Source organism: Pseudoduganella violacea (assembly GCF_014191875.1).
GTDB classification, from domain to species: Bacteria; Pseudomonadota; Gammaproteobacteria; order Burkholderiales; family Burkholderiaceae_D; genus Rugamonas; species Rugamonas violacea_A.
The window spans coordinates 1-56,607 of sequence record NZ_JACHXD010000004.1 but is presented as its reverse complement, the minus strand read 5'-3'; the positions used below and the strand labels follow the sequence as shown (position 1 = coordinate 56,607).

General features: G+C 63.1%; 54 protein-coding genes, 1 tRNA gene and 1 pseudogene (1 of these 56 only partly in view). 41 read left to right on the top strand and 15 right to left on the bottom strand.

Annotated features, from left to right (window positions below):
- On the top strand, positions 1–1,111 hold the 3' portion of the coding sequence (locus FHS03_RS08645; protein WP_183440610.1) for a hypothetical protein. 29 nt of this gene lie to the left of the window's left edge; only the last 1,111 of its 1,140 coding nucleotides appear in the window; its start codon lies beyond the left edge, outside the window; it ends in the stop codon at positions 1,109–1,111.
- A gap of 90 nt (positions 1,112–1,201) precedes the next feature.
- Here the strand turns inward: FHS03_RS08645 and FHS03_RS08640 are convergent, their stop codons facing one another.
- From FHS03_RS08640 to FHS03_RS08610, 7 genes are all read right to left on the bottom strand, one after another.
- The gene (locus FHS03_RS08640) at positions 1,202–1,777 is read right to left on the bottom strand and encodes a hypothetical protein (protein WP_183440609.1); all 576 of its coding nucleotides are present in this window, start codon (positions 1,775–1,777) and stop codon (positions 1,202–1,204) included.
- A 61-nt stretch (positions 1,778–1,838) separates the two neighbouring features.
- Positions 1,839–3,557 (bottom strand): S41 family peptidase, encoded by a 1,719-nt coding sequence (locus FHS03_RS08635; protein ID WP_183440608.1) that lies wholly within the window; start codon positions 3,555–3,557, stop codon positions 1,839–1,841.
- Positions 3,558–3,658: 101 nt separating this feature from the next.
- Complete coding sequence (locus tag FHS03_RS28530) at positions 3,659–5,275, bottom strand: methyl-accepting chemotaxis protein (RefSeq protein ID WP_221208086.1); 1,617 nt, start codon at positions 5,273–5,275, stop codon at positions 3,659–3,661.
- Positions 5,276–5,548: 273 nt separating this feature from the next.
- A complete protein-coding gene (locus FHS03_RS08625) occupies positions 5,549–6,889 on the bottom strand; it encodes a sigma-54-dependent transcriptional regulator (protein ID WP_183440607.1) in 1,341 nt (446 codons plus the stop codon).
- Positions 6,889–8,790: a sensor histidine kinase gene (locus FHS03_RS08620; protein WP_183440606.1), complete on the bottom strand. Its 1,902-nt coding sequence runs from the start codon at positions 8,788–8,790 to the stop codon at positions 6,889–6,891. The genes FHS03_RS08625 and FHS03_RS08620 overlap by 1 nt, the downstream gene beginning before the upstream one ends.
- A 37-nt stretch (positions 8,791–8,827) precedes the next feature.
- Positions 8,828–9,814 (bottom strand): porin, encoded by a 987-nt coding sequence (locus tag FHS03_RS08615; RefSeq protein ID WP_183440605.1) that lies wholly within the window; start codon positions 9,812–9,814, stop codon positions 8,828–8,830.
- A 33-nt stretch (positions 9,815–9,847) separates the two neighbouring features.
- Positions 9,848–11,131 (bottom strand): dicarboxylate/amino acid:cation symporter, encoded by a 1,284-nt coding sequence (locus FHS03_RS08610; RefSeq protein ID WP_183440604.1) that lies wholly within the window; start codon positions 11,129–11,131, stop codon positions 9,848–9,850.
- Between the two features lie 355 nt (positions 11,132–11,486).
- On the opposite strand from FHS03_RS08610, the pseudogene FHS03_RS08605 reads away from it, so the two are divergent.
- The 3 genes and pseudogenes from FHS03_RS08605 (at position 11,487) to FHS03_RS08595 (ending at position 17,020) form a co-directional block, all read left to right on the top strand.
- Positions 11,487–14,783 (top strand): annotated as a pseudogene (locus FHS03_RS08605) (DEAD/DEAH box helicase).
- An 81-nt stretch (positions 14,784–14,864) separates the two neighbouring features.
- Entirely contained in the window at positions 14,865–16,208 is a 1,344-nt protein-coding gene (locus FHS03_RS08600) for an AAA family ATPase (RefSeq protein WP_183440603.1), read from the top strand.
- Positions 16,205–17,020 carry a retron system putative HNH endonuclease gene (locus FHS03_RS08595; RefSeq protein ID WP_183440602.1) on the top strand — a complete coding sequence of 272 codons (816 nt, stop codon included), beginning with the start codon at positions 16,205–16,207 and terminating at the stop codon, positions 17,018–17,020. The genes FHS03_RS08600 and FHS03_RS08595 overlap by 4 nt, the downstream gene beginning before the upstream one ends.
- Before the next feature lie 9 nt (positions 17,021–17,029).
- Here the strand turns inward: FHS03_RS08595 and FHS03_RS08590 are convergent, their stop codons facing one another.
- Genes FHS03_RS08590 through FHS03_RS08570 form a run of 5 tightly spaced genes read right to left on the bottom strand, consistent with a single transcriptional unit; the run spans position 17,030 to position 22,609 of the window.
- Positions 17,030–18,169 (bottom strand): ABC transporter ATP-binding protein, encoded by a 1,140-nt coding sequence (locus tag FHS03_RS08590; protein WP_183440601.1) that lies wholly within the window; start codon positions 18,167–18,169, stop codon positions 17,030–17,032.
- A gap of 10 nt (positions 18,170–18,179) precedes the next feature.
- The gene (locus tag FHS03_RS08585) at positions 18,180–19,055 is read right to left on the bottom strand and encodes a carbohydrate ABC transporter permease (protein WP_183440600.1); all 876 of its coding nucleotides are present in this window, start codon (positions 19,053–19,055) and stop codon (positions 18,180–18,182) included.
- Entirely contained in the window at positions 19,045–20,010 is a 966-nt protein-coding gene (locus tag FHS03_RS08580) for a carbohydrate ABC transporter permease (protein ID WP_183440599.1), read from the bottom strand. The genes FHS03_RS08585 and FHS03_RS08580 overlap by 11 nt, the downstream gene beginning before the upstream one ends.
- A gap of 58 nt (positions 20,011–20,068) precedes the next feature.
- Complete coding sequence (locus tag FHS03_RS08575; protein ID WP_183440598.1) at positions 20,069–21,319, bottom strand: ABC transporter substrate-binding protein; 1,251 nt, start codon at positions 21,317–21,319, stop codon at positions 20,069–20,071.
- A 24-nt stretch (positions 21,320–21,343) separates the two neighbouring features.
- Entirely contained in the window at positions 21,344–22,609 is a 1,266-nt protein-coding gene (locus tag FHS03_RS08570; RefSeq protein ID WP_183440597.1) for a maltoporin, read from the bottom strand.
- Positions 22,610–22,955: 346 nt separating this feature from the next.
- Between FHS03_RS08570 and FHS03_RS08565 the strand changes: the two genes are divergently transcribed.
- The 31 genes from FHS03_RS08565 to ispF all read left to right on the top strand — a co-directional run bounded on the left by FHS03_RS08565 (position 22,956) and on the right by ispF (position 49,927).
- Complete coding sequence (locus tag FHS03_RS08565) at positions 22,956–24,209, top strand: ABC transporter substrate-binding protein (protein ID WP_183440596.1); 1,254 nt, start codon at positions 22,956–22,958, stop codon at positions 24,207–24,209.
- A 1-nt stretch (position 24,210) separates the two neighbouring features.
- Positions 24,211–24,924, top strand: coding sequence for a response regulator (locus FHS03_RS08560; protein ID WP_183440868.1), 714 nt, complete (start codon positions 24,211–24,213; stop codon positions 24,922–24,924).
- Complete coding sequence (locus tag FHS03_RS08555) at positions 24,917–26,404, top strand: ATP-binding protein (protein ID WP_183440595.1); 1,488 nt, start codon at positions 24,917–24,919, stop codon at positions 26,402–26,404. Before FHS03_RS08560 ends, FHS03_RS08555 begins: the two co-directional genes overlap by 8 nt.
- A gap of 12 nt (positions 26,405–26,416) precedes the next feature.
- The gene (locus tag FHS03_RS08550; protein WP_183440594.1) at positions 26,417–27,466 is read left to right on the top strand and encodes a zinc ribbon domain-containing protein; all 1,050 of its coding nucleotides are present in this window, start codon (positions 26,417–26,419) and stop codon (positions 27,464–27,466) included.
- Positions 27,467–27,554: 88 nt separating this feature from the next.
- Entirely contained in the window at positions 27,555–27,854 is a 300-nt protein-coding gene (locus FHS03_RS08545) for a hypothetical protein (RefSeq protein WP_183440593.1), read from the top strand.
- Entirely contained in the window at positions 27,851–28,030 is a 180-nt protein-coding gene (locus FHS03_RS08540) for a hypothetical protein (protein WP_183440592.1), read from the top strand. The genes FHS03_RS08545 and FHS03_RS08540 overlap by 4 nt, the downstream gene beginning before the upstream one ends.
- Positions 28,031–28,322: 292 nt before the next feature.
- Positions 28,323–29,084, top strand: coding sequence for a GIN domain-containing protein (locus FHS03_RS08535; RefSeq protein ID WP_183440591.1), 762 nt, complete (start codon positions 28,323–28,325; stop codon positions 29,082–29,084).
- A 104-nt stretch (positions 29,085–29,188) separates the two neighbouring features.
- Positions 29,189–29,758, top strand: a complete 570-nt coding sequence (locus FHS03_RS08530; protein WP_229426124.1) for a tetratricopeptide repeat protein — start codon at positions 29,189–29,191, stop codon at positions 29,756–29,758.
- Between the two features lie 113 nt (positions 29,759–29,871).
- The gene (locus FHS03_RS08525; RefSeq protein WP_183440589.1) at positions 29,872–30,852 is read left to right on the top strand and encodes an NAD(P)H-quinone oxidoreductase; all 981 of its coding nucleotides are present in this window, start codon (positions 29,872–29,874) and stop codon (positions 30,850–30,852) included.
- Positions 30,853–30,955: 103 nt separating this feature from the next.
- The gene (gene tpiA / locus FHS03_RS08520; protein WP_183440588.1) at positions 30,956–31,705 is read left to right on the top strand and encodes a triose-phosphate isomerase; all 750 of its coding nucleotides are present in this window, start codon (positions 30,956–30,958) and stop codon (positions 31,703–31,705) included.
- Between the two features lie 37 nt (positions 31,706–31,742).
- Complete coding sequence (gene secG / locus FHS03_RS08515) at positions 31,743–32,180, top strand: preprotein translocase subunit SecG (protein WP_183440587.1); 438 nt, start codon at positions 31,743–31,745, stop codon at positions 32,178–32,180.
- A 97-nt stretch (positions 32,181–32,277) separates the two neighbouring features.
- Positions 32,278–32,362, top strand: a tRNA-Leu gene (locus FHS03_RS08510).
- 179 nt (positions 32,363–32,541) lie between these two features.
- Positions 32,542–32,901: an NADH-quinone oxidoreductase subunit A gene (locus tag FHS03_RS08505; protein WP_050406950.1), complete on the top strand. Its 360-nt coding sequence runs from the start codon at positions 32,542–32,544 to the stop codon at positions 32,899–32,901.
- Positions 32,902–32,904: 3 nt separating this feature from the next.
- A complete protein-coding gene (locus FHS03_RS08500) occupies positions 32,905–33,381 on the top strand; it encodes a NuoB/complex I 20 kDa subunit family protein (RefSeq protein WP_050406951.1) in 477 nt (158 codons plus the stop codon).
- 14 nt (positions 33,382–33,395) lie between these two features.
- A complete protein-coding gene (locus FHS03_RS08495) occupies positions 33,396–33,989 on the top strand; it encodes an NADH-quinone oxidoreductase subunit C (RefSeq protein WP_183440586.1) in 594 nt (197 codons plus the stop codon).
- Complete coding sequence (locus tag FHS03_RS08490; protein ID WP_050406953.1) at positions 33,989–35,242, top strand: NADH-quinone oxidoreductase subunit D; 1,254 nt, start codon at positions 33,989–33,991, stop codon at positions 35,240–35,242. Before FHS03_RS08495 ends, FHS03_RS08490 begins: the two co-directional genes overlap by 1 nt.
- 17 nt (positions 35,243–35,259) lie before the next feature.
- Positions 35,260–35,739, top strand: coding sequence for an NADH-quinone oxidoreductase subunit NuoE (gene nuoE / locus FHS03_RS08485; protein ID WP_050406954.1), 480 nt, complete (start codon positions 35,260–35,262; stop codon positions 35,737–35,739).
- Positions 35,736–37,031 carry an NADH-quinone oxidoreductase subunit NuoF gene (gene nuoF / locus FHS03_RS08480; RefSeq protein ID WP_050406955.1) on the top strand — a complete coding sequence of 432 codons (1,296 nt, stop codon included), beginning with the start codon at positions 35,736–35,738 and terminating at the stop codon, positions 37,029–37,031. The genes nuoE and nuoF overlap by 4 nt, the downstream gene beginning before the upstream one ends.
- Before the next feature lie 12 nt (positions 37,032–37,043).
- Positions 37,044–39,374, top strand: coding sequence for an NADH-quinone oxidoreductase subunit NuoG (gene nuoG / locus FHS03_RS08475; RefSeq protein ID WP_183440585.1), 2,331 nt, complete (start codon positions 37,044–37,046; stop codon positions 39,372–39,374).
- On the top strand, positions 39,374–40,456 hold the full coding sequence (nuoH, locus tag FHS03_RS08470) for an NADH-quinone oxidoreductase subunit NuoH (protein WP_183440584.1): 1,083 nt from the start codon (positions 39,374–39,376) through the stop codon (positions 40,454–40,456). The genes nuoG and nuoH overlap by 1 nt, the downstream gene beginning before the upstream one ends.
- Positions 40,457–40,471: 15 nt before the next feature.
- The gene (gene nuoI, locus FHS03_RS08465; protein WP_050406958.1) at positions 40,472–40,960 is read left to right on the top strand and encodes an NADH-quinone oxidoreductase subunit NuoI; all 489 of its coding nucleotides are present in this window, start codon (positions 40,472–40,474) and stop codon (positions 40,958–40,960) included.
- A gap of 38 nt (positions 40,961–40,998) precedes the next feature.
- Complete coding sequence (locus tag FHS03_RS08460; protein WP_183440583.1) at positions 40,999–41,631, top strand: NADH-quinone oxidoreductase subunit J; 633 nt, start codon at positions 40,999–41,001, stop codon at positions 41,629–41,631.
- Positions 41,628–41,936, top strand: a complete 309-nt coding sequence (gene nuoK, locus FHS03_RS08455) for an NADH-quinone oxidoreductase subunit NuoK (RefSeq protein ID WP_028104269.1) — start codon at positions 41,628–41,630, stop codon at positions 41,934–41,936. Before FHS03_RS08460 ends, nuoK begins: the two co-directional genes overlap by 4 nt.
- 36 nt (positions 41,937–41,972) lie before the next feature.
- The gene (nuoL, locus tag FHS03_RS08450; RefSeq protein WP_183440582.1) at positions 41,973–44,018 is read left to right on the top strand and encodes an NADH-quinone oxidoreductase subunit L; all 2,046 of its coding nucleotides are present in this window, start codon (positions 41,973–41,975) and stop codon (positions 44,016–44,018) included.
- 26 nt (positions 44,019–44,044) lie between these two features.
- Positions 44,045–45,541, top strand: a complete 1,497-nt coding sequence (locus FHS03_RS08445; protein WP_183440581.1) for an NADH-quinone oxidoreductase subunit M — start codon at positions 44,045–44,047, stop codon at positions 45,539–45,541.
- A 20-nt stretch (positions 45,542–45,561) separates the two neighbouring features.
- On the top strand, positions 45,562–47,046 hold the full coding sequence (gene nuoN, locus FHS03_RS08440; protein ID WP_183440580.1) for an NADH-quinone oxidoreductase subunit NuoN: 1,485 nt from the start codon (positions 45,562–45,564) through the stop codon (positions 47,044–47,046).
- Between the two features lie 10 nt (positions 47,047–47,056).
- A complete protein-coding gene (locus FHS03_RS08435; protein ID WP_183440579.1) occupies positions 47,057–47,380 on the top strand; it encodes a DUF2818 family protein in 324 nt (107 codons plus the stop codon).
- Between the two features lie 34 nt (positions 47,381–47,414).
- On the top strand, positions 47,415–47,972 hold the full coding sequence (locus FHS03_RS08430; protein WP_183440578.1) for an NUDIX domain-containing protein: 558 nt from the start codon (positions 47,415–47,417) through the stop codon (positions 47,970–47,972).
- Positions 47,973–47,976: 4 nt separating this feature from the next.
- A complete protein-coding gene (locus FHS03_RS08425; protein WP_229426123.1) occupies positions 47,977–48,699 on the top strand; it encodes a hypothetical protein in 723 nt (240 codons plus the stop codon).
- Positions 48,700–48,710: 11 nt separating this feature from the next.
- A complete protein-coding gene (ispD, locus tag FHS03_RS08420) occupies positions 48,711–49,427 on the top strand; it encodes a 2-C-methyl-D-erythritol 4-phosphate cytidylyltransferase (protein ID WP_183440577.1) in 717 nt (238 codons plus the stop codon).
- Entirely contained in the window at positions 49,424–49,927 is a 504-nt protein-coding gene (ispF, locus tag FHS03_RS08415) for a 2-C-methyl-D-erythritol 2,4-cyclodiphosphate synthase (protein WP_183440576.1), read from the top strand. Before ispD ends, ispF begins: the two co-directional genes overlap by 4 nt.
- Positions 49,928–49,942: 15 nt before the next feature.
- Here the strand turns inward: ispF and FHS03_RS08410 are convergent, their stop codons facing one another.
- Positions 49,943–50,359: a hypothetical protein gene (locus FHS03_RS08410; protein ID WP_183440575.1), complete on the bottom strand. Its 417-nt coding sequence runs from the start codon at positions 50,357–50,359 to the stop codon at positions 49,943–49,945.
- A 265-nt stretch (positions 50,360–50,624) separates the two neighbouring features.
- On the opposite strand from FHS03_RS08410, the gene FHS03_RS08405 reads away from it, so the two are divergent.
- Positions 50,625–51,662 (top strand): BtrH N-terminal domain-containing protein, encoded by a 1,038-nt coding sequence (locus FHS03_RS08405; RefSeq protein WP_183440574.1) that lies wholly within the window; start codon positions 50,625–50,627, stop codon positions 51,660–51,662.
- 21 nt (positions 51,663–51,683) lie between these two features.
- Here the strand turns inward: FHS03_RS08405 and FHS03_RS08400 are convergent, their stop codons facing one another.
- Positions 51,684–52,208: a PaaI family thioesterase gene (locus tag FHS03_RS08400; RefSeq protein WP_183440573.1), complete on the bottom strand. Its 525-nt coding sequence runs from the start codon at positions 52,206–52,208 to the stop codon at positions 51,684–51,686.
- A gap of 74 nt (positions 52,209–52,282) precedes the next feature.
- Here FHS03_RS08400 and FHS03_RS08395 point away from each other — a divergent pair, with 74 nt between their 5' ends.
- The 3 genes from FHS03_RS08395 to FHS03_RS08385 are packed head-to-tail and all read left to right on the top strand — an operon-like array spanning position 52,283 to position 54,078.
- Positions 52,283–52,729 carry a MarR family winged helix-turn-helix transcriptional regulator gene (locus FHS03_RS08395; RefSeq protein ID WP_183440572.1) on the top strand — a complete coding sequence of 149 codons (447 nt, stop codon included), beginning with the start codon at positions 52,283–52,285 and terminating at the stop codon, positions 52,727–52,729.
- Positions 52,730–52,774: 45 nt separating this feature from the next.
- Positions 52,775–53,077 (top strand): hypothetical protein, encoded by a 303-nt coding sequence (locus FHS03_RS08390; RefSeq protein WP_183440571.1) that lies wholly within the window; start codon positions 52,775–52,777, stop codon positions 53,075–53,077.
- A gap of 20 nt (positions 53,078–53,097) precedes the next feature.
- Positions 53,098–54,078 carry a hypothetical protein gene (locus tag FHS03_RS08385; protein WP_183440570.1) on the top strand — a complete coding sequence of 327 codons (981 nt, stop codon included), beginning with the start codon at positions 53,098–53,100 and terminating at the stop codon, positions 54,076–54,078.
- Positions 54,079–54,118: 40 nt separating this feature from the next.
- Here FHS03_RS08385 and FHS03_RS08380 read toward each other — a convergent pair whose 3' ends face one another.
- The gene (locus FHS03_RS08380; RefSeq protein WP_183440569.1) at positions 54,119–55,354 is read right to left on the bottom strand and encodes an MFS transporter; all 1,236 of its coding nucleotides are present in this window, start codon (positions 55,352–55,354) and stop codon (positions 54,119–54,121) included.
- Positions 55,355–55,437: 83 nt separating this feature from the next.
- Here FHS03_RS08380 and FHS03_RS08375 point away from each other — a divergent pair, with 83 nt between their 5' ends.
- Together FHS03_RS08375 and FHS03_RS08370 are read left to right on the top strand one after the other, a co-directional pair.
- Positions 55,438–56,076: a TetR/AcrR family transcriptional regulator gene (locus FHS03_RS08375; protein ID WP_183440568.1), complete on the top strand. Its 639-nt coding sequence runs from the start codon at positions 55,438–55,440 to the stop codon at positions 56,074–56,076.
- Positions 56,077–56,096: 20 nt separating this feature from the next.
- On the top strand, positions 56,097–56,501 hold the full coding sequence (locus FHS03_RS08370) for a VOC family protein (RefSeq protein ID WP_183440567.1): 405 nt from the start codon (positions 56,097–56,099) through the stop codon (positions 56,499–56,501).
- Positions 56,502–56,607 lie beyond the last annotated feature (106 nt).

Genomic DNA, 56,607 nt, shown 5'->3' with positions numbered 1-56,607 from the left:
CTGTCTGCTGTCCTTGAACCTGGCCCGCGCCCAGGCGCCGGCCAGCGCCGCGCCCGCGGCGCCCGAGCCGGTCGCGGTCTACCTCATCCCCACTGAAAATTTCCCCCTGCTGCTGGCGGGGAATATGGCCGCCATGCTGGGGCGCGATACCGGCTTGACCGTCAGGGCTTCGGCGGCCTTGCCGCTCGATGGCATGGCGCCGCTGCCGAATAGCGGCCAGTACGCGGCCGAGGATTTTGTCGAGAAGGTGATGCCGCTGGCGAAGACCCTGTCCGGCGTCACCGCGCAAACATTTTTCGTGGTGCTGACCACGCGCGACCTGAATACGCGCTCGCGGAATTCCCTCTATTATTTTTCCTCGCGCGCCTCGGATACGAATATGTCGGTGGTATCGATGGCCCGCTTGCTCAACTACCAGGAAGGCCTATTGATGCTGGACGTGACGGCGGCCACCCGCGTCTACAAGATGTGTAAGCGCGCCATCGGCGAGGCGCAACTGGGTTGGGTGCGCAACGACGATCCGGATGACCTGATGTTCGGCCAGGTTTCCAGCATTGCAGCGCTGGACCGCATAGGTTTGGAACATAAAGGCGGCAAGCGGACGGCGGTACCGGCCGCGCCCGAACAGCTCAGCGTCGCCACGGTGGACGGCATGCTCCACCTGAGCATTCCCGCCAGCGCGCTCACGCTTGCGGTTCCGCGCCAGGACTGGACTGTGCGCGAAAGACAGTCCGGTGACGCCGCGCGCGGCTTTTACCTGAGCGCGCAGAATGGCGCCCTGCTCATGGTCGGCAATTTTGAGAATGCTTACGGTTCCCATGGCGTGGGCCGGGCTTGGGACAATATTGAAGCCGATATCAGGGCGCGCGGCGAACCGGAACCGAGCGAGGTGAGCATCGAAAATATCGGCGGCTGGAAAACCCTCTTATTCGACCAGCGCAGTGCGAACAGTTCGTCGATGGTGGCTTACTACGTGCGCGATGGAACGTGGATCAGCCTGCGCCTGATGCTGACTAAAAACGGCAAGCCGGAGGCGCGCCGCGAAGCGCTGCGGCAGCAATTGAAAGCGCTGAAGGTGAGCGCCAAGAGCGCGGTCGGGAAAGCGCAGTAAGGGCCGGGCCACGTTGGCAGGGCCACGTTGGCTGGGCCGTGCCGGACGGCCCTTGCTGCGCTCCTTGCTGCTTGGTTTGGGAGGCCGCTCTTAGCGCACCCAGGTCGGCATGCTCAGCACATGCGACTGTTCGTAGCCTTTCGGCAGGGCGTATTCCACCTGGCCCGGCGCGCCGGCCAGCGCTTCATAGCGCACCGTGAGCTTCGACACTTTTTCGCCGGTCTGGTTGTACACGGCGGCCACCTGGCCCGAAGCCAGCATCGATGCCAGCAGGTAGTTGGAGTCGGCCGGGATGCCGCCATTGATACGTTCGCAGCCATGGTGATCGAGCTGGGTCGAGGCGGAATTCAGGATGCCCAAGGCGCGGCGCTCCAGCAGATTGCCGCGCAAGCCCATACGCTCGTTGAGCGCGTCCTGCTCGCCGTTCTGCACCAGATGCTGCAACAGGCGGCGCGACATCAGCAGCGTGGTATTGCTGCGCTCAGGCACATAGGAGATGCAGGGACGCCCCGGTTCGCGCTGCAGGTCCACATTGAAGACCAGCTTGGGCGACTGGGCCGATTGCGGCTCGACGAATTGCGGTGCTTGCAGGCACTCGGTGTCTCCCGAAACGGCGCAGCCGGCCAACGGCAGGGCAAGCAGAAGGATGGGTTGCAAATACTTCATGTTATGGCCTTTATTAATTTGCATAAGTGCGAACTTTACACCAAAAGTCTGGCATGGAGATTTATTGACTCACAATTTGCAAGGCACGTTCGAGCACGGGATCGCGGCCGGCGCGCACATCCTCCAGCGTGCTGCGCACTTCCACCTGGGGCGCAATGCCCAGGCCGACGAACTTGCCGCCATCGGGCAGCAGGTCGCGTTTGACGCAGATGCGCGCCCGGCCGCCGCCCGGCAGCGCGAAGTTCAGCGCCTGTCCGGTGCTGCCGCCGGTGGCCGTGCCGACGGTGACGCCGCGCCGCATGGCGCGGAAGGACAGCACCATATCCTCGGCGGCGGAATAGGTCTGCGGCCCGGTCAGCACGGCCACGGGCCCGGTGAACGGGTACTTCTGCGGCCGGTGGTAAGGCGCGCCGCTGCCGATGGGCAGCCAGTGGAAGTAGTTGCCGTGGTGGGTGCGCTCCACGGCGCTGTCGATGCGCGCGTAGCTGGCGGCCAGCGGAATCGGTTGTGAGCTGAGATGGCTCAGAATGCGCAAGCCGTAGCCGCCATTGCCGCCGCCGTTGTAGCGCAGGTCCAAGATCAGAGCCTTGGCCTGGATGATTTTCGGCAGCGCGTTGAGGAAGGCTTCCACGACCTCTTCATTTTCGAAGGTCCTTAGCTCGACATAAGCCACATCGCCCGCCAACATGCGGAAGCTGAACGGTGCCGGCGCTTTCCAGTCGCTCCAGCCCGAGCGCGCCACACTTTCCTCGCGCAGTACGCCATCCTTGCCGCGCAGACCAAGGCCTACCGGCTGGTCCGCCGCGCCGGCCAGCAACTGGTGGGTGTACAGGCGCGCGTCGCGGTCCTGCGGCGTGGAATAGCTGGCGAAGGGCGCGACCTTCTCCTCGGCATACTGTTTCACCGGCATGCCGTCGATGCTGACGATTTCATCGCCCACCCGCACGCGCTCGGCCAGGCTGGCGCTGAGTACCGCGCGCACATGGACCTTGCCCTCGGCCAGCGCGGTGTCCAGCGGCGGGGTGGAGAAGAATTCGGCCGTCAGTTCGCGCGGCGGATAGATATTGGTGTGGCCATCGCGCAGCAGAGGCGCCAGCTGCATCATCACGCGGTAGTACTCGCGGGTGTCGCGCGCGGCGATGACCTTGCGCAGATAGTCCATATACACCTGGTCCCAGTTCAGCGCCGGCACATTGTCGAAATGGGCGAAGCCGTGGCGCGCCTCGGCCCAGAACAGGGACAGTCCGGCCACGCGCTCTTCGATGGACAGCTCGTCCTTGTAGATCGTGGTCAGCGCCTTGGTCTGCATGGCGCGCTCCGGCGCACGGGACGTCGCCAACACGGCCTGGAAGCGCGGTTCGTCGCGCAGGCTGGCGAAGTCCGGATTCTCGCGCAGGGCGCGGCGCAACTGCGGCAGCCAGAGCAGGGTCTGCGTCTCTTCCAACGCGGCCAGGGCTTCATCCTTACGGCCCAGACGCGCCAGCACGCCGGCGCGCGCCAGTTGCAGGTTGATGCGCTCGTTGAGCAGGGCGGGCGCGCCGTTCATGCGCTCGCGATTGGCGTCCAGCCAGGCCAGGCCCGTGTCGAGCTGGCGCGCGGATTCCTGCAGATCGGCGGTGCTGGCGTTCGGGCCGCGCAGGTGAGCGCTGGCGCTGCGCATCTCGCTCAATTGCGCGCTGCTGGTGATCGGGAACTGGCTCTGGTCCGCGGCGAGGGCGGGCAGGGCAAGGCAGAGGGTGATGCTGAGACGCAGCGCCAGATTGGCGGGGTGCAGGGACATGGTCGTGTAAGCGGGCCGGAAAAAGGCGCAGCTTACACGATGCAAGTAAGATGAAATCCTCGCTTTGTCACAAGCGAGGAAAGCTTCTAGCGGTAGGTATATCAGCGGCGCAGGGCCAGCGCGGTGCCGGCGGCGCGGCCGCGTGCTTGCGCGCCGCTGCCGGCGCTGGCACCATCGACCTTGAACACGCTGACCACTTCTTCCAGCGCGGCGGCCTGGTCCTGCATGGCGCCGGCGGCGGCGGCGGCTTCTTCCACCAGGGCGGCATTTTGCTGGGTCACTTCGTCCATCTGCGCCACGGCCTGGTTGATTTGCTCGATGCCCGAGCTTTGCTCTTCGCCGGCAGCCATGATCTCGGCCATGATGTCAGTCACGCGGCTGACGCTGGAGACGATTTCGTCCATCGTGGAACCGGCCTTGTCGACCAGGGCGGCGCCCGCGTCCACATTGTCCACCGAGGCCGAGATCAGCTCCTTGATTTCCTTGGCGGCGGCGGCCGAACGCTGCGCCAGGTTACGCACCTCGGAAGCCACCACGGCGAAGCCGCGGCCCTGTTCACCGGCGCGCGCCGCTTCCACGGCGGCGTTCAGCGCCAGGATATTGGTCTGGAAGGCGATGCCGTCGATGACCGAGATGATGTCCACGATGCGCTTGGACGATTCGTTGATGGCGCCCATGGTTTCCACCACTTGCGACACGATCTGGCCGCCTTTCACGGCGACGTCGGAAGCCGAGACGGCCAGCTGGTTGGCCTGGCGCGCGTTGTCGGCGTTCTGGCGCACGGTGGACGTCAGTTCTTCCAGCGAGGACGCGGTTTCTTCCAGGCTCGATGCCTGCTGTTCGGTGCGGCTCGACAGGTCCATATTGCCGTCGGCGATTTCGGTGCTGGCCTGGGCGATGGCGCTGCTGCCTTCACGCACGCTGCGCACGGTGCCCGACAGCTGCTGCTGCATCTTGGCCAGGCCGGTCAGCAGCAGGCCCATTTCGTCCTGGCGCTTGATTTCGATGCGGTCGGCCAGATTGCCGGCGGCCATCTGGTCGAAGTGGCCCAGCAGCTGGCGCAGCGGATGCATGATGGCCTTCATCAGGGTGATGCCCGAGATTACCATCAGGATCGCGCCGAAGATGATGCCGCCCAGGGAAATCTGGACCAGGGTTTCGTACAGCTTCTGGCTGTGCTTATAGTTCTCTTCGGCCGCCTTGAGCTGGAACTCGTCGAGTTTTTCCGAGCTGGCGTTGAAGCCGCGGTAGAGAATGGTCATCTTTTTCGAGGCCAGTTCGTCGACCAGTTCGGCATTGCCTTGCGACAGAGCCTTGCCCAGTGCCAGCAAGCCTTCGTTGACGTACTGCTTGCGCTTTTCATCCAGGTCGCTGGAGAGCGCCTTCTCTTCGGCTGCCTGGGGCAGGGCCAGGTAGCGCTGCCAGCTCTTGTCGGCTTCGGCGATATATTCTTCCGAGCGTTTGATCAGATTCGCGGTATCGGGCGCATCGGGATGGAAGACCACGCGGTCCAGCGTGAAGCGGGCGCGGTTCAGCGAATTCTTGGCATTGCCGATGGCGATGCTCGACACCAGCTGGTTCGAGTACACATCGTTCAGCGCCAGGTTGATCGACTTCATGCCGTACATGCCGAGGCCACCGATGGACAGGATCAGCAGTCCCAGGAAAGCGAGAGTGGCAATAAGGCGTGTGCGTATGGATAGTTTATTCAACATCATTGATTCCGTTCGATTGTGTGGCGGCTCCAGCGGAGGGAGCGCAGTTCAGAGGGCGATGCGGAAAAAGGTGCTCGCATCGCTGCGGTCTTCGCTGCGCTTCAGTGGGGTAGTAGGAAAGGCCGCGCGCGTACTTTTGCTGATGTGAATTGAAAAGTACATTTATGTAGCGAAGACCGACAGTCTATCATGAAAGTTTCCATCTGGCAATTACTTGGCCAGATTTTTCGGACTTTCGGTTGTTGCAAAGCGGCAAAAAAACACAGACCAACAGTATCAGCGGAAGTCTTCCGCCACCAGCTTATATTTCTGCAGCTTGTGATACAGGGTTTGCTTGGGCAGGCCGAGCGCGGCGCAGGCCTCGGCCACATTGCCTTTGCTGCGGCGCAGTTCCAGCTCGATCAGCGCGCGCTCGAACGCGTTCACCTGCTCGGCCAGCGGCAGCGCTTCGGCGCCGGCGCTGGCCGTCAGCGGGCCGTCGCCGCCCGTCAGTCCCAGCACGAAGCGGTCGGCCACATTGCGCAGCTCGCGCACATTGCCGGGCCAGCCGTGCGCCATCAGCGCCTGCATCTGCGCGGCCGACACCATCGGCGCGGCGCGCTGGTAGCGCCCGGCCGCATCGAGCACGAAGTGTTCGAACAGCAGCGGGATGTCCTCGCGCCGTTCGCGCAGCGGCGGCAAATTCAGCACGATCAGGTTGAGGCGGTAATACAGGTCGCTGCGGAAGCGGCCCTGGTCCGACATCTCTTTGAGGTCGCCCTTGGCCGCCGCGATCACGCGCACATTGACGGGCACCGGCTGGTTCGATCCCAGCCTCTCGATATAGCGCTCCTGCAGCACGCGCAGCATCTTCACCTGCAAGGGCAGTGGCAGGCTTTCGATCTCGTCGAGGAAGAGGGAACCGCGCTCGGCGTGTTCGATCTTGCCCACCTGGCGCTTGGCCGCGCTGGTGAAGGCGCCCGCCTCGTGGCCGAACAATTCGCTCTCGAAGATATGCTCGGGCACCGCGCCGCAGTTGATGGCGACGAAGTTGTGCTTGCCGCGTTCGCTGAACTGATGCAGGCAGCGCGCCACCATCTCCTTGCCGGTGCCGGTTTCGCCGTAGATCAGCACATCGGCGGGCTGGCCCGCCACCTCCAATATCACGCGGCGCAGCGCTTGCATGGCGGGCGAATTGCCCAGCAGCGTGGCGTCGATGCCTTCGCTGTGTTCCAGCTTGCGGCGCAACGTGTGCACTTCCAGCTGCAGGGCGCGCGTTTCGGCGGCGCGGCGCACCACCTCGGCCAGTTGTTCGGACGAGTAGGGTTTTTCGATGAAGTCGTAAGCGCCATCCTGCATCGCTTGCACCGCCATGGCGATGTCGCCGTGGCCCGTCACCAGGATCACGGGCAGGCCGGGATCGGCCGCCTTCACGGTCGACAGCAACTCCAGGCCGCTCATGCCGGGCAGGCGCACGTCCGTCACCAGCACGGCGGGATAATCGGCTATCAGCAGTTCGGCGGCCGGCTCGGCGCGGTCGAAGCTGCGCACCTCGAAGCCGGCCAGGTCCAGCGCCTGCGCGCTGCCTTCCAGAACGGTGGGGTCGTCTTCGACCAAGATGATTTGTATGCCCTTCATCACGCTGTCTCCTGCTGTGCTGTTTTTAGTTCGATCACGAAGCGCGCGCCTTCTTCCACCTCGTCCGCCTTCAGCAGGCCGCCGAATTCCCGCACGATCTGTTCGGAAATCGCCAGGCCCAGTCCCAGCCCCTGTCCCTGGGGCTTGGTGGTGTAAAAGGGTTCGAACAGGCGCGCGCGCGCCTCGTCCGTCAGACCGGGGCCGGTGTCGGCCACCCGTATCACCACGCGCTCCTTGTCGCTGTACACATCGAGCGTCAGGCGCCGGCGCGCGCTGCCGGCCATGGAGTCGAGCGCATTGGTCAAGAGGTTGAGCAGCACCTGCTCCAGCCGGTTGCTGTCGCACAGCGCGTACACATCCTCGTTGCTGATATGCAGGCGGAACTCCACCTTGTCCAGCTCCAGCCGGCGCTCGATCAGCACCAGCGCGTTTTGCACCGCCGTATGCACCGAGACCGCGCTCAAGCCCGTATTCGACTTGCGCGCAAAGATCTTCAGCTTGCCGGTGATGCCGCCCATGCGCGCCACGATCTGCGAGATGCGCTGCAGATTGGCCTTCACCTCGTCCATGCGGCCGCGCTCGAACAGGATCACGGCATTGTCCGACATGGTGCGCAGCGCCGTCAGCGGCTGGTTCAATTCATGCGTGATGCTGGCCGACATCTGGCCCAGCACCGCCATTTTACCGGCCTGGAACAGCTCATTCTGCGTCAGGTGCAGCAACTGCTCGGCTTTGCGCCGCACCTCGATTTCCTCGCTCAGGCTCTTGGTGATCAGGTTCAGGCTGGAGGTGCGCTCGGCCACCATCGCTTCCAGGTTGTTGTAGGCGTTCTGCAGGTCAGCCTTGGCCTGCAGGCGCTGGGCCACGCTGCGCTGGCGCTGGCGCACATACAGGAAGAGCATCAGCAGGAAGCCGAAAGCCACGCAGCTGAACACCGCCGCCGCCTGCGCGTTGGCGCGCGCCTGGCCCAGGTCGGAAAGATAAATGAATTGCCAATTGCGTGGCGCCAGCGAGCGCGTTTGCGCCAGCATGCGCGCCGGGCCGGGGAAGCGTACCGGATCGCCGGGGCGGCGGATGGCCACGATGCGGGTGCCGTCGTCGCGCATGCTCTCGTGCGCGAAGTCGAGCGGCTCCAGCGGATAGGAATGGTATTGCCGGGTTGTCTGCAGATGCTCGCGCACGGCGCCGGCCAGCGGTGCCAGCGTCTTGTATTTCCAGGCCGGCACGGAGGTGAGGAAGACCACGCCATTGGCGTCCGTCAGCATGACCTGGTCGCTGCCTTGCGCCCAGTCGCGCTGCTGCGATTCGATGTTCACCTTGACCGTTGCCACGCCCAGCATGCGGCCGTTCAGGTAGATGCCATGGGCGAAGAAGTAGCCCGGCTCCAGGCGGGTGGTGCCCACGCCATAGAAGCCGCCGGGCGCGCCGCGCAGGGCGTCCTGCACATAGGGGCGGAAGGAAACGTTATCGCCGATGAAGCTGTCGCTGCTGCGCCAGTTGCTGGTCGCCTGCGTCACGCCTTGCAGATTGACGATGTAGATGGTGCGCGAACCGGCTTGCCGGTTGACGCGCTCCAGGTATTCGTTGACGCTGCGCCGCAGCGCCGGATTGTCCGGGTCTTGCAGCAGCGCGATCACGTCCTTGTTGAGTTCCAGCAGGCGTGGCAGGAACTCGTATTTGTCGAGCAGATTGTCCAGGCTCTTGGCGTAGACATCGAGCCGCTGCGCGCCGTTGACGCGCAGCCGCTCGATGCTGACTCTTTCGGTCCACCAGTAAGCCAGCCAGGCCGTCCCGACGCCGGCCGCAATGGCCAGCAGCCAGCCCGCGACCCGCGCAGCGGACCAGCGCGCGCGCGCAATGGCAGGCGCGCCGCGGGACTGCTCCGCAGCGGTATCGGGCATGGCTGGGCTCCTAGGCTTTTACTGCAACTATGCCGCCTCAGAACACGTGGCGCAAGCCCAGATTGAAGGCCGCGTTGCCGCTGCCGCTTTCGGTGGCGTTGCCGATGGTGAAAGCGGCACCATTGCGATTATTGACATGGCCGTAGGAGGTGTACACGTCGGTGCGCGGCGAGAACGCGTAGGCATAGCCGACGGCGTACTGCTTGGCGTCCTGGTTCACGTTGCTGCGGTCATTGTGCAGGATGGCCGACACGGCCACGCGGTGTGGACCCTGGTCGAAAGCCACGCCCAGCAGGGTGTCGCGGCTGTTGGCGCCGCCGATGGCGCGGTTGGCCGCTTGCGCGCCGTGCAGGGTGAACTGGCCGACCTTGTAGCTGGCGCCCAGGATGGTGTTGCGCGCGAAGTCCTTGCCGGTTTCGTCTTCGCGGCGGTTGTGCGCCAGCGCCACGTTCACCGGACCGTTGGCGTAGTTCACCATGCCGCTCATGACGCGGTTCTTCTTGCTGTCGCCCGCCACTTCGCCGAAGCCGTAGGCGAATTCGCCGGAGAAGGGACCGGTTTGCGGCGCCTGGTAGCTCACCGAATTACTCATGCGGAAATTGCCCACCATGATATTGCCGGCGGCGCCAGCGAAGCCGTCGCCGAACGGATCGGCGATATCGCGGATCACCTTGTAGTAAGGCGAGTACTGGCGGCCCATGGTCAGGGTGCCGAACTTGCCGGTCAGGCCGACCCAGGACTGGCGGCCGAAGGTCAGGCCACCCTGGCCGGACGTGCCGTTGTCCATATTGATGCCGCTTTCGACGGTGAAGATGGCAGCCATGCCGCCACCCAGGTCTTCCTTGCCTTTGAAGCCGAGGCGGGAGCCGGAACCGACGCCGGAGCTGATGATGCTTTTGCTGCCGGTCGGGCCGCCGGTCTCGCGCGAGAAGCCGACATCGGCCACGCCGTAGACGGTGATATTCGATTCGGCGTAAGCGGCGGAGCAGCTGAGGGCGAGCAGGGTCAGGGCAAACTTCTTCATTGAATTCTCCTTATGTATTGTTGTAGGTATGTTTTAAGCGGCACGCACGTAGGAAGCGTCCTGCGCGTGTTCGTCCTGTTCTGGGGCGTCGCCGAGGGCGCCTTCCCATTTCGCCACGACTGCGGTGGCGATCGCATTGCCCACGGCATTGGTGGCGGAACGCCCCATGTCGAGGAACTGGTCCACGCCCATCAGCAGCAGCAAGCCCGCTTCGGGAATGTGGAATTGGTTGAGGGTGGCGGCAATCACCACCAGCGAGGCGCGCGGCACGCCGGCCATGCCCTTCGAAGTCAGCATCAGCAGCAGCAGCATGGTGATCTGGGTGCCCATCGACAGTTCGATGCCGTAGGCCTGGGCGATGAACAGCACGGCGAAGGTGCAGTACATCATCGAGCCGTCCAGGTTGAAGGAATAGCCCATCGGCAGCACGAAGCTGGAGATGCGGCGCTGCACGCCGAATTTGTCGAGGGAGATCAGCAGCTTCGGATAGGCCGCTTCGGAGGAAGCGGTGGAGAAGGCCAGCAGGAAAGGCTCGCGGATCAGGCCGAGCAGCTTGAACACGCGCGGGCCGATGATGACGAAGCCGGCGGCGATCAGCAGCGCCCACAGGCAGAACAGGCCCAGATAGAAGCCGCCCATGAATTTGGCGAAGGTGGCCAGGATGCCCAGGCCATTGGTGGTCACGACGGACGCCATGGCGGCGAACACGGCCAGCGGGGCCAGTTTCATGATGGCGCCGGTGATGTGCAGCATGACTTGCGCCAGCTCGTCAATCATGCCGCTCAGGCGGCGGCCGGACTCGCCCAGCGCCGCCAGCGCGGAGCCGAAGAAGATGGAGAACACCAGCACTTGCAGGATCTCGTTATTGGCCATGGCCTCGATCGGCGACTTCGGCACCACGTGGGTGATGAAGTCCTTCAGCGTGAAGGCCGAGGTTTTCAGGCCGGTGGTCGCGTCGACGGCCGGCAGCGGCAGGCCCAGGTTGGTGCCCAGCTGCATCAGGTTCGACAGGAACATGCCCAGGGCCAGCGAGACCAGGGAGGCGATGATGAACCAGCCGAAAGCCTTGGCGCCGATGCGGCCGGCAGCCTTGCCGTCAGCCAGGTTGGCGATGCCGGAAGCCAGGGTGGAGAACACCAGCAGCGCGATGATCATCTTAATCAGGCGCAGGAACACATCGGTCACGAGGGAGATGTGGGCGGAAATATCGCTGGCGATCTTCTTGTCGGGGAAGACCGTATGGCAGGCATAGCCGACGGCAATGCCGAGCAGCATCGCAATCAGGATGTATAGGGTGAGGGGGCGTTTTTTTGTCATCTCCAGGTCTCCGGTTTTATATAGGTCCGAATCGCGGCGGGCTGCCGCAAAGTGAGTCCTAAATAGCAAGTGTTGTGCCTGCTCGGAGGGAAATTGGAAATTGGACGTAACTACTTGTTTACAAAGAATTTACTCCTTTAATTGCATTGCCTTGCGGCATCTTCGTTATGAGATGTTGGAATGGCTTGCGGGGCGGCGTCCAAGTTTCCGGACGGCGGCGCGGCGGCTTATTTCCCTGCGGTAATCGTGCGGCAGGAATTTCAATGGGTAAAGGTCGCGGCTTTAGTAAATGCTGTATTCCTGCGGTCAGCGGCGATAATGGTGGTTCAAGCAAAAAACCTCACCCTTCAAATTTATGAGTACAGTTGTGTTCACAGTTTCCGATGTCATCCGCAATTTCGATGGCGTCACCTATGCCCGTGGCCGTGATTACCTGCAACGAGGAAAGATACGCGAGGTGGCGCTGCGCGACGGCGTTCTGGCGGGCGTCGTGAGCGGCAGCGGCAATCAGCTATACCGGCAAACGGTCAAATTGACTTTGGGGCAGCAAGGTCTTGGTTTTGATGGCAGGTGCAGCTGCCCGATGGAATACAACTGCAAGCATGTGGTGGCCGTTCTATTGCGTCATGCAACTGAGCTTGACGCCGCCGGGCCGGGCGTGAACGGACTCTCGCCAATTATGGAATTCTGGCTGCAGCGTGTGGGCCAGGTGGCCGGCGCCGCGCCAGCGCCCGGTCCGGCGCCGGGCAAGACCGCCTATCGGCTGATTTACGTCCTGCTGACGAACGAAGCATCGGGCCGCGCTGAGCTGTGCCTGTGCAAAGCGCGCCTGCGCGCCGATGGCAGCATCGGGGCGGCCAGTCGCTTGAGCGAGATGTATTCGCTGCTGCATTACCCGCCTGCCTATGTGCAGGTAGACGATACCTACTTTCTCAACTTGTTTTGCGCTCTGCGCCGGGGGAGCGAATATGGCGCGGCGGTCGCCGAGCCGACAGGCCGCCTGGGGGCGCAAGTGCTGTTGGAACTGGCGCGGGAGCAGCGCCTGTTCCAAACCGCCGCGCGCAGCGATTTGAAAACCGGCGCCATGCAATTACTCGGCTGTGGCCCGCTGCGGCCAGGCGTGCTGGCCTGGACCCAGCGGCCGGAATCGGCGGGAACGGTTCGCTTGGATTGGCAGTTTGCCGATGGCGCACCGTTAAGGGACTGGCTACCGACGACGCCACCGCTCTACGTGCAGGACGGCCAGATCGGGGAAGTGGGCTTGCCAGCCGCCTTGCAGTCCTTGCCGATGCAGGCCTTGCGCGAGCTGGTGGTGCAAGCGCCGCCCTTGTCTGAGTCGGAGGCCGCCGCCTTCCTGTCTGCATCGATGGCGCGCGGACTGGCGCATGTGCTGCCGCCGCCGCCGGCCGCGCAACAGCGCGTGCGCCGCGATATCCTGCCCCGTCCGATCCTGCGGCTAGGGAGTTGGGCGCCCGGCACAGGCAGCGGCGCCGATTTTGCCGCCTTGGTTTTCGACTACGATGGCCTGCGCGCCAGCGGCGATGCGAGCCAGGCCTTGCAACGCGTGGCCGGCAAGGCCATCGAGAGCATCGAACGGCATCGCGCCGCCGAAGAGGCCGCCGCCCAGTTGCTGGCGGGCCTGGGTTTCGGCGCGCACCGCGCAGCGCAGATGCAGGGTGTGCCGCATGCCCTCCAGCTGGATACGCAGGACGCCTGGCTGCACCTGCACCAGCAGGAGTTGCCGGCGCTGCGTGCGCTGGGCTGGCTGGTGGAAATGGAGGCCGGCTATCGCTATGACGTACAGCCGGTCGAGGAATGGTACGCCGATCTGGAGGAGAGCAATTCGTCCTGGTTCGAGCTGGAATTGGGCATCATGGTGCAAGGGCGGCGCGTCGCCCTGCTGCCGTTGCTGCTGGCGGCGATCCGCCAGGCGCCGCAGGATTTCGACCCGTCGGCATTGGCCGCCCATGCCGACGAGGCGGCCCTGTTGCTGCACCTGACAGACGGCAAGGCAGTGGCTTTGCCCTGGGCCCGCGTCAAACCCATCCTGCTCACGCTGGGCGAACTGTATTTCATGGAGCGTATCGGCCCCTCCTTGCGCCTGTCCAGCCTTGATGCGGCCAGGCTGGCCGAGCTGGAGGCGGGCGTGCAGCCGCGCTGGCTAGGCGGCGAACGCTTGCGCGAGATGGGGCGCCGTCTGGCCGCCTTCAATGGCATGGACGCGGTGGCGCCGCCAGCCGGCCTGCAAGCGGGCTTGCGCCCCTATCAGAGCGAAGGCCTGGCCTGGATGCAGTTCCTGCGCGCCTATGGCTTGGCCGGCATCCTGGCCGATGATATGGGGCTAGGCAAGACCATCCAGACGCTGGCCCACATCCTGCTTGAAAAGGAGGCGGGCCGGCTGGATGCGCCGGCCTTGGTGGTGGCGCCCACCAGCCTGCTGGGCAACTGGCAGGCCGAAGCGGCCCGTTTTGCGCCGGGCTTGCGTGTGCTGGTGCTGCATGGCAGCGAGCGTAGCCAACGTTTCGCCGATATAGGCCAGCACGACTTGGTGCTGACCTCCTACGCCCTGTTGCCGCGTGACGAGGAGGTGTTGCGCCAGCAGTGCTTCCATCTGCTGATCCTGGACGAGTCGCAGTACATCAAGAATAGCCGCAGCAAGGCGGCGCAGACCGCCGTCCTGCTGCAGGCCCGGCATCGGCTATGCTTGACGGGAACGCCGCTGCAAAACCACTTGGGCGAATTGTGGGCGCAATTCCACTTCCTGCTGCCTGGATTGCTGGGCGAGGAGAAACAATTCAATACTGCCTTTCGCAAGCCGATCGAAAAACAGGGCGACCAGGGACGCAACGCCTTCCTGCAGCGCCGCGTCAAGCCCTTCCTGCTGCGCCGGACCAAGGACGCCGTCGCCACCGAATTGCCGCCCAAGACCGAGATGCGGCGCGACGTGGAGCTGGGCGGGGCGCAGCGCGATCTGTATGAAACGGTGCGTCTGGCCATGGACCGCAAGGTGCGCGCCGAAATCGACAAGAAAGGCATCGCGCGCAGCCAGATCGTGATCCTGGAAGCCTTGCTCAAGCTGCGCCAGGTGTGTTGCGATCCGCGCCTGGTGGCCATGGCGGGACGGCGCAAGAGCAGCGCGCCCTCGGCCAAGCTGAACGAGCTGACCGGCATGCTGGAGGAATTGCTGGCAGAGGGGCGGCGCATCCTGGTGTTTTCGCAATTTACCAGCATGCTGGAGCTGATCGAAGCCGAATTGACGCAGCGCGGGATCGCCTACGCCCTGCTGACCGGCGAGACCAAGGACCGTAGCACCCAGGTTGCCCGCTTCCAGTAGGGCGCTGTGCCGGTCTTCCTGATCAGCTTGAAGGCCGGCGGCGTGGGCCTGAATCTGACGGCCGCCGACACGGTCATCCACTATGACCCCTGGTGGAATCCCGCCGTGGAAGACCAGGCCAGCGACCGCGCCTGGCGCATTGGCCAGGACAAGCCGGTGTTTGTGTACAAGCTGATCGCCAAAGGCACGGTGGAAGAAAAAATCCAGGAGCTGCAGGGAAGGAAAGCGCAACTGGCCGCCGCCCTCCTGGCTGAAGGCGCGCTGCAGGCACTGCATATCACGCAGGAAGACCTGCAGGCCATATTGGCGCCGCTGTGAGCCGCTTCACCGTCGGGACGTATTGGAATTATTCGGTTAAGCTACTTCCTTACCGGGAATTAATGAGCAGGAGTGTCGTATATGCGTTTGAAGCAGGTCACATTGAACAACTATCGTTGTTTTCAACATTTGGAAGTCAATCTGCATCCGCGTCTGACCGTGTTCGTTGGTGAGAATGGCGCAGGGAAGACGGCGATATTGGACGGGATTGCCGCAGTGCTTACGCCGGTTCTGTCGCAGCTGTCCTCGGCCAATCAACGGCTCTCAGGGCCGGGGATCAAGGATAGCGATTTTCGGGCCGAACCCTGGACCGACCGTACGGGCCGGGAACGTTGGGGCGTTGCAGATTTTAGCCAGGTGATAGCCGAGGCGGACGATGGCCTGAAATGGGACTATTGGAAGCCTTCAGCCGCTGGCAAGGAGCCGCCTGAGAAGTTTGGACAGGCCGATCTCAAGCATCGCTTGCAGCGCGTGATTGACAGCTATCGTTCTTCCGCTCCGGAATTGACGCCGGTGCTGGCTTATTATGGCGCACAACGCGGCTATATCAAGGTTCCGGAGCGGTTGCGCGGGGCCAAGCAAGCTTATGACCATCCTGCGTCGGCATTGATCGGCGCATTGGACGCCCGCAGTGATTTCAGAGAAATGCTGGACTGGTTTGATGTGGAAGAGGCGGCAGAACTACGAGCTAACAAGGGAATTGCTAGCTCGGCATTTCAGGAATCGCGTGCCTTGGCTGCGGTACGCGCCTCGATTGTGGGACTACTGGGAGGCGCATTCCATAATCCCTACTTTAACAAAGACCATAAATTCGTGCTGGAGCGGGAGAAAGGTGGTGCACCGCTGCTGGTAAGCCAACTGAGCCAGGGTTATCAGAGCATGCTGGCGCTGGCCATGGATTTCTCCCGCCGCCTTGCCATTGCCAACGGACATTTGCCGAATGCCGAGCAGACTGGGCAGCTTGCGCCCGCGATGCGGGCTCCGGGCATCATGCTGGTCGATGAAATTGATTTGCATTTGCATCCCTCGTGGCAGCAACGGGTACTCGATGACTTGATGCGTAGTTTTCCTGAAACGCAATTCATTGTTACGACACATAGTCCGCAGGTGCTTACGGCAGTGCCGTCGGAATGTATCCGCATTTTGCGGGAGGGCGCGGCATACGCCGCACCGGCAGGAACCGAGGGCGCGGAACCTGGGCGCGTTTTGAAAACGGTGTTGGGATTGAAGCAAACCCGGCCTCCGGGTAATGAGGCGACGCACGAACTGCTGGAGTATCTGGCTTTGGTGGATCAGGATCGATGGCAAAGTCCAAGGGCTCTGGAGTTGCGCCAGAGACTTGATAAGCGCTACCAGGGAAATGAGCCGGAACTACTGGAGGCCGACCTGCGTATCGAGAACCGGAAATGGGAGTTGAGCGCTTGAAGCGTATTGCCAGCAGCAGCGAACCCAGTACTCTGATGACGTATCGGCAGGCGGTGCCGGGTGGGACATGGGAGGCAATGAGAAACGACCCATATTTCGGGGGAATGGCCGCGTATGAGAATGTGCGCGCTCAAGTTCTTCTCGATCAGGGAGGGATTTGTGCCTACTGCGAGGTCGATATCAGCGCGCATGATCCTTTGAAACAATGCCGTGTTGAACATTTTCACCCTAAGTCAGATATATCGGCTGCGCATAATTGGGCGCTGGACTGGCAAAACCTACTCGCTGTTTGTGCCGGAGGTTCATATCGCTATGCTGAGGCGCCGCATGCGCTGGCGCCAATTGAGGAAAACCTCAGTTGCGATGCGCACAAGGATAGAATGATCCAACGCGGCAAGCTGCAGTTGGTGTGCGATGGTTGGATTCTTCACCCAGCAGCCTTACCTGCTTCTCCGAGTCTGTTCCTGATCGAGAAATGGAATGGTAATCTAGCGCCAGATGCCGCAAATTGCGCGGCCAGTTTGCCTATCACAGGCAACCGGCACGCGGATGTGCTATCGCTGGTACAGCACACAATCGATATGCTTAACTTGAATTGCGAGCGCCTATGCCAGGCCAGATTGCGCATCGTGCGCGATATTGAGCACAACAAAAAGAAACAACGCCTGGCAGGCTTTTCACCTACCGATGGCATGGCCAATCTGGCGCAGCACTACTTGCGCCAGAAATGGCCTGCTTTTTTCACCACTATTCGCTTATGCTTGGGTACCGCCGCTGACAGCTATTTGGCTGGCGTTGGCTATCAAGGCTGAATTAGCGGTTCAATTGCCGATGCGCCGTTCGGATGCCGGATCGAAGAGCACGGCCTTGGACAGGTCGAAAGCCAGGTTTAGGCGCTGTCCCGCCTCAGCCCCGGCGCGGGGATGGGTGCGGCAGGTGGCGCGCACGCCGTTGAACCAGGCGAAGGCCAGGGTGTCGGGGCCGGTCGGCTCGGTCATCTCGATGGCGCAGGAGACTTCGGCCGGGTGGTAATCCCCGCTCGCTTCGGCGCGGCGCGCGCTTAGCGCGTCGGTCAGGTGCTCGGGGCGGATGCCGAGGATCAGCTCACGCCCCAGCCACTGCTGGAAATGGACTGCGGCTGGATGGCCGGCCGGCAGCGGCAGCAGGGTGGTCGCGCCCTCGTGCTCCAGGGCGAAGGCGGCGCCAGCGCCGTGGCTGACCAATTGTCCGCGCAGGAAATTCATCGAGGGCGAGCCGATGAAACCGGCCACGTAGAGATTGTCCGGCTGGTCGTAAATCTGCTGCGGGCTGCCGAATTGCTGCACCACGCCGTCGCGCATGACGGCGATGCGGTCGCCCAGGGTCATGGCTTCGATCTGGTCGTGCGTCACGTAGACGATGGTCGCGCCCAGGCGCTGGTGCAGCAGCTTGATCTCGGCGCGCACTTCCACGCGCAGCTTGGCGTCCAGGTTCGACAGCGGTTCGTCGAACAGGAACAGGGCAGGATCGCGCGCGATGGCGCGGCCCATGGCCACGCGCTGGCGCTGGCCGCCCGACAGCATGGCCGGCTTGCGGTCGAGCAGATGGCTGATCTGCAGGGTCTCGGCCACGCGTCCCACGATCTGCGCCTGCTCGGCCTTCGGCACCTTGCGGATGCCCAGGCCGAAGCAGATATTCTCGCGCACCGTCATCGTGGGGTAGAGCGCATATGACTGGAACACCATGGCGATGTCGCGCTCCTTGGGCGGAATGCCGTTCACCACGCGTTCGCCGATGCGGATCTCGCCCTGCGAGATATTCTCCAGCCCCGCGATCATGTTCAGCAGGGTTGACTTGCCGCAGCCGGAGCCGCCCACCAGGATCAGGAACTGGCCGTCCTCGATATCGAGGTCGATGCCCTTCAGGATTTCCGCGCCGTTCGGATAGGTCTTGCGCACATTACGGATCGATAAGCTTGCCATGTCAGTCTCCTTAACCTTTGACTGCGCCCGCCGTCAGGCCGCGCACGAAGTATTTGCCGGCGATCAGGTAGATCGCCAGGGTGGGCAGGGCGGCAATGATGGCCGCCGCCATATTCACGTTGTATTCGGTCACGCCGGTGGAGGTGTTGACCAGATTGTTCAGCGCCACCGTGACCGGTTGCGCGTCGGCGCCGCCGAACACCACGCCGAACAGGAAGTCGTTCCAGATCTGCGTGAACTGCCAGATGAAGCAGACCATGAAGATGGGCAGCGACAGCGGGAAGATGATGCGGCGGTAAATCATGAAGAAGCCGGCGCCGTCGATGCGCGCGGCGTTCACCAGTTCCTCCGGCACGGTCACGTAGTAGTTGCGGAAGAACAGGGTGGTGAAGGCGATGCCGTAGATGATGTGCACGATCACCAGGCCGCTGGTGGTATTGGCCAGTTCGGCCATGCCCAGCAGGCGCGCCATCGGCAGGATCACCACCTGGAAGGGGATGAAGCAGCCCACCATCAGCGCCGTGAACACCACGTTATGGCCGGGGAAGCGCCAGTGCGCCAGCACATAGCCATTGAGGGAGCCGATCAGCGAGGAGATCAGCACGGCCGGCACGGCCATCGTCACCGAGTTCCAGAAGTAGGGGCGCAAGCCTTCGCAGCGCACGCCGGTGCAAGCGGTGGACCAGGCCTTGTTCCAGGCGTCCAGAGTGGGATGCAGGGGCAGGTCGAGCAGGTTGCCGCCACGGATCTGGTCCAGGGTCTTGACCGAGGTGCTCAGCATCACGTACAGCGGCGCCAGATAGTAGAGCGCGACCAGCACCAGCAGGGTGTAGATGGCGATGCGGCCCGGTGTCAGGCGCGGCGCATCATGCAGTTCAGCGGCCATGGCGCGCTCCTTTCGTTTCCAGATACATCAGCGGCACCAGCACGGCCAGCACGGTGGCCAGCATCATCATGGCCGACGCCGCGCCCAGGCCCAGTTGACCGCGCGTGAACGAGAACTGGTACATGAAAATGGCTGGCACGTCGGACGAGGTGCCGGGGCCGCCCGCGGTCAGCGCCATCACCAGGTCGAAGCTCTTGATGGCGATATGCGAGAGCACCAGCAGCACGCTGAAAAACACGGGGCGCAGCGAGGGGATCACGATGCGGCGGTAAATCGTCGGCAGGCTGGCGCCGTCGACCATGGCGGCCTTGATGATGCTGTCGTCCACGCTGCGCAGGCCGGCAAGGAACAGGGCCATGACGAAGCCGGACGATTGCCAGACGCCGGCGATCACCACGGTGTAAATCGCCATATCGGAATTGACCAGCCAGTCGAAGGTAAAGCCGGTGAAGCCCCAGTCGTGCATCAGCTTTTCCAGTCCCAGGCCGGGATTGAGTATCCACTTCCAGGCCGCGCCGGTGACGATGAAGGATAGCGCCATCGGATACAGGTAGATGGCGCGCAGCGCGCCTTCGTGGCGGATGCGCTGGTCGAGCAGGATCGCCATGCCCAGGCCGATGGCCAGGCAAAGCGCGATGAACAGGCCGCCGAACAGACCGAGATTGGCGGCGGCAACCCACCAGCGGTCGATCTCGAACAGGCGCTCATACTGCACCAGTCCGGCGAATTCGAAATTCGGCATCATGCGCGACTCGGTCAGCGACAGCCAGGCCGTCAGGCCGATGAAGCCGTAGACGAAGACCAGTGAGGCGATGATGGTGGGAGAGAGCACCAGGCGTGGCAGCCAGGTATCGGCCAACGCGCCGAGGCGGTTGCTGGCGGGGCGCGTTTCGACGGCGGCGGGAGCCTGCGGCACGATGGCTGCGTGCGGCGGGGATAGGAATGAGGCGGACATACGAAAATCTCCGGCAAGGCGGGCTGCAGCGCATTCCGCGCCGCAGCCTGTTTCAGTCTTACATGGTTTTGGCGGCTTTCGCCAGGGCTTGCACCGCCGCTTGCGGCGTCATGTTCGAGTTCATGAATTTGGCCACCACGTCCTGGATCGCGCCCGCCTTGGCGGTGTCGATGGCCATGCCGTGGGCGAAGCTCGGCACCAGGCCTCCGCCCTGGCTGGTGGCAGCCATATCGTCCATCGATTTGGTGGCGCAGGCGTCGAACTTGGCGCGCGAGACGCCGGCGCGGACCGGAATCGACCCCTTGTTCAGGTTGAACACTTCCTGGAACTCGGGACTGAGTACGGCGTTGGCCAGCGTCAGCTGTGCCTTCTGCTCCTCGGCGCTCTTCATCTTGAACATGGTCAGCGAGTCGACATTGAAGGTGAAGGCTTTCTCGGTGCCCGGCGCGGCCAGGCACAGGAAGTCCTTGCCCGCCACCTTGCCGGCCGAGGTGAACTCACCCTTGGCCCAATCGCCCATGAACTGCATGCCGGCCTTGCCGTTGATGACCATGGCAGTCGCCAGGTTCCAGTCGCGGCCTGCCGCGTCCTTGTCGATATAGGTCTTGATGCGTGCCAGGTTCTCGAAGGCTTTCAGCATGGTGGGGCTGGTCAGCGCGCCTTGGTCCAGCTGCACGATGGCTTTCTTGTAGAAGTCCGCGCCGCCCGTGCCCAGCACCACGGATTCGAACACGGTGGCGTCCTGCCAGGGCTGGCCGCCGTGGGCGATGGCCGTCAGGCCGGCTTTCTTGATCTTCTCGGCCGCGTCGAAGAATTCGGCGAAATTGGTGGGCGGCTTGGCGCCGGCTTTTTTCAGCACCTCGGGATTGACCCACAGCCAATTCACGCGGTGCACATTGACCGGCACCGCCACGTAATGACCCTTGTATTTCATCACGCTGTTGACCACGGGTGGCAGGCTGGCTTCCCACTTGCCTTCGGCGGCTGCGGCGTCGATGTTCGCCAGCACGCCTTCCTGGCCCCATTCCTGGATGGCTGGGCCCTTGATCTGGGCGGCGGTCGGCGCATTGCCTGCCATGACGCGCGCCTTCAGCGCGGTGGCCGCGTTCTCGCCGCCGCCACCGGCCACGGCGAAGTCCTTCCATGCCACGCCTTTGGCCTCCATCATTTTTTTCAGTTCGGCGGCCGACTTGGCTTCGCCGCCCGACGTCCAGTAATGCAGCACTTCCACTTGCGGCGCGGCGTGGGCAGCGCTGGCGGACAGCAGGGCGGCGGCCATGGCGCCCAGGGTAATGGTATTCAGTTTCATGCTTGTCTCCTTATCTGTATTGGATTACCACCAGGCTTCCAGTTGCAGGCCGACCGAGGTGCCGCTGGTCTTGTCGCCATACACCGGACCACCGTTATTGAAGGCGTTGACCGATTTCTTGGCCGCGTCGTTCCATTTGCCGTAGCTGACGAAGGCGCGCAGCTCGGGGCGCGACCAGTAATCCTCGCCCACGGTAATGGTCGGTGCGATGGTCAGCTTGGTCAGGCGCTGGGTGCCGGGGCTCATATCGGTTTTCAGCTGGGTCACGCCGAGTTCCGCCTGTAGCTTGAAGTTCTGGTGGAAGGCGTAGACCGGGCGCGTGCCGACCGTAGTCCAGGTGGACTTGCCGTTCTTGTCGGACTTGTCGCGCTGGTAAAGCGCCACGAATTCCATGCTGAATTCGCGCGTCGGCTGGATCACGATATCGTCGAACACGCGCAGGCGGGTCACGTCGGAATCGAGCAGGGTGCTACCGGATGGACCCATGCGCGCGCAGCAAGGGCCGTCAATGCCGGTGCCGGGACCGACGCCATACTGCACGCCGAAGGTATTGCCGCCGCCCAGCACCTTGGCCTGGCGGTGGAACAAGGACACCTGCCAGCCGTTGTGGCGCACATTGTCCTTGCCCTCGGCCTTGATCAGCGAGGTGGCGATGTCCAGCGTGCCGTTGCTGTTGACGGGCAGGCCTTCGTAGACGAAGTTCTGGCGCAGGGCCGAGCTGGAATCGTCGTACTTGCCGGTGACGGGATCGAATTTATTGAAGTCGTCGTCCTTAAAGAAGGCCACGCTCAATTTGCCGGGGCCGAGGGGCAGGGCGTCCACGCCGCCGCCGGTGCCGTTCATATTGATGTACTGCATATCCAGCATGTGGATGTCGGGACGGTAGTAGTGGCGCTTGCCGGCCCAGATGATGCCGCCGTTCATGAAGGGCAGGTTCTTGGCTTCGACATAGGCTTTGGCGATGCCCAGTTTGGCGTCGCCGAAGTCGGAGCTGTTCTTGTAGGCGTCGGCCCAGATGGTGGCGACGAAGCTGGCGCCGTTGGCCGATTTCGCCACTTCCTTGGTGTAGCCGAATTCGGCGAAGCTGTCGCACTCGTTGCCGAGGCGGAAGGACATGGTGATGCCGCCCAGGCCAAAGCAGCTCTGGCGGCCGCCCGACGAGGCCGAGCCGCCGCCGGCGCGCATATAGCCGTGGAAGCCTTCCGTTTCGTGGTCGCCGGCCTGGGCGGCGCCGCAGGCGAGGGCCATGGCCAGAGCGGCGGGCAGGGTTTGCCGGATGAGGTGTTTCATCGTGCTTGTCTCCTTGGTTGTGGTTTTTTTGTACTTTTACTACTGTGAGGAGGACAGTAGCACCGCCAAAAATGTGACACCAACAGACCGGCTCTCCGGCCGTGGGACGATGTTAAGTGATTGATTTTTATGAAATCAGGCGAAATCGCCGCGCGCCGCGCGCTAACAAAACTTTACAAAGCCTTAAGCGGGGTGCCGGCGCGTGCAGTAATACTTCGCAACAAAACCATACGTTTTATTGCAAAAAGGTTCAGTTGCTAACCAACGATGGCGCGGAGACTTGGGGTATAGTCCGAGTGCCAATAAAGACGGAAAGCCCAAAGAGGCGGGACAACAGGATGGAGACATGGTAAAGACGCTGCGCAGGATACTGGCGCTGGCCTGCCTTGCCGCGGCAAGCGGCGCGCATGCGCAGGGGGAATCGCTGCAGGTACTGCACTGGTGGAAGTCGGCCAGCGAACGCAAGGCGGTGGACTTGATCGCGGCCCGCCTGCAGGAAGAAAACATCGGCTGGAGCGACAGCATGATCCCCAATGGCTCCGGCGTGGGCGCGGGCATCGTGCTGCGCAGCCGCATCCTGGCCAAGGATGCGCCCGAAGTGGCCCAGGTCAACGGCATCGTGATCCGCGACTGGGCGCGCCTGAATCTGCTGCTTGACCTGGACGCGGTGGCCGCCGCCGGCAAATGGGACCGGCTGCTGCAGCCCACCGCCGCCGCCGTGATCCAGTCCGACGGCCATGTTTACGCCGCGCCGATCGGCATCCATCGCATCAATATGCTGTTCTACAACCGTAAGCTGTTCGCCCGCGTCAATCTGCCGGTGCCGGAAACCTGGGCCGACTTCGAGCGCGCCGCCGCCAAGCTGCGCCAGGCCGGCATCGTGCCGCTGGCGCAAAGCAGCGAGCCGTGGCAAGTCACCACCCTGTTCGAAACCCTGGTGCTGTCGGAAGGCGTGCGCTTCTACCGCGAGCTGTTCGAGAGGCGCGATGCCGCCGCCTACGCCGACGCGCGTCTGGCCTCGGCGCTGAAGCGCCTGCGCGGCTTGAAGAAATGGATGGCCAATCCCGTCGCCGAGCGCCCCTGGGACGAGACCGTGCGCGACCTGAGTGACGGCACCGCCGCCATGATGGTGATGGGCGATTGGGCCAAGGGCGAGCTGCAGGCGCGCGGCATGGTGCTGGACGAAGGCTTCGGCTGCAGCGCTGTGCCGGGTACGGCCAACTACCATCTCTACAATGTGGATACGCTGAGCATGATCGCCACGCGCGATCCGCACCGCCCGGCCCAGGAAAAGCTGGCGGCGCTGATTCTTTCGCCCGCGATCCAGGCCGACTACAATCAGATCAAGGGTTCGATTCCCGTGCTGCGCAATCCGAACCTGGCGAAGATGGATGGCTGCGCGCGCGCCTCCTACAAGCTGTTCGCCAGCGGGCCGGAAGCCCAGGTGCCCAGCCTGGTGCACCGCATGGCGACCGAGGAAATCGTGCGCGACGCCATGGTCAGCGAAGTGCACCGCTTTTTCCTCGACGATAACGTTACCGTGGCCGACGCCCAGCGCCGCCTGGGCACCATCGCGCGCACCTTCACCAAGAACCGATAGCATCATGCGTAAGATTCTCATCGTCGACGACGACCAAAAGACCCGGACCCTGCTCAAGGCCTATCTGGAAAAGAACCAGTACGAAGTCGGGCTGGCCCACAACGGAGAAACCTTCCTCGCCGAATTCAACCGCTATGCCGACGAGCTGTCGCTGGTGATCCTGGACGTGATGCTGCCCGATACCGACGGCTTCGCACTGTGCAAGGTGGTGCGCCAGCGCTCGAATGTGCCGATCATCATGCTGACCGCCAGTTCGGATGAAACCGACCGCGTGGTCGGGTTGGAACTGGGCGCGGACGATTACGTCTCCAAGCCTTACAGCCCGCGCGAGCTGCTGGCCCGCATCAAGGCGATTCACCGCCGCACCGGCATCGCCAATGCGGCCGCGCCGCGCTTCTACCGTTTTGTCGGCTTCACGCTCGATACGGTGGCGCGCACCGTCACCGACCCGCAGGGGCAGATCGTGCCGCTGACCGGCCTCGATTTCCAGCTGCTTAAATACTTTGTCGAACACGCCGGTGACATCCTCGACCGCAGCGTGCTGTGCGAAGGCACGCGTGGCCGCGACGCTGGACCGATGGACCGCTTCCTCGACGTGCAGATCAGCCGCTTGCGCCTGCGCCTCAACGACGGCGGCAAGAATCCGCTGCTGATCAAGACCGTGCGCGGCGCGGGCTATGTGTTCTCGGCCGACGTGACCAGTTCGAATGCCTAAGCCGCTGCATTTGCTGGCGCGCCTGGTGCCGCAATCGCTGTTGGGCAGGCTGACGGCGGTGATGGTGGTCGGCGTGCTGCTGACGCAACTGGCCGGGAACTTCATCTGGGCCGCGCAGCGCCGCGCCGAAGCGCTGAACGAGGTGAATGCCGCGTCCCAGCACCTGGGCCACAGCGCCGCCAGCGCGGTGCGCTTCTTTCTCAGCCTGCCGCCCAATTACCGTCCCCTCATCATCCAGCAATTCCGCGAAATGGGCGGCACGCGCTTCCTGGTCAATATCAACCGCGCGCCGGTCGATGTGCAGGCCATCGCCGCGCAGGAACTGGCCGATGCGGCCCTGAAGCAGCTGCGTTCGACCTTGAAGGAAGATTTGCCGAATGTGAGCAAGCTGCGCATCGACTTCGCCTGGCCCGAACGCTTGCCGGTCAGCGACGAGGGCGCGACCATCGGCGACCTGCCTGACAGCTGGGTGCAGCACATCCTGCTGACCAAGCCGGCGCCGGTGCTGCTGATCCAGGTCGAGATGGACCCCGGCCACTGGCTGTATCTGGCCACCCTGATGCCCAATCCCTACTTCCTCGAAACGGGCAATCCGCTGACGCACGACCGCCTGCTGCTGCAAGCCTTGTCGCTGGCGGCGGTGCTGCTGCTGTCGATCCTGGTGGTGCGCTGGACCACGCGTCCGCTGGCGGCGCTGGCGGAGGCGGCGACCGCCTTCGGCAATGGTGAGCAGGCGCCGGCCTTGCCCGAAACCGGCTCGCGCGAATTCATGGCCACGGCGCGCGCCTTCGAAGCGATGCGAGAACGCATCCAGCGCTATATCGAAGACCGCGAGCGCCTGTTCGTCTCCATCTCGCACGATCTGCGCACGCCCATCATGCGCCTCAAGCTGCGCACCGAGCTGCTGGACGACGACGATATGCGTGCCGAATTCCACGACGATCTCGATGAGCTGGACATGATGGTCAAGGGCGCGCTGCAGACCGTGAAGGACAGCGACATCCACGAGAATCCCACCGAAGTGCGCCTCGACGCGCTGCTGGGCCGCATGGTGCGCGACGCCCAACTGGCGGGCCACAAAGTCAGCTTTGAAGCATCCGGCCTGACGGTGACGGCCAAGCCACTGGCGCTGAAGCGCGCCATCGGCAATCTGCTCAACAACGCCCTGCATTACGGCCGGCAGGCCGAAATCGCGGTGCGCCGCAACGCCGGCAATATCGAGATCGAAATCCGCGACCACGGCCCCGGCGTGCCGGAAGACGCTTTCGGCAGCCTGTGCGAACCCTATGTGCGGCTGGAGCATGGACGCAAGCAGAATTCCAGCGGCATGGGTTTGGGTCTGGGCATCGCGCGTGGTATCGTGCAGGCCCATGGCGGCGAACTGCTGCTGGCGAATCATCCCGAGGGCGGCTTCCGCGCCACCATCGCACTGCCCGGTGGCGCCTTCGATCCGCTGGCGCTGCCGGGACAGGATCATTGAACAGGAGTCGGTATGAGCAAGGCCTTGCGTTTGTCGGAAAAATGGTTTCAGCGCGGTTTGTGGCTGGTGGCGTTTGCCTTTGCCGGTTTTCTGATCGGCTTGGGCGGCAAGGTCGTCGCCAGCCTGCACGGCGTGGAGCAGGCGCTGTTCCTGGAGCAGTTCATGGACCAGGGCCAGGCCAGCGCCGCGCGCCAGCAGCGCGATCTTGCCGAAGCCGCGATGGAGCAGGCCCGCATCGCCCTGGAACAGGAGCAGCAGCGCCACAAGGTGGCCGCGTCCAATACGCACGCGGCCGGCGAGACGTTCGACAACTGGGTGGCGACGCGGCGCGCCACCGCGCGTCCCGAACAGGATGCGGAACTGATCGAGCGCACCCGCGCCCTCGACCTGCTGAAGGCCGAGGAGCGCAAGACGCTGGCGGCGGTCGAAGCCCAGGAACAGAAGCACCTCGACGCGCGCCAGGCCCACGAGGCGGCGCAGAAGCGCTGGGGCGAGCTGGAAGAGGGTGCTCGTCCCGCCTACGAATCGGCCTTGCGCATGCAGGAGCTGCGCGTGTTCGGCTACCGTCTGGCGCTGACCCTGCCGCTGCTGGCGCTGGCCGGCTGGCTGTGGGCCAAGCAGCGCAAGAGCACCTACTGGCCCTTCGTCTGGGGCTTCATCTTCTTTGCCGCCTTCGCCTTCTTCGTCGAGCTGGTGCCCTATCTGCCCAGCTATGGCGGCTATGTGCGCTACATCGTCGGCATCCTGCTCACGGTGCTGGTCGGCCGCCAGGCCATCGTCTCGCTGCAGCGCTATCTGGAGCGTCAGAAGGCCGCCGAAGCGCTGCCCGACACGCAGCGCCGCCAGCATCTGAGTTACGACGTGGCACAGGCACGATTGGCGAAGGGCGTCTGCCCCGGCTGCGAACGCGGCGTCGACCTGAAAGATCCGAAGATGGATTACTGCCCCCACTGCGGCATCGGCCTGTTCAACCAATGCGGCCAGTGCGCCACCCGCAAGAACGCCTTCACCCGCTTCTGTTCCTGCTGCGGCAGCGCCGCCACCACCGCCCCCGCCGACTAAGTCTTCGCCGCAGATCAAACCGCCCGCCGTTGAAGCCGATAAGCTCATCTTTGCAGCGGGTCTGGCCCCCGCTTATTGCGGGGAAATCATGTCGGCAAGAAAGCGCAAACGTTCGCGCCAGATCAGGTCTGGCAATAATTTGCCCGTCGTTACGCAGGTCGGCAGATATGCCGGCCATATATTCATAAGCACTGTATTTTTATTGCTCACCTTGCTCCCCGCCGGCGGGGTGAGCATACTGACATCGTGGCTTCCGGCGATCGTTGACGATCCGGTGTATCTGGGTTTTGCGTGGTTACTTCATGTCGTGGTGCTGGTGTGCGACGGTTTGTTATTCGCATTCTGGATGCTTTGTCGCTTATTGAAAGCCATAATGGAGTTGTCATGAAGCCAGAAATACATAAAGGTTGGCAAGACTTCAGGGATGGTTTCAGGCAAGGCATGGCGGAAGGGTGGCATGAAAATGTGCGCATCTACTTTCTTCCTATTACCGTCCCCTACCATTTCTGCCGTATCCGGCTGCGTTTGCTACGTCGCCGTTTGCGGCGTGCGCTGAGCGCTTAAGCCAGCCCCTGTCTCCGCGTATTCCTCCTGATTCGCCGTCTGGCGCGCGTTTTTTGCAGTTCATCGCATTCCGCGTGAGTGCCGGCGCGCCTTTGTGTAAGATGCTAGGTTGCCATCATTAACACTATTTTCTGGGGAGGATAATAAAAATGAAAACCGCTAAGTACACAACCACCAACGTCTTCGTGTTTGTCGCCACCGCATGCGTGTGCGCATGTGCCTGGGATCTGGCCGCCTAAAACGCAGCCGCTTCCGCCGGCGAACAAGAAAAACACGCGAAGGAATTCCTTTTATGAAGAACCATTTTAACTTTGGCCTGCTATTCACCGCATTCTGCCTGTTTATTAACAGCGCGTTTGCGGATGACACGGTCAGCGAAACCCGCGCCATCGACGCCAAGGTCGTGCGCGTCAAGCTGGACGGGGTCATCGACCTCAAGCTCCGGCAGGGGGCGGTGCCCTCGCTGGTGATCACGGGCGAAAAACGCATCGTGTCCCGCATCACCGCCGCGCAGTCCGGCGACACCCTGTATCTCGACTCCGAGAGCCGGGGCGTCAAGCTGAACCGCAATTCGGTGCGCGCCGAACTGGTGCTGCCGCAGCTGCGCGAGGTGATCTCGGAGGGCGTGGGCACGACCGAAGTCAGTGGCTTCAGTGGGGAAGATATCGACATTACCCTGGACGGGGCGGGCAGCATGAAGGTGGTGTGCGACTACCGCCATATGCGCGCCAACCTCGGCGGCGTGGGCAGCATGCATGTCTGGGTCAGCGACAACGACAGCGTGGACCTGGACTTGCGCGGCGCCGGCTACATCACCCTCGGCGGACGCAGCAAGCAGCTGCGCGCCTCGCTCGGCGGACTGGGCGGCTTGAATGCGCAGCAGTTCCAGGCCGACTCCGTGAATCTGGAGTTGAGCGGCCTCGGCAACGCCACCGTGACGGCCAAGACCAACGCCACGCTGAATCTGAGCGGCCTCGGTTCGGTCACTGTCTACGGCAAGCCGACCAACCGCAATGTGAGCGTGGACGGACTGGGTAAAGTCAGCTGGAAGTAAATGGTGCTCTGGAGACGGGGCAATAAAACGAGAACGAATCCATTTTCTTACGCAATATGAAAAAATTAAAACAACTAATCATAGCGATAGGCATCGCGCTGGGCATGCACAGTGCCGCGCTGGCCGGGTTCGCAGAAGGCGCCACGGCGTATAACAGCAAGAACTATACGGTGGCTTTGAGAGAAATTGAACCGCTGGCGAAAGCCGGCAATACCGATGCCGAGCATCTGCTGGGCCTGATGTACTACATGGGTCGCGGCGTGCCGCAGGACTATAAGCAGGCGCTGTCCTGGCACCGCCGCGCGGCGCAGAAGGGCAAGGCCGACGCGCAGTATGTGGTGGGCGCCATGTATTACACCGGCAATGCCGTGATCCAGGACCATAAGCAGGCCGTGGTCTGGTTCCGCAAGGCGGCCGAACAGGGCCACGCCGACGCGCAGCAGGTGCTGGGTCTGATGTACCGCTATCATATCGGCGGCATGCCGCAGGATAATGTGATCGCCTATATGCTGTGGAATCTGGCGGCGGCCAACGGTTCGGCCAACGCGGCCGAGCAGCGCGCGGCCGTGGTGCGCAATATGACGCAGGAACAGATCGAGGAAGGCCAGGCGCTGTCGGCCGCGTGGAAGCGCGGCACGCCATTGCCGCGCGCCTCGCGCACCGGCGGCGGCTAAGCCGCAGCCTGCCTTGCGATGCAAAAACCCGGGTCCGTCCCGGGTTTTTTGCATTCTGCGCGCCGCGCGGCGGCAGGGTAGAATCGCCGTTTCAAATTTGAGCGGGGAATGCCATGCGCGCCATCGAGATCAGCAAGCCGGGGGCAGCCGATGTGCTGCGTGTATGCGAACGTCCCATGCCGGCGCTGAAGCCGGGCGAGTTGCGCATCAAGGTGCATGCGGCCGGCGTCAATCGTCCCGACGTGTTGCAGCGCATGGGCCATTACGCGCCGCCGCCGGGCGCCTCCGACCTGCCGGGCCTGGAAGTGGCGGGCGAGATCGTCGATGGTGACCTGGGCAGCAGCGGCTTCAAGGTCGGCGACCTGGTCTGCGCCCTGGTGCAGGGCGGCGGCTACGCCGAGTACTGCGCCGCGCCGGTGGGCCAGGTGCTGCCGATGCCGAAAGGCTGGTCGCCGCTGGAGGCGGCCTCCCTGCCTGAAACCTATTTCACGGTCTGGAGCAATGTCTTCGACCGGGCCGGCCTGGGCGGCCGCGAAACCCTGCTGGTGCAGGGCGGCACCTCGGGCATCGGCGTCACGGCCATCCAGCTGGCGCGCGCTTTCGGCCACCGCGTCTTCGCCACCGCCGGCAGCGAGGACAAGGCGCGCGCCTGCGAGCGCCTGGGCGCTGAGCGCGGCATCAATTACCGCCATGAGGATTTCGCCGAGGTGGTCAAGGCGCTGACCGGGGGCAGGGGCGTGGACGTGATCCTGGACATGGTGGCGGGCGACTATCTGCCGCGCGAGATCGCCTGCCTGGCCGACGACGGCCGCCTGGCCATCATCGCCCTGCTGGGCGGCGCCAAGGCCGAGCTGGACATGGGCCAGCTGCTGCGCCGCCGCCTGACCGTGACCGGCTCCACCCTGCGTCCGCGTTCGGTCGAATTCAAGGCCGCCATCGCGGCCCAGTTGCGCCAGCGCGTCTGGCCGCTACTCGAACGCGGCGAGATCAAGCCCGTGATCTACCAGACCTTCCCGCTGGAGCAGGCCGCCGCCGCCCACGCGCTGATGGAAAGCAGCGCCCACGTCGGCAAGATCATGCTGCAACTGGTCTGAATGGCCTAATATGAGGCCGCGCCGCCGCCCTGGCGGCCGGCCCCGGTTTGACCGGGCTTTGCGCCGCAAGTTACAATTATGGGTTATTAAATTTTAGGCTACTATGCGACGCAAACTCGTTATCGGCAATTGGAAGATGAACGGCAGCCGCACCGGCAATACGGTACTGCTGTCCGGGATTGTGGCCGGCCTGGCTTCGGCCAAGGCCGATTGTGCAGTATGCGCGCCAGCCCCGTATCTGGCCCAGTGCCAGGCTGAACTGACCGGCACGCCGCTGGCGTGGGGGGCGCAGGATGTGTCGGCCCATGCCTCCGGCGCCTATACCGGCGAAGTGGCGGCCTCCATGCTGCAGGACTTCGGCTGCCGCTATGCGCTCGTCGGCCATTCCGAACGTCGCGCCTATCATGGTGAAAGCAATGCAGTGGTGGCGCAGAAGGCGCAGGCGGCCCTGGCTGCCGGCCTGATTCCGGTGGTCTGCGTCGGCGAAACCCTGGCCGAGCGCGAAGCAGGGCAGACCGGCGCCGTGGTCGGCGCCCAGCTGCAAGCGGTGCTGGACCTGCTGGATAATGCCGCGCTGGCGAAGATCGTGCTCGCTTACGAGCCGGTCTGGGCCATCGGCACCGGCAAGACCGCGACCCCGGCCATGGCCCAGGAAGTGCACGCTTTACTGCGCCAGCAAGTGGCCGAACGTAGCGCGGAAGCCGCATCCGGCATGCAGATTTTGTACGGCGGCAGCATGAAACCCGAAAATGCGGGAGAATTGCTGGCCCAGGCAGATATTGACGGCGGCCTGATTGGCGGCGCCGCACTGAAGGCGGCGGATTTCCTGGCGATTATCCGCGCGGCTGAATAAGCATTTTTGAAACAGCTTTATTTGAGAATGGAATAGCATGAACACCTTGTTCAATTTGGTTATTGTGGTACAGGTTTTGTCGGCGCTGGCCATTATCGGCCTGGTGCTGCTGCAGCACGGTAAGGGCGCCGATATGGGCGCCGCCTTCGGTTCCGGCGCCTCGGGTAGTCTGTTCGGCGCCACCGGTTCCTCCAACTTCATGTCGAAATCGACGGCGGTGGCGGCGGCGATCTTCTTCTCCGCCACCCTGGGCCTGTCGACCATGGCAACGCAGCGCGGCGCGGCCAACACCGGCGGCGGCGTGATGCAGAATGTGAACACCCCGGCGCCAGCGCCCGTAAAAGGTTCGGCCGCGATCCCTTCGGCAGCACCGCAAGCGCCCGCAGAAGCGCCTGCAGCCTCGGTTCCAGCCGCTGCGGCTCCTGCCGCCGCTGCACCCGCATCGAGCGCTCCTGGTGCGCAAATTCCGAAGTAATATCGGGCTTTGCAAAAGTTTTTCCGCTTTTTGTCCTTGTTTTACTGCAATTCGCATTAACAAAGTAGTGAAATCAGAGTAGAATAGCGGCCTTAATGCCGACGTGGTGAAATTGGTAGACACGCTATCTTGAGGGGGTAGTGGCGCAAGCTGTACGAGTTCGAGTCTCGTCGTCGGCACCATAGAAAATACAAAAAGCCAGCAAGGGCGCATGGGCATCGGCTCTTGCCTTAGGCTGGTTTTTTTACGAGGATGTGTCGTTTGATCCTGGTCTCAGCTTCTGATTGGGGTCGAGCGTTAAATGCACCGCAAAGCACCGCGCTGCTCTCCTGACCGATCGTTCAACATAAGCTAATCAACCGTGAACCTCGAAAATTACTTCCCCGTCCTGTTGTTCCTCTTAGTCGGCATTGGTGTCGGCGTAGTTCCCCAGCTGCTGGGCCGTTTCCTCGGTCCGAATAAACCTGACGCAGCGAAACTCTCCCCTTACGAGTGCGGCTTCGAAGCTTTCGAAGACGCGCGTATGAAATTCGACGTGCGCTACTACCTCGTCGCAATTCTGTTCATTTTGTTCGATCTGGAAACGGCATTCTTCTTCCCCTGGGGCGTCTCCATGCGCGAACTGGGCTGGCAGGGATACGTGACGATGATGGTGTTCATCGCCGAATTCGTGGTCGGTTTTTGGTATATCTGGAAGAAAGGTGCCCTTGATTGGGAATAAGCCATGTCTATTGAAGGCGTATTAAACGAAGGTTTCATCACCACGACGGCCGACAAGCTGATTAACTGGGCGCGCACGGGTTCCATGTACCCGATGACGTTCGGTCTGGCTTGCTGCGCGGTGGAGATGATGCATGCAGGTGCGGCCCGTTACGACCTTGAGCGTTTCGGTTTCATGTTCCGCCCATCCCCGCGTCAGTCCGACGTGATGATTGTTGCCGGCACGCTGTGCAACAAGATGGCGCCGGCGCTGCGCAAGGTCTATGACCAGATGCCGGAGCCGCGTTGGGTGATCTCCATGGGCTCCTGCGCCAATGGCGGCGGCTACTATCACTACTCCTACTCGGTGGTGCGCGGTTGCGACCGCATCGTGCCGGTGGACGTGTATGTGCCAGGCTGCCCGCCGACCGCGGAAGCCCTGCTGTACGGCATTCTGCAGCTGCACAACAAGATCAAGCGAACCAATACGATCGCGCGCTAAGGGCTGTACTGAATATGACTACACATCTGGAAACACTGGTCGCCGCCCTGCAAAGCACGCTGGGCGAGCGGGCCGAAATCACGGTCGCCCTGGGCGAAGTGACGGTGGTGCTGAAAGCCGCCGACTACTACCAAGCAATGACACAGCTGCGCGACGACGCAGCTTTGCGTTTTGATACGCTGATCGATTTGTGCGGCGTGGATTATCAAAACTACGGCGAAGGCGCCTGGGACGGTCTGCGTTTCGCCGCCGTCACCCACCTGCTGTCGGTCGAGAAGAACTGGCGCGTGCGCGTGCGCGTGTTCGCGCCGGACGACGACATGCCGCTGGTGCCGTCGGTGGTGAACATCTGGCGTGCCGCCAACTGGTTCGAGCGCGAAGCGTTCGACCTGTACGGCATCCTGTTCGAAGGCCACAACGACCTGCGCCGCATCCTGACCGACTACGGTTTCATCGGCCACCCGTTCCGCAAGGACTTCCCGGTGTCGGGCTATGTGGAAATGCGCTACGACCCTGAGCAGAAGCGCGTGATCTACCAGCCTGTGACGATCGAGCCGCGCGAAAACGTGCCGCGCGTGATCCGCGAAGAAAACTACGGGATGAAATAATGGCTGAGATTAAGAACTACACCCTGAACTTTGGTCCGCAGCACCCGGCAGCGCACGGCGTGCTGCGCCTGGTGCTGGAGCTGGACGGCGAGGTGATCCAGCGCGCCGACCCGCATATCGGCCTGCTGCACCGCGCCACCGAAAAACTGGCCGAGCAGAAGACCTATCTGCAATCGGTGCCGTACATGGACCGCCTCGACTACGTGTCGATGATGTGCAACGAGCACGCCTACGTGATGGCGATCGAGAAGCTGCTCGGTCTCGAAGTGCCGCTGCGCGCGCAGTACATCCGCGTCATGTTCGACGAGATCACCCGTCTGCTGAACCACCTGCTGTGGCTCGGCGCGCACGCGCTCGACGTCGGCGCCATGGGCCCCTTCCTGTACGCCTTCCGCGACCGCGAAGACCTGATGGACTGCTACGAAGCGGTATCGGGCGCGCGCATGCACGCGGCCTACTACCGTCCGGGCGGCGTGTACCGCGACCTGCCGGACGCCATGCCGCAGTACAAGGCATCGCTGATCCGCAACGAGAAGGCACTGGCCGAGCGCAACGAGAACCGTCAAGGCTCGATGCTGGACTTCATCGAAGACTTCACGCGCCGCTTCCCGACCTATGTCGACGAATACGAAACCCTGCTGACCGATAACCGTATCTGGAAGCAGCGTACCGTGGGCGTGGGCGTGGTCTCGCCGGAAGACGCGAAAGCCATGGGCTTCACCGGCGCCATGCTGCGTGGCTCGGGCGTGGCCTGGGATCTGCGCAAGAACCAGCCTTACGAAGTGTACGACCTGATGGATTTCGATATCCCGGTCGGCACCAACGGCGACAGCTACGACCGTTACCTGGTGCGTATCGAAGAGATGCGCCAGTCGAACCGCATCATCAAGCAGTGCGTGGAGTGGCTGCGCAACAATCCGGGTCCGGTCATGTCCAGCAACCGCAAGGTGGCGCCGCCATCGCGCGTGGACATGAAGACCAATATGGAATCGCTGATCCACCACTTCAAGCTGTTTACCGAAGGTTTCCACGTGCCGCCAGGCGAAGCTTACAGCGCCGTGGAGCACCCGAAGGGCGAATTCGGTATTTACCTGGTGTCGGATGGCGCCAACAAGCCGTACCGCATGAAGATCCGCGCACCGGGCTTTGCCCACCTGCAGGGTCTGGACGAAATGGCACGCGGCCACATGATCGCCGACGCCGTGACCATCATCGGTACCCAGGATATCGTTTTCGGCGAAATCGACAGATAAGTCCCAGAGGCATACGTATGTTGTTATCAGAGCAGTGCTACAAAAAAATCGACCGCGAGTTGGCCAAATATCCGGCCGACCAGCGCCAGTCGGCCGTGATGGCCTCGCTGGCCCATGCCCAGGTTGAACTGGGCTGGCTGTCGCCGGAAACCATGAAGGAAATCGCCGACTACATCGGCATGCCGGCCATCGCCGTGCAGGAAGTGGCGACCTTCTACAATATGTACAACCTGAAGCCGGTCGGCAAGCACAAGATCACCGTGTGCACCAACCTGCCTTGCGCCCTGTCGGGCGGCGAGCGCGCGGCCAAACACCTGAAAGAGAAACTCGGCATCGACTACCGCGAAACCTCCGGCGACGGCGAGTTCACGCTGATGGAAGGCGAGTGCATGGGCGCCTGCGGCGACGCGCCGGTGCTGCTGGTGAACAACCACCGCATGTGCAGCCATATGTCCAACGACAAGATCGACGCCCTCGTGGAGGAACTGAAGAAATGACCTCGCTCCACAACCGTCACATCGACCCGCTGATCCTCAAGGATCTGACCGGCGATAACTGGCACCTGGCCGACTACGTGAAACGTGGCGGCTATTCGGCGCTGCGCCGCATCCTGGAAGAGAAGATCGCGCCGGAAGCGATCATCGCCGACCTGAAGACCTCCGGCCTGCGCGGCCGCGGCGGCGCCGGTTTCCCGACCGGCCTGAAATGGTCCTTCATGCCGCGCCAGTTCCCTGGCCAGAAATACCTCGTCTGCAATACAGATGAAGGCGAACCTGGCACTTTCAAGGACCGCGACATCATCCGTTACAACCCCCATGCCCTGATCGAGGGCATGGCCATCGGCGCTTACGCCATGGGCATCACCGTGGGCTACAACTACATCCACGGCGAGATCTTCCAGGACTACCTGCGCTTCGAGGAAGCGCTGGAAGAGGCGCGCGCCGCCGGCTTCCTGGGCGATAAGATCATGGGCAGCGATTTCAGCTTCCAGCTGCACGCCCACCATGGCTATGGCGCCTACATCTGCGGCGAAGAGACCGCGCTGCTCGAATCGCTGGAAGGCAAAAAAGGCCAGCCGCGCTTCAAGCCGCCTTTCCCGGCGTCCTTCGGCCTGTACGGCAAGCCGACCACCATCAACAATACCGAGACCTTCGCGGCCGTGCCGTTCATCCTGAACGTGGGCGCCGAGAAGTATCTGGGCATGGGCAAGCCGAACAACGGCGGCACCAAGATCTTCTCGATCTCGGGCGACGTCGAGCGTCCAGGCAACTACGAAGTCCCGCTTGGCACGCCGTTCGCCAAGCTGATGGAACTGGCCGGCGGCATGCGCGGCGGCAAAAAGATCAAGGCCGTGATTCCGGGCGGTTCCTCCGCGCCGGTGATCCGCGGCGAGATCATGATGGACACCGATCTGGATTACGATTCGATCTCCAAGGCCGGCTCCATGCTCGGTTCGGGCGCCGTGATCGTGATGGACGAAACGCGCTGCATGGTCAAGGCGCTGGAGCGCCTGTCCTACTTCTACTTTGAAGAATCCTGCGGCCAATGCACCCCATGCCGCGAAGGCACGGGCTGGATGTACCGCATGATCCACCGCATCGAGCACGGCCAAGGCCGCGCCTCCGATCTGGACATGCTGAACTCCATCGCAGACAACATCCAGGGCCGCACGATCTGCGCGCTGGGCGACGCTGCCGCCATGCCGGTGCGCGCCTTCGTCAAGCATTTCCGCGAAGAATTTGAATATCACGTCGAGCACAAGCACTGCCTGGTGCCGGCATACATCTAAGCTGCGATCATCATGGTTGAAATCGAAATAGACGGCAAGAAAGTCGAAGTCCCTGCTGGTAGCATGGTGATGGACGCTGCCAACAAGCTGGGCACCTACATCCCGCACTTCTGCTATCACAAGAAATTGTCGATCGCGGCGAGCTGCCGTATGTGCCTGGTCGAGGTGGAAAAAGCGCCGAAACCGCTGCCCGCCTGCGCCACCCCGGTCTCGGCCGGCATGGTGGTGCGCTCGCACAGCGACAAAGCGGTGCAGGCGCAAAAGAGCGTCATGGAATTCCTGCTGATTAACCACCCGCTCGACTGCCCGATCTGCGATCAGGGCGGCGAATGCCAGTTGCAGGATCTGGCCGTGGGCTACGGCAAAAGCGAATCGCGCTACGAAGAAGAAAAACGCGTGGTGAAGCCGAAGGACGCCGGTCCCCTGGTGTCCATGCAGGAAATGGCGCGCTGCATCCACTGCACCCGCTGCGTGCGTTTCGGCCAGGAAGTGGCCGGCGTCATGGAGCTGGGCATGCTGGGCCGCGGCGAGCACGCCGAGATCACCACCTTCGTCGGCGAAGCGGTGAACTCCGAAATGTCGGGCAATATGATCGACCTGTGCCCGGTCGGCGCGCTGACCTCCAAGCCATTCCGCTACAGCGCCCGTACCTGGGAACTGTCGCGCCGCAAATCCGTGTCGCCGCACGACGGCCTGGGCTCGAACCTGATCGTTCAGGTCAAGCAGGGCGAAGTCAAGCGCGTGCTGCCGCTGGAAAACGAAGCGGTCAACGAATGCTGGATCTCCGACAAGGACCGCTTCTCCTACGAGGCTCTGGGCAGCGCCGAGCGCCTGACCCAGCCTATGCTCAAGCAAGGCAATGAGTGGAAGGAAGTGGACTGGCAGACCGCGCTGGAATACGTGGCGCATGGCCTGAAGAACATCAAGCACGAACATGGCGCCGATGCCATCGCCTCCTATGCCACCCCGCATTCGACGGTGGAAGAACTGGTCCTGCTGCAAAAGCTGACCCGCGGCGTCGGTTCCGAGAACATCGACTTCCGCCTGCGCCACAGCGATTTCGCGCTGGACGGCCAGGTCGCGCCGTGGCTGGGCATGCCGGTGGCCGACGTGAGCAATCTGCAGCGCGTCTTCGTCATCGGCTCCTTCCTGCGCAAGGACCACCCGCTGCTGGCGACCCGCCTGCGCGCCGCCGTCAAGGCCGGCGGCAAGCTGTCCGTGCTGCATGGCGCCGATGAGGAGAACCTGATCACCGCCGCCAACAAGATCATCGCCGCGCCATCCGACTGGCTGGCCGCGCTGTCGGGCGTAGTCGCTGCCGTGGCGAAAGCCAAGGAAGTGGCCGCGCCGGCCGGTTTCGAGAGCGTGGCCGTGTCCGACGCTGCCGCCGCCATCGCCGCCAGCCTGCTGGGTGGCGACAACAAGGCTGTCTTCCTCGGCAACGCCGCCGCGCAGCATCCGCAAGCGTCCGCGCTGCACGCCGCCGCGCAATGGATCGCCGAACAGACCGGCGCCAAGTTCGGTTACCTGACCGAAGCGGCCAACACCGTCGGCGGCTACCTGCTGGGCGCCACCGCGAAGAACGCCGCGCCGGCCTTCTCGGCGCCGAAGAAAGCCTATCTGCTGCTGAACGCCGAACCGGAACTCGACGCCGTCAACCCGCAAGCGGCCAAGGCCGCCCTGCAGGGCGCCGACATGGTAGTCGTGCTGTCGGCCTTCAAGCACGGCATGGACTACGCCGACGTGCTGCTGCCGATCGCGCCGTTCGCCGAAACCTCGGGCAGCTTCGTCAACTGCGAAGGCCGCCTGCAAAGCTTCAACGGCACCGTCAAGCCGCTGGCGGAAACCCGTCCGGCCTGGAAAGTGCTTCGCGTGCTGGGCAATATCCTCGGCCTGGCCGGTTTCGACTACGAGACTTCGGAAGCGATCCGCGACGAAGCCTTCGGCAAGGGTGTGACCGACCTGTCCTCCAAGCTGAATAACAACGCCAAGCTGGCGCCTGTCGCCGCCGCCTTCGGTGCCGGCGACAAGCTGGAACGCGTGACCGATGTGCCGATCTACTTCGCCGACGCGCTGGCGCGCCGTTCCGGTCCGCTGCAAGCGACCGCCGACGCCGCCGCGCCGAAAGCGCGCCTGTCCGCTGCCCTGGCGCAGCAGATCGGCGTCAAGGCCGGCGACAAGGTGCAGGTCAGCCAGGGCTCCGGCTCGGCCATCCTGGAAGCGCAGATCGACGCGGGCCTGCCGGCCAACGTCGTGCGCGTAGCCGCCGCCCACGCATCGACCGCCTCACTGGGCGCGATGTTCGGTTCCATCACCGTTGTTAAAGCAGGGGAGGGCAAGTAATGTCTTTGCCTGAGATTATCGATACCATCAATGCCACCGGCGGCGAGCTGGTGGGGCCGGCCTGGCCCTTCTTCTGGACCCTGGCCAAAATCCTGTGCGTGACCCTGCCCCTGATGGGCATGGTCGCCTACCTGACGCTGTGGGAGCGCAAGCTGCTCGGCTGGATCCAGATCCGTATCGGCCCGAACCGCGTAGGTCCGGCCGGTCTGCTGCAGCCGATCGCCGACGCGCTGAAACTGCTGTTCAAAGAGATCATCCTGCCGACCAAGTCGAACAAGGCGCTGTTCGTGATCGGCCCGATCATGACCATCATGCCGGCGCTGGCCGCCTGGTCGGTGGTGCCTTTCGGCCCGCAGGCCGCGCTGGCCGACGTCAACGCCGGTCTGCTGCTGCTGATGTCGATCATGTCGATCGAGGTGTACGGCATCATCATCGCCGGCTGGTCCTCGAACTCGAAGTACTCCTTCATGGGCGCCATGCGTGCTTCGGCGCAGATGGTGTCCTACGAGATCGCCATGGGCTTCGTGCTGGTGATCGTGCTGATGGTGTCCGGTTCGCTGAACTTGTCCGAGATCGTCGCCGGCCAGCAAAAAGGCCAGATGGCGGCCATGGGCCTGAACTTCCTGTCCTGGAACTGGCTGCCGCTGCTGCCGATGTTCGTGGTCTACCTGGTGTCCGGCCTGGCCGAATGTAACCGCCACCCGTTCGACGTGGTCGAAGGCGAGTCGGAAATCGTGGGCGGCCACATGGTCGAGTACTCGGGCATGTCCTACGCCATGTTCTTCCTGGCCGAATACGCCAATATGATCCTGATCGGCGTGATCGCTTCGATCATGTTCCTGGGTGGCTGGTCCGCTCCGATCGCTGCGCTGGAATTCGGCGGCGGCTTCGGCGGCTTCTTCTGGCTGTTTGTGAAAACCTTCTGCATCGTGTCGCTGTTCATCTGGACTCGCGGTACCTTCCCGCGCTACCGCTATGACCAGATCATGCGTTTGGGCTGGAAAGTGTTCATCCCGCTGACCCTGGCCTACCTGGTCATCGTCGCCACCTGGATGCAGACCTCCTGGAACATTTGGAAGTAAGAGAGCGAATACGATATGGAACGAATAAAAGACTTTTTCGGCAGCCTGATGCTGCGCGAATTGTTCAAGGGGATGGCGCTGACCGGCAAATACATGTTTGCCAAGAAGATCACCGTCCAATTCCCTGAAGAGAAAACGCCGATCTCGCCGCGTTTCCGCGGCCTGCACGCGCTGCGCCGCTACCCCAATGGGGAAGAGCGCTGCATCGCCTGCAAGCTGTGCGAAGCGGTATGCCCGGCCATGGCGATCACCATCGAATCGGAACAGCGCGACGATGGCAGCCGCCGCACCACGCGCTACGACATCGACCTGACCAAGTGCATCTTCTGCGGTTTCTGCGAAGAGTCCTGCCCGGTCGACTCCATCGTGGAAACCCATGTGCTGGAATACCACGGCGAGAAGCGCGGCGATCTGTACTACACCAAGGAAATGCTGCTGGCTGTAGGCGACCGTTATGAAGCGGAGATTGCCGCCAACCGTGCTGCCGATGCGCCGTACCGCTGAACGCGGACGTGATCGACACTTAACTGTCAGGGTTTCTTATGGAATTTAAAACTGCTTTGTTCTACGTGTTCGCGGCCATCCTGGTGCTGGCTGCGACCCGCGTTATCACGGCCCGCAATCCGGTGCACGCCGCGCTGTTCCTGGTGCTGTCGTTCTTCCAGGCGGCCGGCATCTGGATGCTGCTGAAGGCCGAGTTCCTGGCCATCGTGCTGGTGCTGGTGTATGTCGGCGCCGTGATGGTGCTGTTCCTGTTCGTCGTGATGATGATCGACATTAACGTCGACAAGCTGCGCGAAGGCTTCTGGAACTACCTGCCGCTGGCGGCCACCGTGGGTGGCGTCATCGTGCTGGAAATGGCTTCCGTGCTGTGGCGCAGCTTCTGGGTCTACGACCAGCAGTCGCCGGCCGGCGCCAGCCTGATCGGCACCACCAAGGCGCTGGGCATGGCCATTTACACCGATTACATCTACGCGTTTGAAATCGCCGCCGTCGTGCTGCTGCTGGCCATCGTGGCCGCCGTCGCCCTGACCCTGCGCAAGCGCAAGGATATCAAGTACTTCGATCCGGCCGAAGCGGTGCGGGTCAAGCGTAACGACCGTCTGCGCATCGTGAAGATGGACGCCGTCTCCACGCGCAATCAGACGGAAGCGGCAACGAAGGAGGCACCATGACTTTATCGCTGGCACACTACCTGGTCCTGGGCGCGATCCTGTTCGCGATCTCGATCGTCGGTATTTTCCTGAACCGCAAGAACGTCATCGTTCTGCTGATGGCCATCGAATTGATGCTGCTGGCAGTGAACATGAACTTCATCGCGTTCTCGCATTACCTGGGCGACGCGGCCGGGCAGATCTTTGTCTTCTTCATCCTGACCGTGGCGGCCGCCGAATCGGCAATCGGCCTCGCGATCCTGGTGGTGATGTTCCGTAATCTGGACACCATCAATGTGGAAGACCTGGATAGCCTCAAAGGCTAAGTTTTAAACCTCGAATAATAAACAGTAAGGTTCATCATGGCGGGGCTTAACCCTAACCTTCTTCTTGCCGTTCCTCTGGCGCCCCTGGCGGGCGCCGCGATTGCGGGCTTGCTCGGAACCCGATTCTTCGGGAATTTGGTCGGCCGAAAAACGTCGCATACCGCGACGATTTTGGGCGTGCTGATTGCATTTATTATTTCCTTCCAGACGCTGCTGAGCGTGATGGATGGCGCCAGCTATAACGGCGACATCTATACCTGGATGACCGTGGCCGGCGTCAAGCTGGCGGTCGGCTTCCAGATCGACGCGCTGTCGGCGATGATGATGAACGTGGTGACGTTCGTGTCGCTGATGGTCCACATCTACACCATCGGCTACATGAAGGACGACGAAGGCTATAACCGCTTCTTCTCCTACATCTCGCTGTTCACCTTCTCGATGCTGATGCTGGTCATGTCCAACAACTTCCTGCAGCTGTTCTTCGGCTGGGAAGCGGTGGGCCTGGTTTCGTATCTGCTGATCGGCTTCTGGTACACCCGTCCGACGGCCATCGTGGCGAACATGAAAGCCTTCCTGGTCAACCGCGTGGGCGACTTCGGCTTCATCCTGGGTATCGGCCTGCTGCTGGCTTACGCCGGCTCCATGGACTACCAGGAAGTCTTCGCCAAGAAAGAGCAGCTGCTGGCCCTGACCCTGCCGGGCACCGACTGGATGCTGCTGAGCGTGGCCTGTATCTGCCTGTTCATCGGCGCCATGGGTAAATCGGCGCAGTTCCCGCTGCACGTCTGGCTGCCCGACTCGATGGAAGGCCCGACCCCGATCTCCGCGCTGATCCACGCCGCCACCATGGTGACGGCCGGTATCTTCATGGTGTCGCGCATGTCGCCGCTGTTCGAGCTGTCGGACACCGCGCTGTCCTTCATCCTGGTGATCGGCTCCATCACGGCCCTGTTCATGGGCTTCCTGGGCATCATCCAGAACGACATCAAGCGCGTGGTTGCTTACTCGACCCTGTCGCAGCTCGGCTACATGACCGTGGCCCTGGGTTCCTCGGCCTATTCGATCGCCGTGTTCCACCTGATGACCCACGCCTTCTTCAAAGCGCTGCTGTTCCTGGGCGCCGGTTCGGTCATCATCGGCATGCACCACGACCAGGACATCCGCAATATGGGCGGCCTGCGCAAGTACATGCCAATCACCTGGATCACGTCGCTGCTCGGCTCCCTGGCCCTGATCGGCACCCCGTTCTTCTCGGGCTTCTACTCGAAGGATTCGATCATCGAAGCGGTGCACGCTACCCATATCTGGGGCGCGGGCTTCGCCAACTTCGCGGTGCTGGCCGGCGTCTTCGTGACCGCCTTCTACTCCTTCCGCATGTACTTCCTGGTCTTCCACGGCGAGGAACGCTTCGGCAAGGAACACCACCACGCGCACGCTTCGCACCATGACGACGAAGCGGAAGAGGACGACCATGGCCACCACGGCCTGGCGCCGGGCGAGAAACCGCACGAATCCCCATTCGTGGTCTGGTTCCCGCTGGTGATGCTGGCCATCCCTTCGGTGGTGATCGGCTTCCTGACCATCGGCCCGATGCTGTTCGGCGACTTCTTCAAGGGCGTGATCTTCGTCGGTGAAAACCACCACGCGATGCACGAACTGGCCGAAGAATTCCATGGCCCGGTGGCGATGGTGATCCATTCGCTGACCAGCCTGCCGCTGTGGCTGGCCATTGCCGGCGTGGCGACGGCTTACTACTGCTATATGATCAATCCGCGCGTGCCGGCCTGGTTCTATGCCAAGTTCAAAGCTGTCCACACCCTGCTGGATAACAAGTACTACATGGACAAGATCAACGAAGCCGTCTTCGCCAAAGGCGCGCGCCTGCTGGGCGAAGGCCTGTGGAATGTGGGCGACCGCACCCTGATCGACGGTCTGCTGGTGAACGGCAGCGCGAAAGTGGTGCAGTGGTTCTCGTCGCTGGTGCGCGTGGCGCAAACCGGCTACATCTACCACTACGCGTTCGTGATGATCCTCGGCATCCTCGGATTCCTGGTCTATTTCCTGCCGTTTTGGCACGCTTGATAGCTGACACGCAAAAGAGATAAAAGATGCAGTCAACGATAAATAATCTTCCTCCTTACCTGAGCCTGGCGATCTGGCTGCCGGTGTTGTTCGGCCTGATCGTCCTGGCGGTCGGCCGCGATTCGCGCGCCGGCATGGTGCGCATGCTGTCGCTGTTGGGCGCGATTGTGTCCTTCCTGCCGACCATTCCGCTGTTCACCAAATTCGACAACGCGGCGCACGGCCTGCAGTTCGTGGAAAAAGCGCCGTGGATCGAGCGCTTCAATATCTTCTACTCGCTCGGCGTGGACGGCCTGTCGCTGTGGTTCGTGCCGCTGACCGCCTTCATCACCATCATCGTGGTGATCTCGGCCTGGGAAGTGATCGAGGAGCGCGTCGCGCAGTACATGGGCGCCTTCCTGATCCTGTCCGGCCTGATGATCGGCGTGTTCTGCGCCATGGACGGCCTGCTGTTCTACTTCTTCTTCGAAGCGACCCTGATCCCGATGTACATCATCATCGGCGTCTGGGGCGGCGCCAACCGCGTGTACGCGGCGTTCAAGTTCTTCCTGTACACCTTCCTCGGTTCGCTGCTGACGCTGATCGCCATCATCTACCTGTACAACAAGTCGGGTAGCTGGGACATCCTGGTCTGGCACAAGCTGCCGCTGGCCATGGGCGAACAGATCGCCATCTTCTTCGCCTTCTTCATGGCTTTCGCCGTGAAGGTGCCGATGTTCCCGGTCCACACCTGGCTGCCGGACGTCCACGTGGAAGCGCCGACCGGCGGTTCCGCCGTGCTGGCCGCGATCATGCTGAAACTGGGCGCCTACGGCTTCCTGCGCTTCTCCCTGCCGATCGTGCCTGACGCCTCGAAAGAGCTGGCCGGCTTCGTGATCGTGCTGTCCCTGATCGCCGTGATCTACGTCGGCCTGGTGGCACTGGTGCAGAAGGACATGAAAAAACTGGTGGCTTACTCCTCGATCGCCCACATGGGCTTCGTGACCCTGGGCTTCTTCATGTTCAACGACATCTCGATGCAGGGCGGTATCGTGCAGATGATCTCGCACGGCTTCATTTCGGGCGCCATGTTCCTGTGCATCGGCGTGCTGTACGACCGCATGCACTCGCGCCAGATCGCCGACTACGGTGGCGTGGTCAACACCATGCCGAAGTTCGCCGCCTTCCTGGTGCTGTTCTCGATGGCCAACTGCGGCCTGCCAGCCACCTCCGGCTTCGTCGGCGAATTCATGGTGATCCTGGGCGCGGTGCAGTTCAACTTCGTGACCGGCATCCTGGCCGCCACCGCCCTGATCCTGGGCGCGGCGTACTCGCTGTGGATGGCCAAGCGCGTGCTCTTCGGCAAAGTGGCCAATGCCAACGTGGCCGCACTGACCGACATCAACAACCGCGAGTTCCTGATGCTGGGCATCCTGGCGCTGGCGGTGCTGGTAATGGGCCTGTACCCAGCCCCGTTCACCGACACCATGCAAACCTCCGTGGCCGACCTGCTCAAGCACGTCGCCCAGAGCAAGCTGCACTAAGAAAAACCAGGAATAGCTAAATGAATACCACTAACCTGATCCCGCTCTATGCAGAAGTCTTTCTGCTGATCGCCACCTCGGCGATCCTGCTGATCGATATGTTCCTGTCAGAGAGCAAGCGTTCGATCACTTATGTGCTGTCGCTGCTCGCGCTGGGCGTCTGCGCGGCCATCAGCCTGGCCGACTACAACGCCGGCGCCACCGTGTACGCCTTCAACAATATGTTCGTGTCGGATCCGATGTCGAACCTGCTGAAAGTGTTCACCTACCTCGGCGTGGCCGTGACCCTGGTGTATTCGCGCCAGTACGCGCATGCACGCGGCATGCTGGGCGGCACGCTCGGCGGCGAGTTCTATGCGCTGGCCCTGTTCGCGACCCTGGGCCAGATGGTCATGATCTCCGGTAACAGCTTCCTGTCCATCTACCTGGGCCTGGAACTGATGTCGCTGGCCCTGTACGCGCTGGTGGCCCTGCGCCGCGACAACGCGAAAGCGACCGAAGCGGCGATGAAATACTTCGTGCTGGGCGCGCTGGCTTCCGGCTTCCTGCTGTATGGCATGTCCATGCTGTACGGCGCCACCGGTTCGCTGGAACTCAATGAAGTGGCGAAAGCGGCCGCCAGCGGCACCGTCAAGCCGACCATCCTGGTCTTCGGCCTGGTGTTCATGGTGGCCGGCCTGGCCTTCAAGCTGGGCGTGGTGCCGTTCCATATGTGGGTGCCGGACGTCTACCAAGGCGCGCCGACCGCCGTGACCCTGCTGCTGGGCGGCGCGCCGAAACTGGCCGCCTTCGCCATCTGCATCCGCCTGCTGGTGGAAGGCCTGCTGCCGCTGGCGCATGACTGGCAGCAGATGCTGCTGATCCTGGCCGTGCTGTCCCTGGCCATCGGCAACTTCACCGCGATCGCCCAGTCCAATCTGAAGCGTATGCTGGCTTACTCGACCATCGCGCAAATGGGCTTCGTGCTCCTGGGCCTGATGGCCGGCGTGGTCGGCGTGGACAAATCGAACGCCGCCGCTGCCTACAGCGCCTCCATGTACTACTCGATCACCTATGTGCTGACCACCCTCGGCAGCTTCGGCCTGATCATGGCGCTGGCGCGCTCCGGCTTCGAAGCGGAAGAACTGTCCGACTTCAAGGGCCTGAGCAAACGCAGCCCGCTGTACGCGCTGCTGATGTCCGTGCTGATGTTCTCGCTGGCCGGCGTGCCGCCGATGGTTGGCTTCACCGCCAAGCTGTCGGTGCTGCAGGCTGTGATGAGCACCGGCCAACTGTGGCTGGCCGTGCTGGCGGTGATGTTCTCGCTGATCGGCGCCTACTACTACCTGCGCGTGGTGAAAACCATGTGGTTCGACGAGCCGGAAGATACCGCGCCGATCGTCGTCCACGGCGACAAGAGCGTGGTGCTGGTGCTGAACAGCCTGGCCGTGGTAGCTATGGGCATCATCCCAGGTCCGCTGCTGAACGCCTGCCTGAGCGCCATGAGCAAAACCCTGGCCTCCTAAGCATCCGGCAATGGACGTATCCTCCTCCAGCTGGTTGGTGATCCTGCTTGCATTCGCAGCCGCCAACCTGCCATTCTTTAACGACAAGGTGTTCGCCCTGATTCCGCTGAAGTCCGGCGGGGCAGGGCAGGAGCGCCACCGCAAGGCGCTGTTCATCCGGCTGCTGGAAATGGTGGCGCTCTACTTTGTCGTTGGTCTGATCGCCATCGCGATCGAGGCGCGCATCGGCACCCGCTTCCCGCAGCAGTGGGAGTTCTATGCGATCACCGCCTGCCTCTTCATCGTGCTGGCCTTCCCTGGCTTCGTCGTGCGCTACCTGCGCAAGCGCCGCTGATACACTACTGATTTTCCGATTGAAAGGAGCGTGCATGGATGCGCACCTGAAAGAAACCCGTATCGACGGTGAGCTGGCGTACGACGGCCACTTCCTCAAGGTCCAACGCGACCGCATCAAACTGCCCAACGGCGCTGAAACCGGGCGCGAATTCATCAAGCATCCCGGCGCGGTGGTGATCCTGCCGCTGCTGGACGACGGCCGCGTGCTGCTGGAGCGCCAGTTCCGCTATCCGCTCGACCGCGTCTTCATCGAACTCCCGGCCGGCAAGATCGATCCGGGCGAGGAGTCGCTGGCCTGCGCCAAACGCGAGCTGGAAGAGGAAACCGGCTACAGCGCCAGCGAGTGGCATTACCTGACCACCATCCATAACGCCATCGCCTACTCGGACGAGTACCTGGACATTTTCCTGGCGCGCGGCCTGCAAGCGGGCGAAGTCAAACTGGATGAGGGCGAATTCATCGAAACCATCACCGCCACGCCGGAAGAGATGCTGGACTGGGTGCGCACCGGCCGCATCACCGACGTCAAAACCATCATCGGCGCCTTCTGGCTGGAACGCATCAATAGCGGAGCCTGGAAGCTCGGCTGAGGCGATGGCTGCGCCGCGCTTCCCGCTCCGGCTGGCCTGCCTGCTGGCCGCGCTCGCGCCGCTGTGCGCCGCGGCCGGCGGCGCAGCGGAAAAGCGTACACCGTTCCAGATCCGCTGCGAGGACACGATCAGCAAGACCGCTTCGGTCATGTCGGCCCAGCAGAACGGCTACTCGCTCAACACCCAGCTTTCCTATAAATCGCTGACGCAGATGAAGGGCGATTACCAGCCCAACAGCTATGTGCTGGGTCTGACGCGCACCGAATCGCTGGTGAAGGTGGGCTGGACCGGCCAACTGCTGCAAGACCCGGAAAGCGGCTATGAATGCATCGCGCCCAAGATCGAGGTCAGACTCAGTTACGCGCCGGTGCGCATCTACGTCGGCAACGAGTTCCCGAAAGGCAGTTGCGGCTATGATGTGATCCTGGCGCACGAGATGCAGCATATGCGGATCTATATGGACAACCTGCCCAAGGTGGAAGTGGTGGTGCGCGCCGCGCTGCTCAAGCGCTTCGGCGACAAGCCGCTGTACGCGCCGTCCCGCACCGCGCAGTCGGCCCTGAACCATGAGATCAACAGCGGCTGGCTGCCCTTCATCAAGGCCGAGATGGAGAAGGTCGAGGCGCAGCAGGCCAAGCTGGATTCACCGGCCGAATACGAGCGCCTGGGCAAATCCTGCAACGGCGAGATCCAGACTATTTTGAACAAGACGCGCGGCAGACGCTGAGCGCATACGAGATGACAGCAAGCGATAACAAGAATCCCCCGCGGCCGGTGCGCTATTTTGCGCTGATTCCGGCCGCCGGCGTCGGCGCGCGCATGGCCGCTTCCACACCCAAGCAATACCTGGCGCTGGGCGGCCAGCCCATGCTGGCCCATACCCTGCAAGCCTTCCTCGGCAGCGAGCTGATTGCCCACACCTATGTGGTGGTGAGCGCGGAAGACGGCTATATCGACTCCGTCGCGCCGCCCTCCGGCGTGACCGTGCTGCGCTGCGGCGGCGCCACGCGCATGGATTCGGTGCTGAACGGCTTGCGCGCCTTGCGCGCCGTTGCCGCCGATGGCGATATGGTGCTGGTGCACGACGCCGCCCGTCCCGGCCTGACGCCGGAGCTGATCCGCAAACTGATCGGGGAAGCGGGCGCCAACCCGGCCGGCGGCCTGCTCGCGCTGCCGGTGGTGGATACCGTGAAAAGCACGCGCGGCGGCGCCGTCGCCACCATCCCGCGCGATGGCATGTGGCTGGCGCAGACGCCGCAGATGTTCAGCTATGCGCTGCTGCTGCGCGCCTTGTCTGCGGCGCCCGACGCCAACGCCATCACCGACGACGCCAGCGCCGTCGAAATGCTGGGCCTCTCGCCGCAATTGGTGGAAGGCCATCCGCGCAATCTGAAGGTCACGCTGCCGAGCGATATCCGCATCGCAGAAATGTATCTGGAACAGGACAAAAAATGACAGCCACTCCCGCACTCCCATTCCGCATCGGCCAGGGCTATGACTGTCACAAGCTGGTCGAAGGCCGCAAGCTGATCCTGGGCGGCGTCGACATCCCGCACGAGAAAGGCTTGCTCGGCCACTCCGACGCCGACGCCTTGCTGCACGCGATCACCGACGCCATCCTGGGCGCGGCCGCGCTGGGCGATATCGGCCGCCATTTCCCCGACACCGATCCCACCTTCAAGGGCGCCGATTCGCGCGTGCTGCTGCGCGAGGCGGCCAAGCGCGTGCGCGCCACCGGCTACGATATCGGCAATATCGACGCCACCATCATCGCCCAGCGGCCGAAGATGGCGCCGCATATCGGCGCTATGGCTACCAATATCGCCGAGGATCTGGGCATCACGCCCGGCCAGGTGAACGTCAAGGCCAAGACCAACGAGAAGATGGGCTATCTGGGCCGCGAGGAGGGCATCAATGCCGAAGCCGTGGCGCTGCTGGTGCTGCGCCCGGCTTGATCGCAGCGCGGCTGCTTAGCGCAGCTGCATCGCCTTGCGGTAAGGCGCGATCGGCGGTCGCGGGAACTGGGCCGAGGCGTAATTGCTGCGGAAGCATTGGGCCTTGCTGTTCTCGACATCGGTCATGCTTTGCGTAACCTTGCCGTTGGCATCGAGCAGTAGGATGATGGTCACGGGATACTTCGACTTCTCGTGACAGCCGCCTTTCTCGTCGAGCTTATTGGCGTTGTTGAAGCGGATCGATTCCTCTTCGTACTTCGCCACTTTCTCGTTCGGGAACTGGGCATTGAATTTGGCCATTTCGCCCGCGAATTCCGGATTTTTCGGCGAAGGCGCCTCATCCTGCGGCGAGGTGGCGGTAGGCGTGGTCTGGCAGCCGGTGGCGAGGACAATCGCGCACAGGGCGCCGAGTTTATAGAGGTGAGTGCGCAAGCGTATTCTCCCAAGTAAATGAATGCGACCGCTGGCTTGGGCGGCGTGGCGATGGCCAACTGATCCAGCTGGCCGGCGTTTGCCCGCATTGTATAGGGCAAGCGCATCCTGCCGCGCACGATAAGCGCCGTCGATCCGGGCAAGCGACTGCATGGCGTTATTTTAATCAATGTGAAAATTTGAGAAAAAGTTCCTGCGTCAGATGGTGTATCTTCCTGGCACCGAACGCTGGTCCAGCGTCATGGCGCGACAAAGGAGACGCTGCATGCCTGAGGTGAAATTCGAGCCTTTCCTGGGCGAACACTGCGAATCGACCATGCTGGTCAACCTGCTGCGCCAGCAGGGCATCGACCTGTCCGAGGAAATGGTCTTCGGCCTGGGCATGGGGCTGGGCTATATTCACTGGCAAGCGGGCGCCATGCCCTTTCCCTTTCTCGGCGGGCGCGCCAAGCCGGATATGCTGGCGGAAAACCTGTCCGCCGTGCTCGGCGTGGAATTCGATGTGCGCGCAACGGCTTCGGCCGCGCGGGCTCGCGACAATGCGCTGGCCGCCCTGACGGCGGGCAAGCTGGTTGGACTCAAGCTCGATCACTATTATCTGGAATACTTCCGCGAAAAACGGGTGCATTTCCACGCCCACTACGCGACCCTGTACAAGGTCGAAGGCGAGGATGCCTGGCTGGTCGATACCAAGGGCGGTGGCGGCGGCGGCCGCACCAGCCTGGCCAGCCTGGACGAAGCGCGCGCGGCCAAAGGGCCGATGAGTTCGAAGAACCTGTCGCTGACGGTGAAGGAGGGCGCCGCGCTGGATGGATTGCGCGCGCAACTGGCGGACAAGCTGGCCAGCGCTTTTTTCGTCGCGCTCGCCGCCAATGCCCACACTTACCTCAATCCGCCGATCAAGAATATGGGCTATAAGGGCGTGCTCAAGACCAGCGCCAGCGTCGGCGCCTGGCTCGACGAGATCGCCGACCCCGCCGAGTCCCTGCCCATCATCGCCATGCTGATGGAACGGGCCGGCACCGGCGGCGGCCTGTTCCGCAAGATGTATGGGCGCTTCCTGCAGCAGGGGCAAAGCCTGACCGGGATGGCGGCGCTGGGCGTGGCGGCCAGGGAGTTCGATGCCATCGCTGCGCGCTGGACCGAGGTGGCGGAACTGATTGAGGAGGCGGGCCGGCGCGGCAAGCGGGATGCGCTGGCGCAGGCTTCCCGGCTCCTGGCCGAGATTTCCCAGCGCGAGCGCGCCCAGCTCACGACGCTCGAGACGCTGGCCCGCCAGGCCGGCGCGCCGGCGCTGGCCTGAACGCGCCCGCCGCGGACGGCTTCAGATCGGGAAGATCAGGCAGGTGGTGGTGGCGTGGGCGTACAGCTTGCCGTTGGCGTCGGTGATGCGGCCTTCGGCGATGCCGACCTGGCCGCCGACGCTGATGACCCGGCCTTCGGCGCGGATCGGGCCGGTCTTGTCGCTCAGCGCGCGGATGAAGTTCACCTTCAATTCCAGTGTGGTATAGCCCTTGCCGGGCGGCAGGCAACTGTGCACGGCGCAGCCGACGGCCGTGTCGAGCAGGGTGGCCGCATAGCCGCCGTGCACGCTGCCGCTGGGGTTGAAATGCTGGGCGCCGGGCCGGCCCTGGAACAGGGTGCGCCCTTCGCTGACGGCGATCGGGACCATGCCCAACAGTTCCAGCATGGGCGCGGGCGGCAGGTCGCCATTGCCTATCCCTTGCAGAAACTCCAGGCCGCTGCTGCCGCGCAGCGTGTCGCGATCCGCCACGCCCGGTTCGGCCAGGCGCGCGCGCATCGCCGCCTCCTCGCTCAACCAGCTTGCCGCCGTATCTTGTGCATCCATGCCGCTTCCTCCAAAAATAGGTGTAGCTACACTATAATGCAATTTCAATAATCAGTGTATTTGCACCTTCCGCCATGCTCCAGACCAGCCTTGCCATTCCCTGCACCTGTTTCCAGCTGCGCAAGCTGACGCGCACCGTCACGCGCTTTTATGACCAGCGCATGCTGGCCAAGGCCGGCTTGAAAAATACCCAGTTTTCGCTCTTGAGCCATGTACTGCAACTGTCCTTGCCGATGGCCCGGCTGGCGGCCGAAATGGGCATGGAGCGCACCACGCTGACGCGCAATCTGCGGCCCATGATCGAGGCGGGCTGGGTCGAGCTGCAGGCGGGCGGGGATCCGCGCCAGCGCATCGTGGCCATCACGGCGGCCGGACGCGAGGTGCAGCGCACCGCCCGTCCGGCGTGGCGCGCGGTGCAGAAGGAGATGGAGGCGCTGCTCGGCACCGAGGCCGTGGCCAGCCTGCATGGCAATATCGAGCACGCGCTGGCACGCCTCAGTGAATTTCTCGACGGAAATTAATCTCTCCTGCTACCATAGCGTATTGGCTTGATAACAGGAGGCGGCGTGGCGCGCGACATTTATGCCTACCGCGAGGTGGCGGTGGAATCGTTCGAACAGGGTGGTGAGGTGCGGGTGCGTCCAGTGAATGGACAGGCTTACAGCTCCGAGTTGCGGGTCGAATGCTCGCGGCGCCTGCGCGATACCGCCGTCTACCCGCTGGGCAGCTATTTCCTGGTGTCGGCCAAGTTGACCGACCGGCTGGGCGGCTTGCCCTTCCTGTATGTCTACCACGGCGATCCCGTCCAGGCGATGACGCCGCAGCAGACCAAAGCCTTCCTGGCCGAGTATCGGCGCCGCCGCATTTGAACTTGTTGGGAGCCCAAACGATGAAAGCCCTGAAAACACAGGCGGTGCTGGCCTTGGGCGCCACGCTGCTGATTGCCGGTCCCGTCCTGGCCCAGGAAGCGGGCGAGTTGGAACTGCCCGCCGCCAGCGATCTGCTGGTGCTAGCCTTCCCCAAATGGCAGGATGAAAGCGCGGGCCGGGTGCAGACGGTGAAGCTGTCCAGCGGCCACCCCGATTGGAGTGGCGCGGCGGCCGAGGGAATGCCGGCGTCCGCGCGCAAGGGCAAGCCGCGCTTGGCCAAGCGCGCCGCGCCGGCCAGGGCGGTGAGCCAGAGCGTGATCGTGGAACCGGCTTTTGTCAGCCGCCTTGGCGAGAAGCGCTATGTGCTGATTGCGCGCATGAGCAAAGCCACGGCCGACGGCACGCCGGACAGCAGCCATGGCACGCCGGTCGCGCTGGCCGCCTATACCTTCGAGACCAGCAAGAGCGGCTGGAAGCTGGTGCAGCGCCAGGAGCCGCTGGCCTATGTGGGATATGAATCGCAGGCCGATATCCAGCCGCTGCAATTGTCGGCACAGCGCATGGGACTGAGTGCGAGCTACGGCAGTTGCTGGCAGGGCCATTGCAACGAGTGGTTGTCGCTGTACGAATTCGGCAAGGACAAGGTCAATCCCGCGCCCATCCTGGAACTGCAGCTGAACGACAGCAATGCCTACAGCCTGCCTGACTGTCTGGGACGTTTGCAGGAGGTGGTGCGGGAATTCCGCGGCCGTGTCGACGGCGGCTATGACGAGCCGGATGCGGGACACGATTGCGTGGCGCTGCGCGGCGACTGGAGCGTGTCGACCTCGGCGCAGCAACCGGGTGATATCACGGTGCGCTACACGGGCGCCGTCAGCGCGGGCGGCAAGCATGGCGTGCAGCCGGCCGCCGAAGTGGACCAGCTGCTGCGGCTGCAATACCGCAACGGCAAATACCTGCCGCTGGCGGGCCGCAGCCCGATCACCAAACCCTGGCGTTGAACGCAGGTCCGGACGCGCGCGCGTCCGGACCTGCGACAACTTAATGCACCACGTGCAGGCGGCTGGGGAAACGGCGCGGGCTGCCGAACTTCAGCATGACGAAGACGGTGGCGGCGGCGAAACTGCCACCGAGGAACATGGCGCTGAACAGGCCGAAATGGTCGACCGCCACGCCGCCGACGGCCGCGCCGCTGGCCAGCGCCACCTGGGCGGTGGCGACGAACAGGGCGCCGCCCGAATCCATCGCGTCCGGCGCCGACTTCATCATCCAGCTCTGCACCGAAATCGGCATCGCGCCAAAGGCCAGACCCCAGATCGACACCAGTACCGTGGCCGCCAGCGGATCGGCGCCCAGCAGGGGCAGGCCGGCCGTGGCCAGACCCATCACCAAGGCGGTGCCGGTCAGCGCGCCGCGCACGCTTTTCTCGGCGATCCAGCCGCCCAGGATATTGCCGAAGAAGCCCGTCACGCCATAGGCCAGCAGCAGGGCGCTGATGGTCTTGGCGTTCATATGCGTGACCTGCTCCAGGAAGGGCGAGATATAGGTATAGGCCGCGAACTGGGCCACGAAAATCAGCAGCGTGGCGATCAGGCCGATGCGCGCCTTGGGAATATGCAGCAGCTGCGGCAGGTCGCGCAGCGCCACGCCGCGGTTGACCGGCAGCTTGGGCAGCAGCAGGAGCTGGGTCAGCAGCACGACGACGGCCACGCCGGCCGCCGCGCCGAAGGCCACGCGCCAGCCCATGATGTCGCCCAGCAGGGCGCCGGCCGGCACGCCGGCCACGGTGCCGAGGGAGACACCGGCAAAGATCAGGGAATTGGCGCGCGTCGCATACTGCAGCGACACCAGGCGCGGCCCGACCGCCAGGCCCACGGCCCAGAAGCCGCCGACGGCCACGCCGAGCAGGGCGCGTCCCGCCAGCACCCAGGCGAAGTTGGGCGCCAGCGCCACCGCCAGATTCGAGACGAAGAGCAGGGAGAGCAGGGCGAGCAGCACGATGCGGCGGTCGGCCTTGCCGACGCCGATGGTCACGGCCAGAGCCGAGAGGGCGGCGATATAGCCGGGCATCGTCACCAGCAGGCCGGCCTGGCCTTCGCTGACGCGCAGTTCGGCGGCGATTTGCGGCAGCAGGCCGACCGGCAGGAATTCGGTGGTGACGAGGGCGAAAGCGCCGACGCCGACGGACAGCACGGCCAGCCAGGTGGCCAGCGACGGTTTGGGCGCGGGGCTGGCGGCGCTGAAATCGGCCGCCGGCGCGCTGGAAGTGGACTGCATGAACTGCTCCTTGAATTTTTAACTGGTCGGTTATAATCTACTTATGCGATGATGGGTGTCAAGAACTTTTTTAACCGAACGGTATGAAAGAATCGAATAAGCTACCTTGCAAGCTGGGCCGGCCGCGCACTTTCGATGAAGAGCAGGCCCTGGACCGGGCGATGGAAGTGTTCTGGGAAAAGGGCTATGAAGGCAGCTCCCTGCCGGAGCTGACCACGGCCATGGGCATGAACCGGCCCAGCCTGTACGCCGTGTTCGGCAACAAGGAAACCTTGTTCCGCAAGGCGCTGGAGCGCTACCAGAGCACGCGCATGAATTACTGCGACGTGGCGCTGGAAAAGCCGACCGCGCGTGCCGTGGTCGAAGCCTTGCTGCGCGGCGCGGTCGACGCCCAGACCCGGCCGGACAGCCCGCACGGTTGCCTGAACGTCAACGGCGCCCTGGCCTGCAGCGACGAAGCCAAACCGGTGCGCGACGAGCTGATCGCGCGCCGCGAGCACAGCGAAACGCGCTTGCGCGACCGGCTGCGCCAGGCGCGGGAAGCGGGGGATTTACCGGCCGACGCCTGTCCGGAACAGCTGGCGCGCTACGTGGCGACGGTGCGGCAGGGGCTGGCGGTGCAGGCGGCGGCGGGCGTGGAGCGCGCCCAGCTGCATACGGTGATCGATATTGTGATTCAATCCTGGCCCGTGGGAAAGCTTGTACAATCGGCCAGCCAATAAATCATAATAGGAGACAGGCAATGATACGCATCCGCGAGATCGACCACATCGTGCTGCGCGTGGTCGATCTGGACCGCATGGTTCGATTCTACACCGAGGTGCTCGGTTGCGCTTTCGAGCGCCAGCAGGAAGAGATCGGCCTGTACCAGTTGCGTGCCGGCAGCAGCCTGATCGACCTGATCCCCATCGACAAGAAGCTCGGCCAGGTTGGCGGCGCCGCGCCCGGCAAGGAAGGGCGCAATGTCGACCACTTCTGCTTCCGCGTCGAACCCTTCGACGAAGCCGCCATCCTCGCCCACCTGGTGGCGCACGACACCCCGCACGGCCCCGCCGAATCGCGCTATGGCGCCGAAGGCGAAGGCCCCTCCATCTACCTGCAAGACCCCGAAGGCAACACCGTCGAACTCAAAGGCCCACCCGCTTGATTGTTGGGTCCGTGTCCGATTGGGGTCTTATATCGTGATAACCCTGTAAATTTACGTTTGCGAGCATGCCAGCCTGATGGGTCTGTGGGATAGCATCCCGAGGGTC

Bases quoted from the DNA above. Each gene is read 5' to 3' on its own strand.
- FHS03_RS08640 (WP_183440609.1), bottom strand. From the start codon at position 1,777: ATGAAGTATTTGCAACCCATCCTTCTGCTTGCCCTGCCGTTGGCCGGC.
- FHS03_RS08635 (WP_183440608.1), bottom strand. From the start codon at position 3,557: ATGTCCCTGCACCCCGCCAATCTGGCGCTGCGTCTCAGCATCACCCTC.
- FHS03_RS28530 (WP_221208086.1), bottom strand. From the start codon at position 5,275: ATGATGTTGAATAAACTATCCATACGCACACGCCTTATTGCCACTCTC.
- FHS03_RS08625 (WP_183440607.1), bottom strand. From the start codon at position 6,889: ATGAAGGGCATACAAATCATCTTGGTCGAAGACGACCCCACCGTTCTG.
- FHS03_RS08620 (WP_183440606.1), bottom strand. From the start codon at position 8,790: ATGCCCGATACCGCTGCGGAGCAGTCCCGCGGCGCGCCTGCCATTGCG.
- FHS03_RS08615 (WP_183440605.1), bottom strand. From the start codon at position 9,814: ATGAAGAAGTTTGCCCTGACCCTGCTCGCCCTCAGCTGCTCCGCCGCT.
- FHS03_RS08610 (WP_183440604.1), bottom strand. From the start codon at position 11,131: ATGACAAAAAAACGCCCCCTCACCCTATACATCCTGATTGCGATGCTG.
- FHS03_RS08600 (WP_183440603.1), top strand. From the start codon at position 14,865: ATGCGTTTGAAGCAGGTCACATTGAACAACTATCGTTGTTTTCAACAT.
- FHS03_RS08590 (WP_183440601.1), bottom strand. From the start codon at position 18,169: ATGGCAAGCTTATCGATCCGTAATGTGCGCAAGACCTATCCGAACGGC.
- FHS03_RS08585 (WP_183440600.1), bottom strand. From the start codon at position 19,055: ATGGCCGCTGAACTGCATGATGCGCCGCGCCTGACACCGGGCCGCATC.
- FHS03_RS08580 (WP_183440599.1), bottom strand. From the start codon at position 20,010: ATGTCCGCCTCATTCCTATCCCCGCCGCACGCAGCCATCGTGCCGCAG.
- FHS03_RS08575 (WP_183440598.1), bottom strand. From the start codon at position 21,319: ATGAAACTGAATACCATTACCCTGGGCGCCATGGCCGCCGCCCTGCTG.
- FHS03_RS08570 (WP_183440597.1), bottom strand. From the start codon at position 22,609: ATGAAACACCTCATCCGGCAAACCCTGCCCGCCGCTCTGGCCATGGCC.
- FHS03_RS08565 (WP_183440596.1), top strand. From the start codon at position 22,956: ATGGTAAAGACGCTGCGCAGGATACTGGCGCTGGCCTGCCTTGCCGCG.
- FHS03_RS08555 (WP_183440595.1), top strand. From the start codon at position 24,917: ATGCCTAAGCCGCTGCATTTGCTGGCGCGCCTGGTGCCGCAATCGCTG.
- FHS03_RS08550 (WP_183440594.1), top strand. From the start codon at position 26,417: ATGAGCAAGGCCTTGCGTTTGTCGGAAAAATGGTTTCAGCGCGGTTTG.
- FHS03_RS08545 (WP_183440593.1), top strand. From the start codon at position 27,555: ATGTCGGCAAGAAAGCGCAAACGTTCGCGCCAGATCAGGTCTGGCAAT.
- FHS03_RS08540 (WP_183440592.1), top strand. From the start codon at position 27,851: ATGAAGCCAGAAATACATAAAGGTTGGCAAGACTTCAGGGATGGTTTC.
- FHS03_RS08535 (WP_183440591.1), top strand. From the start codon at position 28,323: ATGAAGAACCATTTTAACTTTGGCCTGCTATTCACCGCATTCTGCCTG.
- FHS03_RS08530 (WP_229426124.1), top strand. From the start codon at position 29,189: ATGCACAGTGCCGCGCTGGCCGGGTTCGCAGAAGGCGCCACGGCGTAT.
- FHS03_RS08525 (WP_183440589.1), top strand. From the start codon at position 29,872: ATGCGCGCCATCGAGATCAGCAAGCCGGGGGCAGCCGATGTGCTGCGT.
- tpiA (WP_183440588.1), top strand. From the start codon at position 30,956: ATGCGACGCAAACTCGTTATCGGCAATTGGAAGATGAACGGCAGCCGC.
- secG (WP_183440587.1), top strand. From the start codon at position 31,743: ATGAACACCTTGTTCAATTTGGTTATTGTGGTACAGGTTTTGTCGGCG.
- FHS03_RS08500 (WP_050406951.1), top strand. From the start codon at position 32,905: ATGTCTATTGAAGGCGTATTAAACGAAGGTTTCATCACCACGACGGCC.
- FHS03_RS08495 (WP_183440586.1), top strand. From the start codon at position 33,396: ATGACTACACATCTGGAAACACTGGTCGCCGCCCTGCAAAGCACGCTG.
- FHS03_RS08490 (WP_050406953.1), top strand. From the start codon at position 33,989: ATGGCTGAGATTAAGAACTACACCCTGAACTTTGGTCCGCAGCACCCG.
- nuoE (WP_050406954.1), top strand. From the start codon at position 35,260: ATGTTGTTATCAGAGCAGTGCTACAAAAAAATCGACCGCGAGTTGGCC.
- nuoF (WP_050406955.1), top strand. From the start codon at position 35,736: ATGACCTCGCTCCACAACCGTCACATCGACCCGCTGATCCTCAAGGAT.
- nuoG (WP_183440585.1), top strand. From the start codon at position 37,044: ATGGTTGAAATCGAAATAGACGGCAAGAAAGTCGAAGTCCCTGCTGGT.
- nuoH (WP_183440584.1), top strand. From the start codon at position 39,374: ATGTCTTTGCCTGAGATTATCGATACCATCAATGCCACCGGCGGCGAG.
- nuoI (WP_050406958.1), top strand. From the start codon at position 40,472: ATGGAACGAATAAAAGACTTTTTCGGCAGCCTGATGCTGCGCGAATTG.
- FHS03_RS08460 (WP_183440583.1), top strand. From the start codon at position 40,999: ATGGAATTTAAAACTGCTTTGTTCTACGTGTTCGCGGCCATCCTGGTG.
- nuoK (WP_028104269.1), top strand. From the start codon at position 41,628: ATGACTTTATCGCTGGCACACTACCTGGTCCTGGGCGCGATCCTGTTC.
- nuoL (WP_183440582.1), top strand. From the start codon at position 41,973: ATGGCGGGGCTTAACCCTAACCTTCTTCTTGCCGTTCCTCTGGCGCCC.
- FHS03_RS08445 (WP_183440581.1), top strand. From the start codon at position 44,045: ATGCAGTCAACGATAAATAATCTTCCTCCTTACCTGAGCCTGGCGATC.
- nuoN (WP_183440580.1), top strand. From the start codon at position 45,562: ATGAATACCACTAACCTGATCCCGCTCTATGCAGAAGTCTTTCTGCTG.
- FHS03_RS08435 (WP_183440579.1), top strand. From the start codon at position 47,057: ATGGACGTATCCTCCTCCAGCTGGTTGGTGATCCTGCTTGCATTCGCA.
- FHS03_RS08430 (WP_183440578.1), top strand. From the start codon at position 47,415: ATGGATGCGCACCTGAAAGAAACCCGTATCGACGGTGAGCTGGCGTAC.
- FHS03_RS08425 (WP_229426123.1), top strand. From the start codon at position 47,977: ATGGCTGCGCCGCGCTTCCCGCTCCGGCTGGCCTGCCTGCTGGCCGCG.
- ispD (WP_183440577.1), top strand. From the start codon at position 48,711: ATGACAGCAAGCGATAACAAGAATCCCCCGCGGCCGGTGCGCTATTTT.
- ispF (WP_183440576.1), top strand. From the start codon at position 49,424: ATGACAGCCACTCCCGCACTCCCATTCCGCATCGGCCAGGGCTATGAC.
- FHS03_RS08405 (WP_183440574.1), top strand. From the start codon at position 50,625: ATGCCTGAGGTGAAATTCGAGCCTTTCCTGGGCGAACACTGCGAATCG.
- FHS03_RS08400 (WP_183440573.1), bottom strand. From the start codon at position 52,208: ATGGATGCACAAGATACGGCGGCAAGCTGGTTGAGCGAGGAGGCGGCG.
- FHS03_RS08395 (WP_183440572.1), top strand. From the start codon at position 52,283: ATGCTCCAGACCAGCCTTGCCATTCCCTGCACCTGTTTCCAGCTGCGC.
- FHS03_RS08385 (WP_183440570.1), top strand. From the start codon at position 53,098: ATGAAAGCCCTGAAAACACAGGCGGTGCTGGCCTTGGGCGCCACGCTG.
- FHS03_RS08380 (WP_183440569.1), bottom strand. From the start codon at position 55,354: ATGCAGTCCACTTCCAGCGCGCCGGCGGCCGATTTCAGCGCCGCCAGC.
- FHS03_RS08375 (WP_183440568.1), top strand. From the start codon at position 55,438: ATGAAAGAATCGAATAAGCTACCTTGCAAGCTGGGCCGGCCGCGCACT.
- FHS03_RS08370 (WP_183440567.1), top strand. From the start codon at position 56,097: ATGATACGCATCCGCGAGATCGACCACATCGTGCTGCGCGTGGTCGAT.